37 protein-coding genes (1 of these 37 only partly in view) are annotated in these 57,671 nt (G+C 39.2%); 24 read left to right on the top strand and 13 right to left on the bottom strand.

All coding sequences use genetic code 11. The features are described 5' to 3' along the window. The 3 genes from ileS to murJ form a co-directional block, all read right to left on the bottom strand. A protein-coding gene (gene ileS, locus L1267_RS05255; protein ID WP_235382277.1) for an isoleucine--tRNA ligase crosses the window boundary here: on the bottom strand, positions 1-2,770 show its 5' portion. It extends 56 nt beyond the left edge of the window; the window shows 2,770 of its 2,826 coding nt (coding positions 1-2,770); it begins with the start codon at positions 2,768-2,770; its stop codon lies beyond the left edge, outside the window. A 25-nt stretch (positions 2,771-2,795) separates the two neighbouring features. Next, the gene (gene ribF / locus L1267_RS05260; RefSeq protein ID WP_235382278.1) at positions 2,796-3,722 is read right to left on the bottom strand and encodes a bifunctional riboflavin kinase/FAD synthetase; all 927 of its coding nucleotides are present in this window, start codon (positions 3,720-3,722) and stop codon (positions 2,796-2,798) included. Between the two features lie 73 nt (positions 3,723-3,795). Then, positions 3,796-5,376 (bottom strand): murein biosynthesis integral membrane protein MurJ, encoded by a 1,581-nt coding sequence (murJ, locus tag L1267_RS05265; protein WP_328247144.1) that lies wholly within the window; start codon positions 5,374-5,376, stop codon positions 3,796-3,798. A 243-nt stretch (positions 5,377-5,619) separates the two neighbouring features. Between murJ and rpsT the strand changes: the two genes are divergently transcribed. Continuing rightward, positions 5,620-5,880, top strand: a complete 261-nt coding sequence (gene rpsT, locus L1267_RS05270; protein WP_036967030.1) for a 30S ribosomal protein S20 — start codon at positions 5,620-5,622, stop codon at positions 5,878-5,880. A gap of 72 nt (positions 5,881-5,952) precedes the next feature. Here the strand turns inward: rpsT and L1267_RS05275 are convergent, their stop codons facing one another. Continuing rightward, complete coding sequence (locus L1267_RS05275; RefSeq protein WP_235382279.1) at positions 5,953-6,336, bottom strand: response regulator; 384 nt, start codon at positions 6,334-6,336, stop codon at positions 5,953-5,955. A 149-nt stretch (positions 6,337-6,485) separates the two neighbouring features. Between L1267_RS05275 and L1267_RS05280 the strand changes: the two genes are divergently transcribed. The 3 genes from L1267_RS05280 to smrA all read left to right on the top strand — a co-directional run bounded on the left by L1267_RS05280 (position 6,486) and on the right by smrA (position 8,005). Further along, a complete protein-coding gene (locus L1267_RS05280) occupies positions 6,486-6,929 on the top strand; it encodes a hypothetical protein (RefSeq protein WP_135925608.1) in 444 nt (147 codons plus the stop codon). 100 nt (positions 6,930-7,029) lie between these two features. Beyond that, positions 7,030-7,275, top strand: coding sequence for a hypothetical protein (locus L1267_RS05285; protein ID WP_135925610.1), 246 nt, complete (start codon positions 7,030-7,032; stop codon positions 7,273-7,275). A gap of 148 nt (positions 7,276-7,423) precedes the next feature. Then, positions 7,424-8,005, top strand: a complete 582-nt coding sequence (gene smrA, locus L1267_RS05290) for a DNA endonuclease SmrA (RefSeq protein WP_199526988.1) — start codon at positions 7,424-7,426, stop codon at positions 8,003-8,005. Between the two features lie 62 nt (positions 8,006-8,067). Here smrA and L1267_RS23620 read toward each other — a convergent pair whose 3' ends face one another. Then, positions 8,068-8,202, bottom strand: a complete 135-nt coding sequence (locus L1267_RS23620) for a hypothetical protein (RefSeq protein WP_268842578.1) — start codon at positions 8,200-8,202, stop codon at positions 8,068-8,070. A 97-nt stretch (positions 8,203-8,299) separates the two neighbouring features. Continuing rightward, positions 8,300-9,220: a 2-hydroxyacid dehydrogenase gene (locus L1267_RS05295; RefSeq protein WP_235382280.1), complete on the bottom strand. Its 921-nt coding sequence runs from the start codon at positions 9,218-9,220 to the stop codon at positions 8,300-8,302. A gap of 123 nt (positions 9,221-9,343) precedes the next feature. On the opposite strand from L1267_RS05295, the gene L1267_RS05300 reads away from it, so the two are divergent. Then, positions 9,344-11,059 carry a GNAT family N-acyltransferase gene (locus L1267_RS05300; protein ID WP_135925617.1) on the top strand — a complete coding sequence of 572 codons (1,716 nt, stop codon included), beginning with the start codon at positions 9,344-9,346 and terminating at the stop codon, positions 11,057-11,059. Between the two features lie 45 nt (positions 11,060-11,104). Here the strand turns inward: L1267_RS05300 and dapE are convergent, their stop codons facing one another. Both dapE and L1267_RS05310 read right to left on the bottom strand, forming a co-directional pair. After that, entirely contained in the window at positions 11,105-12,283 is a 1,179-nt protein-coding gene (gene dapE, locus L1267_RS05305; RefSeq protein ID WP_235382281.1) for a succinyl-diaminopimelate desuccinylase, read from the bottom strand. 70 nt (positions 12,284-12,353) lie between these two features. Further along, complete coding sequence (locus L1267_RS05310; RefSeq protein ID WP_235382282.1) at positions 12,354-13,772, bottom strand: MATE family efflux transporter; 1,419 nt, start codon at positions 13,770-13,772, stop codon at positions 12,354-12,356. Positions 13,773-14,006: 234 nt separating this feature from the next. Here L1267_RS05310 and L1267_RS05315 point away from each other — a divergent pair, with 234 nt between their 5' ends. From L1267_RS05315 to L1267_RS05365, 11 genes are all read left to right on the top strand, one after another. Beyond that, complete coding sequence (locus L1267_RS05315; protein WP_135925623.1) at positions 14,007-14,660, top strand: OmpW/AlkL family protein; 654 nt, start codon at positions 14,007-14,009, stop codon at positions 14,658-14,660. Positions 14,661-14,990: 330 nt separating this feature from the next. Next, positions 14,991-17,204 (top strand): CapA family protein, encoded by a 2,214-nt coding sequence (locus L1267_RS05320; protein WP_235382283.1) that lies wholly within the window; start codon positions 14,991-14,993, stop codon positions 17,202-17,204. 9 nt (positions 17,205-17,213) lie between these two features. Beyond that, a complete protein-coding gene (locus tag L1267_RS05325) occupies positions 17,214-19,109 on the top strand; it encodes a hypothetical protein (protein WP_235382284.1) in 1,896 nt (631 codons plus the stop codon). After that, positions 19,109-22,222, top strand: a complete 3,114-nt coding sequence (locus tag L1267_RS05330) for a poly-gamma-glutamate biosynthesis protein PgsC/CapC (protein WP_235382285.1) — start codon at positions 19,109-19,111, stop codon at positions 22,220-22,222. The genes L1267_RS05325 and L1267_RS05330 overlap by 1 nt, the downstream gene beginning before the upstream one ends. Continuing rightward, the gene (locus L1267_RS05335; protein ID WP_235382286.1) at positions 22,209-24,476 is read left to right on the top strand and encodes a hypothetical protein; all 2,268 of its coding nucleotides are present in this window, start codon (positions 22,209-22,211) and stop codon (positions 24,474-24,476) included. Before L1267_RS05330 ends, L1267_RS05335 begins: the two co-directional genes overlap by 14 nt. Continuing rightward, positions 24,466-25,209, top strand: coding sequence for a hypothetical protein (locus tag L1267_RS05340; protein ID WP_235382287.1), 744 nt, complete (start codon positions 24,466-24,468; stop codon positions 25,207-25,209). The genes L1267_RS05335 and L1267_RS05340 overlap by 11 nt, the downstream gene beginning before the upstream one ends. Continuing rightward, complete coding sequence (locus L1267_RS05345; RefSeq protein ID WP_235382288.1) at positions 25,194-29,468, top strand: hypothetical protein; 4,275 nt, start codon at positions 25,194-25,196, stop codon at positions 29,466-29,468. The genes L1267_RS05340 and L1267_RS05345 overlap by 16 nt, the downstream gene beginning before the upstream one ends. Next, positions 29,461-33,540 (top strand): poly-gamma-glutamate synthase PgsB, encoded by a 4,080-nt coding sequence (locus L1267_RS05350; protein WP_235382289.1) that lies wholly within the window; start codon positions 29,461-29,463, stop codon positions 33,538-33,540. Before L1267_RS05345 ends, L1267_RS05350 begins: the two co-directional genes overlap by 8 nt. Positions 33,541-33,789: 249 nt before the next feature. Then, positions 33,790-35,022, top strand: a complete 1,233-nt coding sequence (locus L1267_RS05355; protein WP_199527000.1) for a DUF642 domain-containing protein — start codon at positions 33,790-33,792, stop codon at positions 35,020-35,022. A gap of 395 nt (positions 35,023-35,417) precedes the next feature. After that, the gene (locus L1267_RS05360) at positions 35,418-36,662 is read left to right on the top strand and encodes a DUF642 domain-containing protein (RefSeq protein WP_235382290.1); all 1,245 of its coding nucleotides are present in this window, start codon (positions 35,418-35,420) and stop codon (positions 36,660-36,662) included. Between the two features lie 341 nt (positions 36,663-37,003). Then, positions 37,004-38,722 (top strand): DUF642 domain-containing protein, encoded by a 1,719-nt coding sequence (locus L1267_RS05365; RefSeq protein WP_135925647.1) that lies wholly within the window; start codon positions 37,004-37,006, stop codon positions 38,720-38,722. A gap of 64 nt (positions 38,723-38,786) precedes the next feature. On the opposite strand, the gene L1267_RS05370 is transcribed toward L1267_RS05365, so the two are convergent. Then, positions 38,787-39,317 (bottom strand): thioesterase family protein, encoded by a 531-nt coding sequence (locus tag L1267_RS05370; protein WP_135925649.1) that lies wholly within the window; start codon positions 39,315-39,317, stop codon positions 38,787-38,789. A gap of 109 nt (positions 39,318-39,426) precedes the next feature. Between L1267_RS05370 and L1267_RS05375 the strand changes: the two genes are divergently transcribed. Then, the gene (locus L1267_RS05375; RefSeq protein WP_135925652.1) at positions 39,427-39,915 is read left to right on the top strand and encodes a hypothetical protein; all 489 of its coding nucleotides are present in this window, start codon (positions 39,427-39,429) and stop codon (positions 39,913-39,915) included. A gap of 79 nt (positions 39,916-39,994) precedes the next feature. On the opposite strand, the gene tyrR is transcribed toward L1267_RS05375, so the two are convergent. The 4 genes from tyrR to bcsE form a co-directional block, all read right to left on the bottom strand. Continuing rightward, positions 39,995-41,551 carry a transcriptional regulator TyrR gene (tyrR, locus tag L1267_RS05380; protein ID WP_235382291.1) on the bottom strand — a complete coding sequence of 519 codons (1,557 nt, stop codon included), beginning with the start codon at positions 41,549-41,551 and terminating at the stop codon, positions 39,995-39,997. 104 nt (positions 41,552-41,655) lie between these two features. Continuing rightward, a complete protein-coding gene (gene bcsG / locus L1267_RS05385; protein ID WP_235382292.1) occupies positions 41,656-43,230 on the bottom strand; it encodes a cellulose biosynthesis protein BcsG in 1,575 nt (524 codons plus the stop codon). After that, positions 43,227-43,403, bottom strand: a complete 177-nt coding sequence (locus tag L1267_RS05390) for a hypothetical protein (RefSeq protein ID WP_235382293.1) — start codon at positions 43,401-43,403, stop codon at positions 43,227-43,229. Before L1267_RS05390 ends, bcsG begins: the two co-directional genes overlap by 4 nt. Next, on the bottom strand, positions 43,400-45,028 hold the full coding sequence (bcsE, locus tag L1267_RS05395; protein WP_235382294.1) for a cellulose biosynthesis protein BcsE: 1,629 nt from the start codon (positions 45,026-45,028) through the stop codon (positions 43,400-43,402). The genes L1267_RS05390 and bcsE overlap by 4 nt, the downstream gene beginning before the upstream one ends. A gap of 119 nt (positions 45,029-45,147) precedes the next feature. On the opposite strand from bcsE, the gene bcsR reads away from it, so the two are divergent. The 7 genes from bcsR (at position 45,148) to L1267_RS05430 (ending at position 57,576) form a co-directional block, all read left to right on the top strand. Next, positions 45,148-45,351 (top strand): BcsR/BcsP family cellulose biosynthesis protein, encoded by a 204-nt coding sequence (gene bcsR / locus L1267_RS05400; RefSeq protein ID WP_135925662.1) that lies wholly within the window; start codon positions 45,148-45,150, stop codon positions 45,349-45,351. A gap of 13 nt (positions 45,352-45,364) precedes the next feature. Next, positions 45,365-46,084, top strand: coding sequence for a cellulose biosynthesis protein BcsQ (gene bcsQ / locus L1267_RS05405; protein ID WP_135925664.1), 720 nt, complete (start codon positions 45,365-45,367; stop codon positions 46,082-46,084). Beyond that, entirely contained in the window at positions 46,074-48,737 is a 2,664-nt protein-coding gene (gene bcsA / locus L1267_RS05410) for a UDP-forming cellulose synthase catalytic subunit (protein WP_235382295.1), read from the top strand. The genes bcsQ and bcsA overlap by 11 nt, the downstream gene beginning before the upstream one ends. After that, complete coding sequence (bcsB, locus tag L1267_RS05415) at positions 48,734-50,983, top strand: cellulose biosynthesis cyclic di-GMP-binding regulatory protein BcsB (protein WP_235382296.1); 2,250 nt, start codon at positions 48,734-48,736, stop codon at positions 50,981-50,983. Before bcsA ends, bcsB begins: the two co-directional genes overlap by 4 nt. After that, the gene (bcsZ, locus tag L1267_RS05420) at positions 50,983-52,098 is read left to right on the top strand and encodes a cellulose synthase complex periplasmic endoglucanase BcsZ (RefSeq protein WP_235382297.1); all 1,116 of its coding nucleotides are present in this window, start codon (positions 50,983-50,985) and stop codon (positions 52,096-52,098) included. Before bcsB ends, bcsZ begins: the two co-directional genes overlap by 1 nt. Then, on the top strand, positions 52,089-55,901 hold the full coding sequence (locus L1267_RS05425) for a cellulose synthase subunit BcsC-related outer membrane protein (RefSeq protein ID WP_235382298.1): 3,813 nt from the start codon (positions 52,089-52,091) through the stop codon (positions 55,899-55,901). The genes bcsZ and L1267_RS05425 overlap by 10 nt, the downstream gene beginning before the upstream one ends. Before the next feature lie 244 nt (positions 55,902-56,145). After that, complete coding sequence (locus tag L1267_RS05430; protein WP_075594538.1) at positions 56,146-57,576, top strand: peptide MFS transporter; 1,431 nt, start codon at positions 56,146-56,148, stop codon at positions 57,574-57,576. The last annotated feature ends 95 nt before the right edge of the window (positions 57,577-57,671 follow it).

Genomic DNA, 57,671 nt, shown 5'->3' on the forward strand with positions numbered 1-57,671 from the left:
AGATTTCAGGGTGCGCTGGCTCTGCACCTACATCATCACAGTAATGCCAACAACGCTCACATTTTTCAGCGGTTGTTGCAGCAACTTTAATGAATAAACCATCAATTTCTGTAGCTTGAGTACCTTCAGGCTGTGCTTTCACAGTTTCAACAGTTACGCCCGAAGTTAATAGCACAAAGCGCAACTCATCACCTAACGCAGCTAATTTCGAACTTAGCTCTTCACCTGCGTAAATACTTACGTTTGCTTGTAATGTTGCACCAATGATTTCTTCTTTACGAGCCGCTTCTAGCACACGGTTTACTTCATCACGCACGTTTAGGATTGTTAACCAATCATCGTTGCTGAACTTGCCTTGTGAAGAAGCTTGTAAGCCATCGTACCACACTGAAGTGAATACAAACTTGTCACGCTCACCAGGTAATGCTTCCCAGATTTCTTGCGCAGTGAAGCTTAAAATCGGCGCCATCCAACGCGTCATTGCTTCAGCAATGTGGTAAAGCGCAGTTTGACATGAACGACGCGCATGGCTGTCGCTTTTCGCTGTGTACTGACGGTCTTTAATAACGTCTAGGTAGAACGAACCAAGTTCACCAGTACAGAAGTTCATTAGCTTTTGCGTTACAAGCAGCATTTGATACTTATCGTAAGCCGCTAAGATTTCATCTTGAAGCTCAGCTGCACGGCCCACAATCCAACGATCAAGCTCAACCATGTCTTCAATCGCAACTTTATCAGTTTTTGGATCAAAACCATTAAGGTTCGCAAGTAAGTAACGGCTTGTGTTACGAATACGACGGTAACGGTCAGCAGAACGTTTAAAGATTTCATCAGATACAGTCATTTCTGCTGTAAAGTCAGTTGATGCAACCCATAAACGTAAGATGTCAGCACCTAGTTTGTTCATCACGTTTTGTGGCGAAATTACATTGCCTAATGATTTAGACATCTTGCGGCCGTTTTCATCAACTGTGAAACCATGTGTTAACACTTGCTTATATGGCGCATGACCATTGATAGCAACCGAAGTCATCATTGACGACATGAACCAACCACGGTGTTGATCTGAGCCTTCTAAGTAAAGATCAGCAGGACCGGTTAAATCTTCACGTGCATCAACCACACATGCGTGAGTCACACCTGAGTCAAACCATACATCTAACGTATCTTGTACTTTCATGTATTGCTCAGCGTCATCGCCAAGTAAGGTTGCAGGGTCTAAGTCATACCACGCTTGAATACCTGATTTCTCAACCAGTTTTGCGGCTTCTTCGATTAGCTCTTGCGTATTTGGGTGAAGCGCACCTGTGTCTTTATCAACAAATAATGCAATTGGCACACCCCATGTACGTTGACGTGAAATACACCAATCAGGACGGCCTTCAACCATGTTTGCAATGCGGCTCTCGCCCCACTCAGGCAACCACTCAGTCTTTTTGATTTCGTTTAATGAATCTTGACGAAGGTTAGCTTGGTCCATGCTTACGAACCACTGTGGCGTAGCACGGAAGATAATAGGTGTTTTATGACGCCAACAATGTGGGTAGCTATGTGTAAGCGCATGATGGTGTAATAACGCATTGTTTTCAGTTAATACGTCAATCACGCTCGCATTTGCTTTAAATACGTGCTGACCTGCAAACATCGGTGTGTCAGGTAAGTAAACACCGTTAGCACCAACCGGATTAGCAACTTCTAAACCATAAGCAAGACCTGCCGCGAAATCCTCTTGACCGTGACCAGGCGCAGTATGAACAACACCAGTACCAGAATCAGTCGTTACGTGATCAGCAACAATTACAGGCACTGTGAAGTCATAGAACGGGTGAGCAACCTGTAGATTCTCAAGTGCCGCACCTTTTACATAACCTAGTACATGGTAATGCTTAAAGCCATAACGGTCCATTGCATCTTTTACTAGCTCTGAACCTAAAATTAAACGCTGCTGTGCGCCTTCGTCATCAACTTGAACTAGGGCATATTCAAGCTTTTCGTGAACTGCTACTGCACGGTTAGCTGGTAATGTCCAAGGTGTAGTTGTCCAGATAACAGTACTAACTGCACCGCTACCTTCATGGCCTTCGGCAAGTTCAAACGCATTGATTACAGCCTCTTGATCAGCAAATTCAAAACGCACATCGATTGCTGGTGACTGTTTATCTTGGTATTCAACCTCTGCTTCAGCAAGTGCTGAACCACAATCTGTACACCAGTGAACAGGCTTAGCACCTTTATGTAAGTGACCATTTTTAATGATGCGACCAAGTACGCGAATAGCATTCGCTTCAAAGTCAAAGTTCATTGTTAGGTAAGGCTTGTCCCAATCACCAAACACACCAAGACGTTTGAAGTCTGTTTTTTGACCTTCAACTTGTTTCTTAGCATATTCGCGACACTTTTCACGGAACTCAGCAGAAGACACTTTGACACCTGGCTTGCCTACCTTCTTCTCAACCATTAACTCAATTGGTAAACCGTGACAGTCCCAACCAGGCACATAAGGTGCATCAAAGTCAGACAAGGTTTTTGACTTAACAATAATATCTTTAAGAATTTTGTTTACCGAGTGGCCTAAATGGATATCACCGTTTGCATACGGAGGGCCGTCATGCAAAATGAAGGTTTTTTTACCTTTTTTAGCGCTGCGAATTTGACCATAAAGATCGTCTTCATACCATGTCTTAAGCATCTTTGGTTCACGTTGAGCCAAATTGCCGCGCATTGGAAACGCTGTTTCCGGTAAATTCAAAGTATGTTTGTAGTCGCTCATTAATCCTACTTTCCGTATCGGCTACCTAATTTAAACCAAAACACTGCTTAGCGGCGGTCACATCATCTGCAATCTGCGCCGTCAGTTGTGTTAATGTCTCGAATTTTTTCTCATCGCGAAGCTTTTTAATTAGCTCCACGTGCATAAATTGTCCATAAATGTCTTGCGCAAAGTCGAACAGATGAACCTCTAACAAAGCGCGTGTTCCATTAAATGTGGGTTTGTTGCCAATATTTGCAACCCCAAATAATTCTTTTTCGCCAACTTTTGCTCGTACCGCGAACACCCCATTTACAGGGCATACTTGGCGTTTTAATGCTATATTGGCCGTTCTGAACCCTAATTCACGACCTTTTGCCCAGCCATGAATAACACGTCCAGAAATTGCATAACCATGACCTAACATGGTTTTTGCGTCTTCTAATTGCCCTGCAGCAAGTGCCTGGCGAATAAGAGTACTGCTCACTCTATCATTGAGCCTGCGAAAACTCGCAGTACTTTTCACATCCATGTTTAACTCAGCACCCATGGTTTTAAGCAACGCAAAATCACCACGGCGCCGCTTTCCAAAGCAAAAGTCATCGCCAACAGTTAATGCTCTAACGCCTAGCTTTTCAACCAAAACTTGGCTGACAAACTGCTCTGCTTCCATATTGGCAAATTGCTGATTGAAGCTAATGCAAATCACCCGCTCCACTCCCAATTTAGCAAGTAAGCTAAGCTTATCACGTAGTCGAGTTAAACGCGCTGGAGCATTATCTTTAGCAAAAAACTCTTGTGGCTGAGGCTCAAATAACATCACGGTACTTGGCAATTGATGCTTTTCTGCGTCTTGCAGCAAGCCTTTAATCACTTCTGCATGACCTAAGTGCACACCATCAAAATTACCAATGGTCAACACACAGCCATAATGCTGCGCGCGAATATTGTGAATACCTCTAATTAACTCCATGCCACCTTTTTGCCTTTATCAGCGAGCCCAAAACATTGATATCGGGCTTGAAGCGCCGATTATAATCTTTTTTTTAGTTTGATTCAGTAGTTGCAACACTTTTTATCGTATTTAGTCGCACGCCTAAAATGAATAAGGCTGCAAAATATACAAAAACCGCCAACACTAATAACCCGCCCAACAACAACACTTGCTCAGTAAAGTGCCAAGCTTGCCACATAAATTGCTGGCCTACGTACCACACAGACGCAGCCATTAATAAACTTGAAAACAAACACTTAAAGGTAAAACCAAGGCTCATCGCAGAAAACTGATAGACCCCTTCTTTACGTAATTGATGATACAACAAATAAGCATTACAACTAGCCGACATTGATGTGGCCAAAGCCAGACCTAAATAACCAATAAATGGTGCCAACATAATGTTAAACACCATGTTTAAAACCAGAGTTTTAATACCAATTTTAACGGGGGTTTTTGTATCTTGACGCGAATAAAAGCCTGGTGCTAACACTTTGATTAGCATAAAACTAACTAATCCCACTGAATAAGCCATCACACCGTAGCTCACCGCTTGGACATGATCAATTTCACCGTCCTGAAACGCACCGTGGTCAAATAAAACCGTAATAATAAGCGGGCTAATTACCATTAAACCAAACATGGCAGGCAAGCCTAAGAAAATAACAAACCTTACCCCCCAATCAAGGGTCAGCTGAAAATCTTTTGTACTTTTTGTGCTATGTAATTTTGACAATGCAGGCAATATGACCGTTGCGATACCAATACCAAATAAGCCTAGAGGAAACTCAATCAATCGGTCTGAGTAATAAAGCCAAGCGATAGAGCCTGTCATTAACATAGAGGCAATCATGGTATCGAGTAACAAGTTTATTTGGCTTATAGAAACGCCAAACAAGGCAGGTAGCATGAGCTTTCTAACTTTTTTGACGTTTTCATCTTGCCACCCCCATTTAGGGCGGCTCAGCATGCGGGCACGATACAAAAACGGCAACTGGAACAGTAACTGAACTAGACCACCCACAAATACGCCGATGGCAAGCGCATACGCCCCCACCGAAAACTTATCATGTAGAAAAATAGCGCAAGTAATAATTGATACGTTTAAAAGTACGGGTGTAAAAGCGGCAACGGCAAAGCGATTATATACGTTCATAACCGCACCGCTGAGGGCTACCAGACTAACAAAAAATAAATACGGGAAAGTCAGTTTTAACAGCGCACTAGCAAGAACGAACTTTTCGGCATTTTCGCCGCCTTGCCACCAGTCAATAAACCAGCCAGTACCAAATAATGCGGCAATGACAGGCGAGGCAACCACACCAAATAGAGTAACCGCTAATAAAATGGTACCCAAAGTACCGGCAGCCTGAGCAACAAACAACCTGACCTTATCATCGCCTTGCTGCTCTTTTATCTCAGATAGAACAGGTACAAATGCTTGTGCAAAAGCGCCTTCTGCAAATAAGCGACGTAAAAAATTAGGAATTCGATTGGCAAACAAAAACACATCCGCTGCGGCACTTGCACCCAGTAAATTAGCCACTACAGCATCTCGCACCAATCCTAAAATACGCGAAATCATTGTCATAGCACTGACTATCATTCCGGAACGAAATAATCCTTTTGCCACCTTAAACCCGTTATCAAAAATCTTATAAGATGGGCGATTATGCCTAAAATATCTTTAAAGCACTAGGCTCGAACCCGACCCTTTGTTACAATAGCGATATTAACTGCTAAAGCGGCAAATTGATGTTCGTTATAAGGAGCAGTTTTTCTTGAGATGTCAAAATTTCGTTGACATTCATGATAAAAACAGGCATATTCCACGGCCTTTAAATTAAGCTTATTTTAAGATTGTTAGGAGCAAACCTTGGCTAACATCAAGTCTGCAAAAAAACGCGCTATTACGAGCGAAAAAAATCGTCAACATAACGCAAGCCGTCGTTCAATGATGCGCACTTACTTCAAAAAAGTAGTTGCTGCAATTGAAGCGGGCGACAAAGAAGCTGCACAAGCGGCATTCGCTGTTGCAACACCTATCCTAGACCGTTACGCAACTAAAGGTCTAATCCACAAGAACAAAGCAGCTCGTCATAAGAGCCGTTTAGCAGCTAAAATCAAAGCGCTATAATTTGTTTTTGATGAATATAAAAAAACCGGCTTTTGCCGGTTTTTTTTTATCTTAATGTTTTTCAGATAACTGCTATGCAATCTCTAAATCGGGGTAAAACTTTTTCAGCATTACCGCGATCTTCTTTGGGGTAAAAGGCTTTACAACGAAACCTTTGGCGCCCTTTTCAATCGCTTCTTTAACATTTTCCACTGTTGAATGTGCAGACACCATAACAACGTTTGCTTCAGGTGAAATATCATTTATCTGTGAGATGATTTCCTTACCGTCACCATCAGGTAGTTCAATATCTAAAAAGATAATATTAAACTCCTTCTCTTTGCACGCGCTCAAACACTGCGCTGCTGTGGATGCCTCTCGAACATTATCGATACCTAGGTGCATAAGCGTTTGGTTTAAAAAGCTACGCACGGTGCCAACATCGTCCACGATAAGAATTGAAAGCTGCGTGTCCATACTATTCCTCTAATCTTTAAAGATAACACTTATTGCTAATACAATATTAACTTAAATAAATAATTTACGCTTTGAATTTGACTATTATATCAAAAACTTCGTTATAATCTCATTATAGAGAGCTATATATAAAAGGCCAGATAAGCTTTATGTCTAATAAAATAAAAAAACAATCTTTGCTTGGTAAAACACCTGAACGAAAAAAACCAACACAAGCAAAGCGACAAAGACCAGTAAACCAACAACAAGCACGTGCACAAGCCGCGCAACAAAGCATTCCTGAAATCGAGCTTAAAAAAAGTAAAGCACGTTGGTATACACTCGCAGCGGTTGTATTAATTCTACTAATTACACCAAAACCTATTTTAATCACCTATGAAAAGCTTGGTATGGTATCTCAGAGTGTGTTCTGGCCAGGCATTTTTGGCTATGGAGCAAACTTATTTGATTCAACCCTCAGTCCCCGTGCAGACCTAAGTCGTAACGTTATTTATCTTTGCCAAGATAAGCGTAAACCAGACACTTGCCAGAAGTACCGTGTGACAGATAAAAGTGGTTTCTTCGCAGCAATGAAAAAACTAACAATAGATTAAAAAAACTAATCTGAAAATTAAAAATTACTTGGTTGAAAGCTGTGTAAAAGATCACCATAATGGCGCTCCTTTTTCAACACAGATATGAATTGATACGACCATGGTAAACGAGCTAGATTGGCTTTTAAACTTAACGCTACTTGCCCTAGGATTAGGTGCATTTTTTATTAACCAGCTGACATTACTACGTTTTGCAGCGATCAGCGCGTGTAGTTTATTGTTTCTATCATTTAGCTTAGATCTAATGTCGTCAAGTGTTATCTCGAATATGAGCTTAGTGTTGATCAATACATTTTATTTATTCAAGGTCTATACATTTGGCCAACTGAATATCAATCAAGGTTAATCTTCTCCTAAGATAAATTGATAGAATAGGCTATCCCATCTATCATCTTTTCTGCCCAAGCAGCATTCTGTTTGGGCTTTTTTTTGCTTACAAGATGACTGAACTGAGATACCATATTAGTCGTATATAAATAATTTGGAGGTGCACTGTGTCATTTAACGACTTCGACTTATTTCTTTCGTCAATGGAAGACGTAAAACCTCTTAAGCATGACACTGTTCAATTTGATTCCACGAAACAAGGCCCTTCACTAGCGCAACAAGAAAAACGCAAAGCAGCTGAGTGTGATTTAGCAATTGATGAAAACTATTTACGCAGTGAGTTTGTTGAGCTGTTAGATCCCCATGCCATATTGGCATTTAAAAAAGATGGTGTACAAGGCCAAGTATATAAAAATCTGCGTTTAGCTAAATATCAACTTGATGCCACGCTTGATTTGCATGGTCAGCCTCTTCAACGAGCTCGCAGCACGCTTTTAAATTTTATTGATGACTGCCACAAACGAAATATTCGTGTCGTGCTTATACGCCACGGCATTGGTATCAAAAATAAATCACAACCAGGTATTTTAAAAAGCTATACCAATAAGTGGCTGCAAGAAATTCCAGCAGTTTTAGCGTTTCATAGTGCCCTTAAGCATCATGGTGGTAGCGGTGCAACGTATGTGATGATTAAAAAGTCAGACGAGAAGAAACACGAGAACAGAGAAATCCATTCAAAAAGAAGTTAATAGAAAATGCGATTGAAGTGCAGCATTAAAACATGCTGCACATAATTACTGAGATTGGTTGGTTATGATTGGCTAACTTCAGTGGCCTGAGCTGGCTGCTCCGATGCATTAGCTTGATTAAACCATGCTGAAACACCAAGAACGATAACTGACACTACGACTAGACTAAATTTAGCTCCACCTTGATTAGATTTCATAACGCCTCTTTTTTATTGTTGTTTTTTTATTGAGCAACAACAGAATAACAAAGTTACAGATGTTAACAAGGTGTTTATTAAACTAATTTGTAATTTGTCAATAACCTTTTGTTCTATCAATCTGATTCATTAGGTTTTTACCTTCGATTAGTCTCTTTACATTATCTGAAATTTGCAAAGTAACTGACTCTATATCTGACAATGCAGCACAGTGTGGGGTTAAGGTCACTTTGTCATGAGACCAATAAGGGTGTGTTTTAGGCAAAGGCTCTTCGCTAAACACATCTAGCGTAGCGCCACGTAATTGCTCATTATCAAGTGCCTCGAGTAAATCTTCATCAACGACATGTTTGCCTCTGGCAACATTAATTAGTACCGTATGGCTTTGCAGTTTGCTAATGAGTGATTTATTTATAATGCCTTGAGTGTGCTGATTAAGTGGTAGTAAGCAAACGAGATAATCAATTTGACCAAGCATGTCATCTAATCCATGCTGTGTGTAATACGTGTCCACCTCAGAATCATGTTTTTCACTATTAGACCAAGCGCTCACTTTAAAGCCATTTGCAAGTAAGCGCTTAGCACAAGCTTTGCCTAGTTCACCATAACCTAAAATACCCACATGTTGCTGTGAATACGCTCGCTTTGGCTTCCAACTGCCGGCTGATTGTTTTAAATAATACTCTTTAAGCCTAAGCTTGTGTGCCAATACATGGGTCAACACATACTCTGCCATATCATTAGCCAGGTTATCATCAACAATTCTAACAACGGGAACATGTGCAGCTATCTTCGTTAAATCAATGCTATCAACACCCGCACCAAAAGAAGAAACGGCTTTTAAGTTTACTAATTTTGGCCATAAATCAGCGGGCGCATTCCAAGCAAGCACAAATTCAACCGCTTCGTAATCAGTACACTCTGACCAAAGCTGTACCTTGACCTCTGGTAATAAAGCTTGCAGCTTAGCAATTAATTGGCTGCAATCTCGGCCTGTTATAGCCACAAGTAAAATCATTGTCTTCTCCATTTTGCCTCGTACTCAAAGCGCTCATTAAAAAGTCACACAACTGCAACCTAACTGTCACAGCAAACTCTTAACCTAATTTCATCGCTAAATGCGCTTAAGATTGAGGTGTGTATGATCAGTGTTGATAAAGTAATAGAAGCAAATTTACCACAGTTAGAAAATTCACCAAAAGTAAAAGGCTTAGTAAAAAAAGGCTTGGGTTATTTATTACATGAGCAAGAGTTTGTTGCCTTTGGTGATGCATACCCACACTTACAAGGACTTGAATTTGTAGAGCAGGTGCTCGAAGAGCTAGACTTTGACACACGCTACAAGCCAAAGCAAATGGAGCATATTCCTAGTGAAGGCAATATTATTATTGTGGCAAACCATCCTATTGGTTCACTCGATGCATTAGCGCTAATAAAAGTCTTATCAACTGTGCGCCCTGACTTAAAGGTTGTTGCAAACCGCATGCTAATGTCTATCACCCCAATGCACTCGTTGCTACTTCCCGTTGATAACCTCTCTGGTACGAGTAAAAAGAAAGAACTTGCTAATATCCAACAGCACTTAAAATCAGACGGTGCGTTATTAATTTTCCCTGCAGGTGAGGTATCGCGCTTAAGTCCAACGGGAATTAAAGACTGTAAATGGAACAGTGGTTTTTTACGTATGGCAAAAAAAGCTAACGCGCCTATTTTACCTATTTACATCAAAGCGAAAAACAGCCCGCTATTTTACGGCACCTCAATGATTTATAAACCATTAGCCAGTTTGTTATTGGTCAAAGAGATGTTTAAACAACGACAAAAATCATTAGAGTTTGAAATTGGTGCATCTATCCCACCTGAGTCATATTTAATCGAGAATTTAAAAGATAAAGAAATAGCTCAGCTGATAAGAAAGCAACTGTATCGACTTATTACTAAAAAACCTCTGCCGTTAAAAACACAAACCCCCATAGCCAGCCCAGAAGCGACTAAAGACCTTAAAAAAGCCATTGAGGAGTGTGAATTATTAGGTGAAACCTCTGATGGAATGAAAATCTACTTATATCAATACTGTGGCAGCTCGCCGATTTTTCGTGAGCTAGGCCGACTGCGTGAAATTGCGTTTCGCGCAGTCGGTGAAGGCAGTGGTAAACGCCGAGATATAGATAAATACGACATGGATTATCAACACCTTGTACTATGGGATGCCAAACAACTTGAACTAGTTGGCGCATATCGACTTGCCTGCGCACAAGACATCATAGAAAAACATGGCCGCAAAGGTTTATATACCGATAGCCTATTTAGCTACAGCGATGATATGGCACCGTATTTAGAAAAAGGTATAGAGCTTGGTCGAAGCTTCGTGCAACCCAAATACTGGGGCAGAAAGAGCCTAGATTATTTGTGGTTTGGCATCGGCGCATTCGTTAACCGTTACCCGCAATACCGCTATTTGTTTGGCGCGGTTAGTGTGTCAAATGCACTACCCGAGCAAGCTAAATCGCTACTAGTTCATTATTACCAACATTATTATGGTGCTAAACAAGTGTTAGCAATCCCCAATAATGAATATCGTCATACAGAATCACAAAAAGCACAATGTGCTCAGTTATTTTCTGGTAATGATATTAAAGAAGATTTTGTTGAACTTAAACATGTGCTTGCCAATATCGGCGCACAGGTCCCAACCCTATTCAAACAATACACTGAACTTTGCGAGCCAGGCGGCGTACAGTTTTTAAGTTTTAGCATCGACCCTGAGTTTAATAATTGCATTGATGGATTAGTACTTGTCGACTTAGATAAAGTAAAAGCCAGTAAAGCCAAAAGGTATTTGGGACAGACACGCTAATAGTCATTAAAAAATAAGTCGGCATGTTCGCCGACTTTTTCTTTTTTAACTAAATATATTTCTAAGCGCAGCTAAATATATTTGCTCAATAGTTTTTAAGTCTACTATGGGTACGTGTTCATTAACTTGATGAATGGTATGGTTTCGCACGCCACATTCAATCACTTGCGTGTGCTCATTGGCAAAAAAACGACCATCGGATGTGCCACCACTTGTACTAAGCATTGGAAAGCTGCCAGTTACTTCGTGCACAGCTTGTTCAAGCTGCTGCAACAAGCAATTACTTGCTTGATGCAGGGTATAAAATGATTCACACGGACGCTCCCAAACAAGCGTTAGCTGCGATGCTAAATCAGCCAATGCAAATTGAATTTCTTCTTTAACATCTTTGCTCTTATAGCCATGACTATAACGCACGTTAAAGGTGAGCTCACACTGAGCAGGAACAAGGTTATCGACCACATTGGCAATATTAATTCCGGTTACTTGCAGTGTTGTTGCCGAGCTAGCTTCATCTTTGTGCCAGCTAATTGCCATTAAGCGCTTTACAACCTCGGCACTTAAATGTGCTGCGTTTATGGTGTTTTCTGGATAGGCAACATGCCCTGCTTTACCTTGAATAGATAATCGTGCAGACAGCGCACCCCGCCTGCCATTTTTTATGGTATCACCCACATGCTGATGGCTTGTTGGCTCACCAACTAGGCAACCATCAAGCACAATACCTTGTTTGGCAAGACGCTCAGCAATCAGTAAAGAGCCGTATTCAGCCTCGCCCTCTTCATCTGAGGTAATTAACCAGTAAAATGTGCCGCGTTTATTGCTATTTTGCGCTAAAAACCGTTTGGTTGCGCAAAGCATAGCGGCAACACCGCCTTTCATATCTGCTGCGCCACGGCCATAGACACTGCCATCCACTATCTCGCCACTAAATGGATCAACTCGCCAATCACCTTGCGCTGCAGGTACCACATCAATATGACCTGAAAAAGCAACGATAGGGCCTTCGCCAAAAGTGATTTTAGCAATTAAATTAGTAACATGATTAAAACTAAATACCTCACAATCAAAACCTAGCTGGCTTAAGTTACTTTCGAGCCAGTCAATTGCCCCAGCTTGTTCGGGCGTTACCGATTTAAATCGGATCAAGGTTTGTAATGTTTCTACCACCTCAGATTGCACTGATAGGTGCGTTGCTAACTCTGCATTTGATATCAAACTCATAATAACCCTAGTTATGTAGAAAGCTTGGGTTATTACAACGAGAGTTTATGACCGCAATGTGAAACTTAAATTAATGATTTCCTTCTTCAATGAGGGTTTCTTGGGTCACTTTAGCAATGTCTTTGTCTTCTTTGGTTAATTGTGTTCGTTGCCAGCGACCTGCTGCGAACCATAAATAAGTAATAATTGCCACAAGTACATTAGTAATAGCAAACGAATACCATATGCCCTGTGGTCCCAGTGAGGTATGTTTAGACAAAATATACGCTGCAGGAAATTGAATAACACATTGCGAGAGCAGTGACACAATCATCGCATTGAGCATGTTTCCTGAAGCCCTAAATGCAGCAACAACACAAAGCTGCACGCCTATTCCGCCCCAAGTTAAGCACATGACGCGAATGAACTCAGCGCCACCAGCAATAACAGACTCATCATCAGGAATGAAAAAAGCCACCAAGTATTCAGCAAATACATAAGCTAAAATGCCCACTAATGTCAGGCCTAACAGCCCCCAAAGCGCGGCTAAACGTGTTATTTGTGCTGCACGCTGTGGGTTTCCTGCTCCCATGTTTTGACCTACCAAGGTAGAAACGGCCATTGAAAGACCCATTGCCGGGATCATCACCATTTGCAAAATATTAGAGCCAACACCATAAGAGGCAATGGTGTGCGTACCAAAGCTGGCAACCAAAAACGACATAATAATTAACCCAAAGGCTCTTGCAGAGAGTTCAACCGAGCCAGGAGCCCCTAAAAAGAACGCTTGTTTCATATATTGCCAATCTGGTTTGAAGCTAGAGAGTTTAAGTTGAATGCCGTGACGGCCTCGCAAAAATACCCAAACGCCAATTAATGCCGCTAAACTTTGCGTAATGAGAGTGGCTAATGCCGCCCCCATTACGCCAAAACCAGAGAAATCACCAAATCCAAAAATCAGTAAAGGGTCGAGTACAAAATTGAGTAAAACAGTACCGCTAACAATATACAGTGGCACCTTAGTTTGCCCGATGCCACGCATTAAGGCCTGAAACATGGCATAAATAAACACAAACACAACACCAATGAAAGACACATGCATAAACTTAAGCGCATCACCAAACACTTGCTCTTCAACGCCTAATAAAGTCAAAAAGTAAGGCGATAACACATAACCTATTAAACCAAGTATGGTTGCGGTAATTGTCACCATTAACATGGTTTGAGCAGCAACATGGTTTACCTTATCTTGCTGGCCAGCTCCCATATATTGAGCAGATAAAATGGCTCCCGCCATTGCCAACCCTGAGCCAATAGCAATCACTAAAAAAGTAACCGGCATACTGACAGAAACGGCAGCTACTTGCTCTGCCCCCAAGCGCCCTACCCAAAAAGCATCGGTTAACTGATAAGCAGACTGCAAAATATTAATTAAGATGATCGGGATACCTAATTTAAGTAACGCTTTTGAAATCGAGCCATGAAGAAATAAATGCTGGGGAGCAGCCATGAAACACACCTAATAAACTAATAACATCGTTAGTTTAACAGCCGCAACTGAATATAAAGTCAATGAGAGTCAATCTTTTTTTCGCTGTACCCGTTTAAAAACTTAATCTAAATCAATAAATGGCTTCACTTAGTTCAAACATTTTTGAAACTTTGATCTAGAACAGGTTTTGTCCCCTCCAACTTAGTAATAATAGCCTCAACCAAATAAGACAAGTAGTTCGCGGAGAACAACATGAAAACCAAATTAAGCATTGCATTACTTACTTCACTATTAGCACTCTCTCCTGTTGCAAACGCAAACTTAAGCGTGAACGTGGGTGCTATTAACGTAAACCCTGACAACGATAGCTCAAAAATCAATGAGGCTCCGGCACTAGGCTTACGCGCAGATGATGACACGCAATTAGGTATTACTATAGATTATGCACTAGACGATAACTGGGTGCTTGAGTTAGTTGCTGCAACGCCATTTAGTCATGATGTTCAAGGTGCTGGTGGCTTAGCTGGTAATAAGATTGCTAAAATTAAACACTTACCACCAACTTTCTTAGCACAATATCACTTTTTTGATGCAACCTATAAATTCCGTCCATTTGTAGGTGTAGGCGTAAACTATACAGTTTTCTTTGATGAAGAGCCTTCAGCTGCACTAAAAGCAACATTAGGTACTGACGACGTAGAAGTCAAACTAGACGACTCATTTGGCTTTGCAGCTCAAGCTGGTTTCAACTACATGATGAGTGAAAACTGGGGTCTACATGGCATGGTTTCACTTATTGATATCGATACAGATGCAACTGTATATGCTGGCGGCTCAAAAGCATTAACATCAACAGTAGAAATTGACCCTGTCGTTGCTATGTTTGGTATTAAATACAAATTCTAACTTTCATTTTGTGAAAGCCCATACGCACAAAAAGGCCATTAAATGGCCTTTTTTATTTGTTCCCACTCTAGAAAAACCTGCAACACGAACTTGATTCCCGCTCAAGTTCAATCAACTAATCAATTTAGACTACACTATAAAAATAACCCATTTCTTTTTATTGGTTTTTATTTTTTGTTTATTTAACCGTTACTTATTTTACTGTTTTTCATTGCAATATCTGAATTTTCAGAGCCAAAGACGTGTTGTTCCTATTTGCTCGCGATTATAAAATGGTTGTAATAATTTTGACCTATCTAAAATAAATTAGGTGGCAGCTCGAGGTGTTAATTGAAAGTAATTGTCAATTCGTTAGTGTTGATTCTTTGCACAGCTCTAATCTCGTGCAAAGTAAAAGATCCTAGTGAAGATAAACCGCAACAACAAAAGCAAGATACAATTAGTGATCGTGAAGCGCTAATTGCGGGCACCGCTGACATCGTATTTACTATTACCAATGAAAATCAAACACCTCTTAACAATGTGAGCGTTGACGTTGCAGGTCAAGAGTACCTATCCGATGAAAATGGACGTGTTTCTATTAGCAACCTCTCTTTTGGTAATCACGCTGTTTTTATTGCACAATCAGGTTATTTCCCAAAGGCAGGTATTTTAGTAAACCAACCTAACTCTGTAACCTCACACATCCAATTAGAAACACAATCAGCAAATTCAAAAAGCTTGTTATTTGCTGGTGATACAATGTTTGGTCGACGCTTCCTAGACCCCAACTTAGAGACAATGGGCACATCTGTACCTAATGTTAACACTGCGCTCATTCGTCCTGACTCAGCACGCGAAGATAGTATCGCCATAACCACAGAAGTTGCAGCGCTCTTTAAAGCTGCTGACTTTTCATCGGTTAATCTTGAGTCACCTATTACGACGATGCCAACAACAGTTCATCCGACTAAAGAATTCAGCTTTTTCTCTTTGCCTGAATCACTGCAAAGCCTTACTGAAATTGGTATTGATTATGTTGGCCTTGGTAATAATCACATCTATGACTATTTACAGAATGGCCTTGAAGATACACTCCTTGAAGTGTCAAATGCAGGGTTCCTAAATAGCGGTGCGGGTTTAAGTGAAACTGACGCTTTTAAAACTGTCGAGCATAACCTTGATAATGTAAATTTAGTGCTCTTTGCTGCAACTTCAATTACCGGAAAAGAACATCAATATACCTACGTTGCTGACACCAATAAAGGTGGGGCTGCTGATTTAACAAATTCAGCGGCAGTCAAAGCTGCACTTGAACAGTTAGATCCTACTGACTTTGTCATTGCACAAATGCATGGTGGTGATGAATACTCGTATACTCCATCACCTTATATAGGTAGCCGATTTGAAGTTCTTTCTTCACAAAATACTGATCTACTAATTGGCCATCACCCACACATTGCCCAAGGCTTTGCTGTATTTAATGAAATACCAGCCATATTGGGCTTGGGTAACTTTGTATTTGACCAACCCAGACTTGATACCTTATTAGGCCTTGCAGTTATGCTGGACCTTGATACGCAAAGCCAAAAAATCACTCGTGGTTTTGCTTATCCTATTTATTTAGAAGACTATAAACCTCGATTCACCACTGGTTTTTTAAGTCACTATTTATTGAGAAGAATCGCCGAACTTTCTGATGACAATATTACGCTTGTTCCCCGAGAAAGCTACGCTGAAATATATTTTGCTGCAAATCAAGCAACAAAAAATACTCAGCAAGTGACTATCAACATTGATGCCACCACTGACATCATAGACTTGAGACAATATTCACCATCATCTGCTGCTTACGTTTCATCCATAGACGTTAATAGTGGTTCTTTAGATACGCTTTTAGTGGGCCGAGATATTATGGTCTTTGGCGATTTTGAAGATTGGGATAACGACGCAGACACCTTTGAAGTTAGTCGATGGGATCATAGCAGTGAAAGTGTGTTGCCTTGCACTGATAAGCCATTCAATGGTTTGCAAGCTCTGTGCTCAACCCGAGATAAGTTTGACAACACTCCCTCTATTATTCCATTTAGACACACTATGCGGGTTATGGAGTTAACCGACGAAACAGGTGCACTAGAGTTAAGTAAAGACTTTTCGTTACTGACCTATTTGCAATCTGAAAATGGTGGTCAGCTTGAGGCCTTGCTTACTTATACAACAGAAATTGATGACCTTACCTTCGCAGAAAACCAAATTCCCGTTAGCGAAGGAGGTAATCAACCATGGCAAGCTTTTAGCCATGACTTTAGTTTACCTTCTGATGAGTTAACACTTGGGCCTAAAAAATTACCACCTCGTGGCGTAAAACTACAATTTAGGCACTATCCACCCAATACAGGAGAAGCGATCACGCGTCTAGATGATGTCGCAATGATCAGCTGGCAACAAAGTATCAACCTAGAAAACGGACAATGGAAGACCGATAAAATGCACGGTTTTGACTTTTTAAAAGTCAATTCAAGTAGTGAAGTGAGCTTAACGCTGACATTCACTGTACTTGATTAAGGAGGAATTGTGGTTGTATTACAACAATTGTTGCGATTAACGCTGCAAAGAGCCTTTTGGTTTACTGTTTGCTTATTTGCAATTGTGATTATCAGTAACCTGCTGAATTTATTTCAAGCAAGTAATGCCTTTTTATATAAAAAAATAGAATCTCTCAGTAGCACTCAGCAAACAAATGTAGTGCTTATCACCAGTCAAAACCTTAGTGCTAACCATTCACAATTAGTCACCCAGCTTACAGAGTACCAGCCAAAAGCAATCATTGTTTTAGCAGATGAACCTTTAGCACCTGTAGACAATGAGCGTGTTTTCTACCCTTATTCGCAAAGTAAGTACTGTGTGCCAAACGTAGAGATTTGGGCAACATATCAAATGCGTATTCCAGCAGCGACTAACCTTGAGTGTGAAAGTGTGTGGCAAGCTGTTTTTGGTTATAAGCACGAAAAATCAAGACTGATTAACTTTAAATTGGCAGTTTCTGCGCTACCTAAATTTACAGCTAAGCGAGTTCTTGGCTTTGATGTGATGAGTGAGCAACTCGAAAATAAAGTGATTATTGTCGGTCAGCAATCAGCTGAATTTAATGTGCTGATACATGCCCCTAAATTAGAAGGGCTTAATGACCCCTTACTTCTTTTTGCTTATATCGCTGATAGTCTAGAAAAAAACAGCACAATAAATGAGCTTAATTTTGTTATCTCGATAGTACTTGCGCTGATACTGGTATTTGTCCTACTGTTTTTCTTTCAAAAAATGTCGATTAGTTATTCATTTCTAGTCGCACTAAGCATAACTATCATTTGGTGTTGCGCTGGCTATTTTTTAGTGAACTTTGCAAAGTTATTTATCCCTATCGGCCAATACATCATTCTGACCTTTGTCACATTATTTTGGGTTGTGGTGGCGAGGAAGATTTCTGAAGATAAAGAGCTTACAACTGATGTAAATAACATTCAGCAAATGATGATGGGCCGTTATATTCCGCAAAGCTTTATAGAGCACCCTTCTCCATGGGATCCCATAATACAATTAATTAGCCAACAGTTAGATCTAGAAAAATCAATTTTTTTAGCTCGAAAAGAAGACGACCATCGCGTCGTTGAAATTCGGGCTATCAACTGCCAACTTGATGATATTCAAGAAATGAGACGTGACTATCAGCGAACGCCTTATAGTAATGCGTTAAAGTCATTGGGTATTGTAAAGATCAACCGTCCATTTTTTAAGCAAATCATTGAGGGTGAAATCGAGTTTATCGCACCACTGGTATATGCCGGAGATGTCCGTGGGTTTTGGGCTTTATCAATTATTCCTAATCATAACTTTAACCAACAAGCCTTTGAGCAAAACGTTAATAAATTTGCAGCTCAGGTTGCTGAACTACTATTCCATTACCATATTTTCAAAACAACACAGGCTAAAAACCGTACCTTATTAAACAGGCTACTCACCTATAAGCTGCACGAGCCTATTAGCCAAAAGGTAAAAAGCTCCCTGAACGAAATGGAGCAAAAGCTTACTACCTTAGAGATGGTTTTTAACCACACAAGCCCAGCAACTGTGCTTTTTAATCTGTTTGGTCAAGTTATTCAAACCAATGCATCTTTAGAGCGTTTTGCTAAGCAGCATCAAATAGCTATTTTTGAAACCACTGCGCTTGATTTACTGTGTAAAAGTTGTGAGCTTGATATTGAGATTGCAAAGGGTAAATTACGTTACATTACTCTTAATAAAGCGACCGTTGAGCTTCCTGCTAAACTTGGTGCACATCATTACACTCTAATTATTAGAGCGCTTCATTCAGATAACTCGCAAACTGCATCAGGTGCACCTTTTCAAGTATCTGGAATTTTATTTGAGTTTATAGCAAATACTCCTGAAATATCTTCGGAGGCTAAACTTTAATGGATTTCGTTTTAGCGCTTTTTCCTGCAGGTAGTGGACTGGGCCAATCAGTAATAACAACTGTTTGGGTCGGCACGGCTGTAGTATGCCTACTGAATTTGCGCTTTGGTTTTCCACTCACAGGCCTTGTTGTACCTGGTTACATTGTGCCACTTTTGATAATAAGCCCCACCTCTGCCGCGGTGATTATTATAGAAGCAATTGTTGTGTTTGGGGTTATGCGCTTTAGTGCAAATTACTTGATGGAGCGTTTTGGCTACAGTGAAATGTTTGGCAGGGACCGTTTTTTTGCCATCATCCTAATTAGTATTTTAGTTCGTGTTTGTATGGATACCCTGTTTTGGCCAATTATTGCAGATCAGTTGAGCCAATGGGATATCACTTTCGATTATGCATCACAACTTTATTCTTTGGGTCTTATCATCATCGCACTAACTGCCAATGTAATGTGGAATGGTGGCTTTAAGTACGGCCTGAAAGTAACTTTTATTCAGTTGTTCATTACCTATATTTTAGTACGATTTGTACTCATGCCATTTACCAATTTTAGTATCGCTAACTTAGGTATTATGTATGAAGCTGTTGCCGCATCAATCATTGCAGCGCCAAAAGCCTATATTATTTTAGTTATTACCGCTTTTTTAGCTTCCAGAGCAAATTTAAAATATGGTTGGGAGTTCAATGGTATCATGCTACCAGCCCTATTAGCTTTGCAGCTTACCCAACCAAGTAAGATTTTAACCTCATTCATTGAAACAGCTGTTATCTTAGCCGTTGGCGGCTCTCTCATTCATTTCACTCGCCTAAAACATGCACATATCGAAGGTGCTAGATTATTGATGTTATTTTTTACTATAGGCTTTATCTTTAAGCTTATTTTAAACTATATCGTCGTTTGGTTTTTTCCAACGGTAAAAGTAACCGACACTTTTGCATTTGGTTACATGCTAGCCACCTTACTTGCCCTAAAGATCTATCAAAAAAATGCGTTAGGCCTTGTGCTAAGAGCCACTTTTCAAACATCTGTTGTAGGTGGAAGCCTTGCTATTATTGTTGGCTTTTTAGTAATGCTTATCCCTTCTTTACTAACAAAACAAAATATTGACCCTGAAGCAGAACAGTTGCAAGTCATCACGCTCAATCAGCAAGTGAGTCAATACAAAAGCTACTTATATACTACTCGTTCTAATAAGGTAACCGTAAGTAGCTACAAAGCCAGTCAGGCAGTCTCTGATTTCAAATATGCGGTTTATCAGTTAAATGAAGCGATTAAAAGTAAGCAAAAAATAGGTCACCTAAGCGCTTTATTTAACTCTATCGGGTTTAAACTCGTTAGTGATGAAAACTATGTATACCTAATAGATATTGTTGAGAATCAGCAACGCGGTTTATTTGTGATTAACAAAACGCCACAAACGCCACTCATAATCACAGTTCCGTATCCTATCACTGAAAATCTTGCTAGCGACTCAGCAGCCCTTATTTTTCAGCATCTAAAAAGTAAAGCTTTAGTGTTTGGGGCAACAAAAACGCCTCAAATAACATTAGCGAAGGAAAACCAGCAAAGCCCTTTTTACCAAGCATTCATTAACGCATTAGAGGCGCAAGAATTATTGCAAGTTCGTGAATCTAACCGCTACACCGCAGCTTTACTAAAAAGCACGCCTGCTGAAGTTAAAAGCCAGTATTGGATCTTTAATCGACTTCCGGCCTCTATAAGCCAACGCGAAATGCATGAGTTTATCGGCAGTGAAGCAACTTATTTTGGTAAGGCAACAGCGAGTAGCTTGCCTTCGAGTAGTTTTAAAGGGTCTATGCTAGAAGTCTTTCTTAATGGAGATAACTACACCAACATATTGGCGTATATATACCGTGAAAATTACCGTTATAGCAATTTAAAACTCAACATAATCAATGAAGAAATGGTCAAAATTGTCGAAGATTTCTCATCGTATATAAGTAGTAAAGGCAGTCTCAATTATCAACCACTGACACACAGCCAAGTTGCGCTTTGGGAATTTGAAGTACTAACACCACTATATAGATTGATACAGCAAATCGGCAATGCCTCACTGAACGAGGATATTTTAAATCACCTGAAGCAGATAAATGGCACTGCAGAGTTACTTAACTATCAGTTACAACTAGTACAGAATAATAGTGGCCGATATTTACTATTAAGTCCCTTACAAAATAATGAAGCAATGGATCTTGGCCAAGGTCTGTATGCGTTTGCGCTTAGCAAACATGAAGCAATAAGTTTAAGCGTGCCAAGACCTGTTTTTGAAGGAAATACACTTAGTTTTGCCAGCCAACTTTTTACGACTTCAAATGCCGCTAACTTATTAATTGCAGGAGCACACCCATATGCTCACCCGAAGGCTAATGTACTTGCTGCAGACAACGTCGATTCATTATTCAATATCGTCCATCAAAGCTATTCGCGTTTTAAAGCACAACAACCGAGCTTAAATATCCAAATTCGCAGCCATAGTGCTCCGTCATGGATCCGCCCTAATGCAATTGCATTTTCAAATACTCAGGTAAGTGACGTTGCTGCCCCTTTAATGGAAAAACTAACCAAAGACTTAAGCATTTTAGGTGTTAATTACCAAGTAGTAACAGGCCAAAAAGCCACTCGGGGACTTGAGATTGGGAGCTCACCGCAATATGGCTATCAACAGTTTAATGCAAACAGCGAGCTCGCTACTTTATGGATAGCCTCAGACTTTAAAGAACAGTTTTCAATGGATCAAGATAGTTTGCTTATGCGCCTTCTTGCGATTTCTACTTATCCAACAGTCACCACTATTAACCTAGCCACTTTATCTCCTTCTAACTGGTTAACGTTACCTGACAGCGATAAACAAATTATCTTTAGAAAAATTAATCAATATACCGCCGATAAGCAAATTGCTGTACTGAAAACAATATGTTCAGAGCTTAATGAGTGCGTATTACAAACCATAAAATTAGAGAATTTAGATAAATTCGCACTGATGATCAAGCAGCACAATAGTCTAGTCGCTATATATAATCCGGCGAGCAATCAATTGATTGATGTGGATGTTTTCAACAAAATGATGGGGGGAGGCTTTGATGTATCTAATTAAACGCTTCTTCGCAATCTTAGTTCTTATCATTGTATTGTTAACAGCCTTATTTGCTTGGAATAGCTTTTTAATTTGGCTAGATTCTGCTGAGCCAGTTAACCCCCAAACAAGTAAAGAAACTCGCTCAAAAGTACAGTGGCTTAGTAGCACAAAACCACTGACTTATACATTTTCAAATCAGCGAACACACTCACTTAGGATCTTATCAAACGCCGTATTTGATCAATCTGTCACTCTTGAACAGCCGGTAAATTACGCCATCAAATACACTCTTTATAATGACAAGAAAGAGGTGATTGTAGATAAAGTTTATCACCATGCTTCAAAGTTAGTTAATAACAGTCAAGATCAACAAATTAAGCAAATCATTGAAAATAAGCAGTCTTTGAATGTGGCTTCTGGGCAATCATTTTACCTACCCATTAAACATTACCCACAAGCGAAAAGCTTAGCACTTACACTTATTCCTGAAGAAAAGACAATTCAAGGAGTGGTAGTTCGAGTGCATGCTAAAACACCTGACCAAAACGTTGATCCACTCAATAGTTGGCTAAAACGCCCCGTCGATAGACGTAAACGTGCAACTGATTACCTCACGATGGGTGAAAATACCTTAACAAATACTGAAATAACGAATGCAATGGCGTTTTGGTGGCAAAAAATAGCGCCACAAGGCATTCCTGGAATCGACTTTAAATCAGATATTCTTTATGAAAGCTTACCGTATAATGTACTAACCTATGATTTTAGTCAGCAACAGCATAGTCTTGCTGCTTACTATACCAAACATGGTTTATGCGCCAGTATCACATTAGACAAGAGTGATCGTTTAAATTTCACTGTTAGTAATGACCAAGAGACTCCGTCATTAATCTGGTATGACAAACTTCAGTTTGAAGCACCAAAAGTTATAAACTACAGGCTAACAGATAAAGAAAACACATATCAAACTCAGCCTCTTGAGCCGGGATTAATTACAATTTGCAGTGAGCAAGAGCTGCTAACCCAATGGCGAACTGAATCTGGCACCGCTATTTTAACAAGTTATGCTGGTAGTTACCTGATTAATGCGCAAGAGCACGTAGAGTTCGATGTTGTGCCATTAAGCCATTTGAACCTTGAGCTCAGGGCTCTCGAAACGAGTCAATTAGATATTTCTCTATACGATGAAAACCAAATCCAAATAGATCGTTACTCTATTACGATCAAAGGTGAAATTTCTGGCTTTGATCGATTAATAGCAGACAACACTCAAAGACAAGCAGTAGGTATGCTGACCCCCTACTACCTTCGTACTGGGAAAGAGACAAAATATGTAAAAATTACGGCTAATAACGATGTGTATGTGCGATTGAAATCAAGACTCGCGAGTTTTCATTATCAACGCCGAATTGCACACCAGCCAATTCTTACTGAGTCTACTAATGGCTTTTATGATATTGCAGCATGGTATGAACAAAAAGCACGTAATCATTATGACTTATCGCAACGCGATCTGTTTGTAAATATTCGTACATTTGCTCCGCCTCCAGACGTTGAGCAAACCACAACTTATTACCAATCTAAAGAGCTTTTCAATCTGTTACCACTATCAAATGTGGCTCTTGGGTTAAGCCCGAACCGTTACTATGAGGAACATCAACCTGCAGAGGAGTTTAATTTTGGACTCTATGATAAAAATCAGGCTATTCCCTCTGCAAGCTCAAATGATAACCGCTTAATCTCTCGATTAAATAGTAACAGTGCAAAAGAGCTTAAAACTGATGACATCTCATTTGCTGATCAACAGCAGTTAGTTAACGAAGCCAGTGTAATTTATCAAAATTGGTATGGTCATCGCCCATGGGTAAAACAGCGCCTTTATCAATTGGTTAAAAATAAGCCAGTGAAGCTATCATATGATAAAAAGAAACGTCCAATTAGCATTGTTTTTAAAGTATTTCGTGCCCAAAGCAATGAACCTGTAACTTTAAACATTTCGCATTCTGCAAAATACAAGCTTGGGCTTACAAGTGAATACAGTATTGCGAAGCAAAGTTTCCAACTTCACAACTCTAAATTATTAAAGTCTTTTTTGATCCACCCTAAAAAAAGTCAAATAACGAGTTATCCGAGCGTTACACTCAATCTAGCTAATGATATAGAGACACTGCAGTATGTGACTTTAAGTTCTTCAGAAACAATTTGGTTGTCTATACTTGAAGAGTACCCAATGCAGGAGCAAAAAGTAAGGTGGTGGAATAATGAACTTTAACTTTATTATTGTTTTTGCATTATTATTTACTCCGTTAACAAGTGTTGAGAGTGATTTTGAGCAACTCACATTTACCTTGCATGCTTGGCTCAATAACCAAGATGAAGTCCCTAAGCACTTTACTTTTAGCAAGGGTGCGTTGTATGCCAAGAAATCTTTAATTTCAGGTGGCGAAATACATTTTAAGCCAAAAGGTAAACCCTGTATTTCTTATGCACCGCATAGATATTTTGACAAGCATACTTTACTAATTGCTAAAGCTCTGTTTAGTGAGTGCCAAGTTTTGTTGACGAATACTAAACATAGAAGCAGCCGCGACCTCCAAGGTAAAATTATAGACTTTAGTCAATACCAAAATAGCAGTAGTAATGCCTTCATTCTGGCATACGGTAAAATCGTTGAAACATTTTCAATTTATCAAATCCATGGATTTGCAAAGGAAAAGCGCACTACAGAGCAAGGACGAAAAGCAGATATCATCATCAGCGAAGGCCATTTACATGCATCGCAACGCAGCTTACACATCTCTAAATGCCTGAATTCTAAACTTGATGTAAATGCCCTAGTTTATGGGCAGGATGTATATGAACTAGGAGGTACACAAAACATTCTTAATTCGCTAGGTCCTGTGAATAGTCACTTTTTCCATATCGAGTTAAGTCGCGAACTACGAGAGCGCTTAATTACCAATAACTTACTTTTAAAGCAGTTTAGCCAATGCCTTATTTCATAATCGCTTTTATAACACTTACGCTGCTAGCCTTCAAACCTGCTTATGCTGAACAGCAAGAGCATGCAGTACTTCAGCCGCCGATTTGGTTAAAAACTTCACCTAAATTAGATGTGCTGGCAACGACACAAAAGATACAAGTTGATTCTTTTGAACACCAATATTTATGGCTACCTGAAGGGCATTGGTTGGAGATCAACTCAGAACTGTTAGATAAGTTCATTATGAGTGTAGGCAACACACAATATATTCAGCAACGGATACAACTGGAACGAGACTTACTGTGTTCTAATGGCCGCTGCCAACTTCCGGCCTTAGGCCACAACCGTATTGTGGCAATTCAAAACCGTCAGGATGAACAGGCTGAGTTTTCAGCTTTAGTTGGCCACTATCAAACAAAAATTGATAGCTTTAAACGCGCATTAAAACTTGCCAAACCTTCAATATTACTCTCTTCAAGGCAAGGCAGTGAACGTTTTTATAAATTCGATAAAGGCGAAGAAGTTACTCTTTACTTCCCTGATGCTAAAAAAATTAAGCTTTCTGTTAGAAAAAATATGCAATCACTGGAGCGCCACGGCGCTGTGTATGCCTATGTTGATGAAGTACTCACAGCAAAAGTAAACATCATTAATAACCAAGCTCTTGAATATCAAGATCAACAAGTAGGTCTGGTAAATAGTGACTATTTAGCCATTAATGCAGGGCAATATTTAACGATAAGAAGCCACACAGATGCTTACGTAAAAATAACACAAAGCCATCGAGCTATATTCGATGACACAACAGCTAACAAAACCAAGGAAAAGTTGCTGCTACCTTACTGGTTAAAAACCGCTAATGACGCGATGGAATCAGTTTACAATAAATATTCCCTCAACGTTTTTAGTGATGACGTATTTACGCACAATGAGCCTTTGGCTGTAAAACGCCATTATGACTTGCTTTCTTTAATGTCTACTCAGACTCTACTAAAAGGCAGCAGCGTAGTGCATGCCTCTACATCATCAAAAAGTGTTCTAATCACTGAGCTTGAAGAACAACGATTAGTTGATGATCAGTTTTATCCTCGCATTAATAAGCAAGTTAGGGATATTACATCACTTTCTCAAGTCCCCCTTCGTTATGACTTATCGAGTCAAAAACGTGCAACCCCTTGGCTTACATTTGTAGCTCGAAGCGATGAAGATAGTCAGTTAAAACTGACAGCTGGTGGCATGAGCTGGTTAATAAATATCAAGGCAACACAACATTACCAAACGATTAGTGTGTCAGTTCCTGTAAACCACAAAACCATGACAATTCAAAAAACTACTGACGACGTTCCCGTTATTGAGTTTGCAGTTTATGCTCGAACACTCACTGATTTTCCTAGTAACGAAGTACTCTACTTACAACCTGGAGCTCTTGATCAGAACAGCCCTATCACAGCTCAACTGGTAACTAACCACTTAAGAAAGTTATATAGTGACTATCTTGCGATGATACAACCCTATGCGCCAGCAAGGAGAAAAGTTAAGTTACTAAATTGGCAGCAATCTATGCTAACCGCTAAGGATTTAGCTAAATCGGCACCATTAGATGCACTTGCCTTTTTAAAACCATTAACGCAAAACCCCGATCCATCAGTCGCAGAGCAAGCATGGCAAGTTAAAATAGATATTTTACGTGAACAACACCAGTTTCATCTTGCTACGAGTTATTTAGAAGGACTATATAAAAGTACGCAACAAAAGGAATTGCAACAGTTTGCATTAAGATCGCTATTAGAAACTTATCAAGCCGAACAGCAAGAGCTTAAACTGTTTGCGCTATGTGCTGGTAACCTAAATATATTAAGCGAGTGCAGAAATATACTGATCGAACTTGCAACTAAGCAACAGAAAAACCGACTTGCGCTTTGGCTTGCACATCAAGCAGAAGAATCTCAGATTGCCGAACAAAGTTATACGGCTCTAAACTACCATAGTTTGAGCTCTACGATAAAAGCCGAAAATAAACAGTATGAATTACTATCTGGTGCGCAAGAAACATTAATAAATTCACAAGGGAAGTTGCAAAACACCGTACTCTCTCAACATATGCCTTGGCAATATACAGCATTAGAACCAGTCCACCTGAGCATAAGTGCACGGACTGAAGCCAAGCAAAATGGCGAGTATCAAACCGCATGGTTAATGGCTGATAGTGAATACCAGCATAAATTAATACCAATCTTTAGTGATATACCTTCAAACACATTGGTCGTTGAAAGCCAACAGGCAGCCTCTGTTTCTTCAACGATGATCGTTAGTCTGCAAGCTGGAGAAACACTTAATTTATCAGCAGATCAGAAGACCTTTCTAGATGTCAAAGATATCACTGATTCGTTATTTACACGATTTGAGTATTATTCTGATGCTACGAACAAAGTAATCACAGGCGATATTATGTCGCTAATTTATGCCTATGATGCAACACAACGTGAGCTGTTAATTAATGGCCTATATTTATTATCTAAAAAGCGTTTAAACAATAATGAATACACGCAACTATTACAGCGGATCGCTACAATACCCGCCTCCGCTTCATTGACCTTTTTACAAAATAGAATAGAAAGTTTTGGTCACTGGCAACCTCTAGATAGCCTTGTAGATTATGCTGGTACACGCCTTTTCGATATTCAAAGTTCTTCACAAACTAGCTTTGCTGATAGGTTTAACCAATTCAAAACGCATTTAAAAAATAATGAAGGATTATTGATTCGACCATTCCACACACTTTACATAGATTTAGCCCAAACAGAGGGAGAACAAATTCGTTTCGTATTTAGTTTTTCTACTGCAGAGCTGGCTCAAGCTAATGTGGCAAACTTATCTATAAAACTCGCTAACAATTTAAAAATATGGTCAGTTACCGAGCAGCAGAGCATTCCTTTTACATTTAACAAACAAGAGCTAGATAATAACATTATTGCCCTTCACTGGCTTAATCCCTATTTATCTCAGCAACTAAAAGTTGAAGCACAACAATATATTGCAGGTCGTTGGAGAAAGTTAGATTTACCCACAACCATGCTATTTTATTCTGTAGTCCCTAACACACCACTAGTGGCAACGTTGAATGCAGATCGCTTGATTAAATTAGAGAAAATGAATAACTACAGTCGTAACGAACGTCAATTTTTCCACCCAGCAGGAAAAATTGAAGTCAAAGCCGCTGAGCTTGAGCATGTACGCCTTTATACATGGGAACTGAGTGATCTTAACAATAAGATTTCAGAGTTTACTCAAGCGCAAATTCCTTTGCCAGACTTAGTCACTTATCAAGCACCTGAGCAGCAAAAAATAGTAAGTGAGCAAACATCATTTCAAAGTGATGATTTAAATTGGCAAGCTTTCATTCTTTACGATCAACAAGAAATATTTCAGAGCGCTGAAAATATCCCAACGCGACGAGACATTGATGTTGGTGCTCGCTTACGTATTAACGACGAAAACAATTGGTATCAATTAGAAGGCTATTATTCATTTAGTGAAAACCAGACAGACATAATGGCGCTTAATGGCTATTATTCATGGCAAGATGATACAACCCCCTGGTATGCGGGTGCGCAACTTCAAAGCCGCTGGCAACCAGGTCATGATGGCTTTGACAGTCAATATGCTCTTGATGGCAGCCTTTATGTTGGGCAAAAATGGCAACGTGACTCAACACATCGCCATCAATGGCAACTGTCACCATTTATTCGCTATAGCAGCGCTGATTTAAACGATTATCTCCGTGACGACTTACTTAATTCAAGTGTGTTCAATTTTTATCGTGAAAACCATGCATCTGGTTGGCAGGGATTTTATCAATACCGCTATCAACCTTGGGTCGACAATTATTTAAATTTTAGTGTTTCATCCAGTTCAAATGATGATTGGACAAGCCTAGATTATTTACGCTTCAACACAAGCTGGAACCAATATTATCATGACCATATTTTCCAACTCGGCATTGATAGTTATTACCGCTTTAAGGATGAAAACCGTGCTACAGCCACTTGGCAATACATCACACAATTTGCTTGGCAAACGCAAATTAATTTAGGTGATTTCTCGCATGGTTGGCTAAAGGTTCGGTTACAACAGGATTGGGTATGGGATAACCACAATATAAGTATCGAATTTTCATCAGGTAATAATCAGCATACAGGTTTTGCCCCTTTTGCACATGATGAAATTATATTCCCAACACTTCAGTTAAATCATTTGCTAGAGCACAGTGACTATGAGTAGTAACGGACTTACAAAACGCCTTGAAAATTTGCTTTTCGCAGATATTGCCAGTTTCTGGTTAGATTTATATCGTCAAAAATACCGCGAACTCGTAGATGAATTAAGTCAATGGGAGCTAATCAAGGATCAGCCTGAAGATTATGACGAAGATGACTGGCTATTACTGCAAGCCATTGCATTTTTAACTCATAAAATAGATACCTTACAAAATCAATTGACCAAGCTTGATAGCGATCACAGACGCTTTATTGAACGTTTAAATCATGCTGAGTTAAAAGCGGAAAGACAATTTCATATTTTAGACTATGCAGCAGCGCTTGGCGCAAGCAAATTGCAACTGCAAAAGGATCAAGAGGCATTTCAACGTTGGTTTGATGAAGGAGCCATCGTAAACCGATACCAAGATAAAGTATCTGAGCTTGAGCAATCATTGAAATTCTTAATAGGTAAACTAGGTGATCTAACTAATCGTTATTTACGCATTCACTCGGGAGAAATAACTAAATCATGGTTAACACTTAACTTAGAAAGTTTCTTTTTAGGTTTATTAGAAAAAACTGAGAATGAAGCAATTCGTAACTCTATTTTTCGCGCTCTTGCCAACCAAGTTAATTTAATTAGTGAATATGTCGGCGAAACTAAGTTCGATTCCAATCTTGTTGAGCTACTACTGTTTTCTCTTGAGAAGCAATCAACACCTCATGCCGCTAAAGTAGATATTTTAGAGATCCTGATCAATTTAAGACCCACTTTTACCCGCTATTTTATGCGTTCACAAATTGATTTAGATGTCTTGCCAAATGCTAAAGTAGAACGACAACATTTGTTTCTACTGACATCTTTTTCAAAAATTATATGTAAACAACCAAAATTAAATGAGGCTAATTATAAATTACTAATCTTGCTTGCAAAACACGCCTATCCCCGTGTAAGACAGAGTGTTATTGAACAATGCCCACTATTACCGTGGCCTTTTGCTATCAAGCTTTTAATGGTTCGCTTACAAAAAGAAACTCAACAAGCTGTAAGGCTGACACTCATCAAGCAATTAACGGATCCTCGTTTTACCGAAGAGCTACAATCGTTTCATATATGGCGCCAACAGTTAAAAAAAGTACAAAGCTTTGCAGAAAAACGATTGCTGTTGGAGCTTACGCCACGGATCATGTTTAATTTACAAGTTGAATGTGAAGAGCAAAATCAAGCAGATATATTATTTAAGTCATTTATTAATGTATTAAATAAACAACTTGAGAATGAACAAAGTATTGCCGTCAGACGCGTTATTACCCGTGTTCGAGAGCAGTTAGTCAGCTTTATGTATCAGCAAGAAGTTGCTGAGATCGAATTTAATTTAAACTCTCATTTAGATATAAATTTAAGCTCGAAGGAAATAAAGCAAGATTTACTTGGCCGACTTTTAAGCAAACAAGCACAAAATAATGAAGCCTTCAACGTAAAAGAAAAAAGTAAAAGCTATCTAATAACAAGGGGATATAAGCGTGGTTTCCGCTTTTGGCGGCTCTGGCACGAGTTTAGAAACCCAAGCACAGGAAAACGCCAAAGTTTTAATCATACACAAGCTAGAAAGCCAAGTGCATTTATGCACGTCCCGAGCTGCACTGTTGCAGAGATCAGCAAAACAGAAGTGCCTGGCGAGCCTCGCTTCGATGATAAGCAGTTCAGCGCTCGACCACACTTACCCATGCTTGATTTTTTATTAAGTATTTTGTCGCAGGATAACTTAAAAACACCTGCAAAATCATTTACACCTGATGGTATTTTAGTTATCACGCCACCCTCTAACATACTTAAACGTATGTATGCGTATAGTTGGATTTCATTCAACTTTGAAAAATTAGATGATCTACGAAATGGTTCAGAGGTTGAACAGCGAGATTTCTTAGATCTCATTAGAAGTAAAGGTTTTGTACTTGAATTTCAGCAATATGGGTCTGTTCTTGATGCAGAGTTTCCAGTGGAATCAAGTATTGCCAACTTATATAAGAAACTATCTATAACGCCTTTTTTATTCAATATGTGGGCAAGTTTTAAAGAGTATGCCTATTCACTTTATCAAAATAGTATTGGCCAATTAATCTTTTTTGTTTTGGCTTTTTCTACATACTTTTGGGCGCGCCATATTAGGATAAGTAAACAAATAAAATCGGATAGAGCAAAGATCCCCGTTTCAATCGGTGGCTGGGGCACCCGGGGTAAATCAGGAACTGAACGCTTAAAAGCTGCATTATTTAGTAGTTTAACCTTAAAAGTAATAAGTAAAACAACAGGTTGTGAAGCTACACTTATTTATGCAAGAGCAAGTGGAGAGCAGTTCGAAATTCCATTGTTCAGACCTTTTGATAAAGCGAGTATTTGGGAACAAAGTGATGTACTTCATTTTGCAACAAACGTGAAAGCTGATGTATTTCTTTGGGAATGTATGGGGTTAACCCCACGTTACGTGAAAATTTTAAGAAACTGGATGAATGATAATTTCTCTACGATTACCAATGCTTATCCAGACCATGAGGATATTTTAGGGCCTACAGGAATAGATGTCGCAAATGAAACAAGTCATTTTATTGGTGAAAATAGCCTAGTATTCACCAGCGAACAAAATATGGCTCCAATTCTTGACTTAAATGCGAAACAAAAGAACTCAAATTTAATTCAAGTACATTGGGCTGATAGCTTACAAATAACAGAGGACATACGCTCTCTTTATCCATACCAAGAGCACCCTGCCAACATCGCACTGGTTTGTAAAATGGCCGAGCATATAGGCTTAAATAAAGACTATGTATTTAAAGAAACATCAGCACGAATTGTTCCAGATATAGGTGTATTACAACATTTTGCCAAAGCACCAATTGCGACAATAAGCCAATCATTCGTAAATAGCATGTCCGCAAACGAGCGATTAGCAACAATAGAAAATTGGCAACGTCTCAATATATATCAATTAAACGACGATCCTAAAACTCAGGTCATCGCACTAATTAACAACCGTAATGACCGTGTTGCACGTTCAAAGGTATTTGCCTCAATATTAAGCAATGATCTCCGCTTTGACCGAATCGTAGTGATTGGTAGCAATGTAGATGGATTTTATAGCTATTTTTTGGCTGCGCTCACAGAGAGAGTCGATAAGTTAATTGAAATTAATGATATTGAAAACTTAGAGACACTACTAGAGCAATTTAACCTACTCACAGACTCACAAGTAAAAGCGCGGCTAAGTAGTGCTTATGGCAACATGATAGCAGAAAACCTTCTCACCCTAAGCGAAGGAAGTGTCAATAAGTCTTGTATAAAAGAAATCACCGGAGACATTTCATCTCAAGAAATCGCGACTATTCTCTATACCCTGCGCCACTACTATCAGCGTATAGCTTTAGACTCTTTAAAGGGTGATATGCAAAAGTACAGGGATGAAATAAAAGAGCGATTAATTTTAATCACAAAGTCAAAAGTTACTCTACTTGACGACAGCAACATATCCGCAGATGAGATAACCAAAGCTATTGCAAACCTAGCTTTACCGAATACCCATCAAGTGATTGTGGGCATGCAAAATATTAAGGGAGCGGGATTAAATTACGTATACGCTTGGCAACAGTGGCAAAAGGTATCTCAAACTATAACAAAAATGCTGAGCAAACATTGCTCTGCAAAAGAATTTAGAACGGCGTTAACAAATTTAAATATGATTGTATCATTTAATTTATTAGAAATAGATTATTTAAAGCAAAACTTAGTTACTCTTAAGAAAAGCCAGCTTGCACAAAATGAGTTTTGCCAAGCTGAAATAACAGCTCTTCAAGAAAAAATTTCTAGCGATAATACGTCAGTAAACGAAGAGAGTTCGCAACCTCGTGCACTTCGTTATTTAAATCAAATGATCGAATCATTTTTAGATGCAGGTGCTGCTGTTAAGCGTAAAAAGCGAGCTATTCAAATTTATGATGATATTGCTGAAAAACGCATAACATTAGAAAAAGCGATAAAATTACTTAGTGAGATGAATCGAAACCAAAGCTCAGGGTGGTTTACTAAGAAATCGAAATAAGACTAACTTTATGTCGATTATATTAAAACAATATAAAACTTAATTATTTAAAATTTAAACAGGAGCAAAACGCACATTAAAAATCAGAATTTTCCTATTAAATTAAGAAATATAAAACTATCATAAACTTAGATTATAAAAGCCTGTAAAACCCACAAACAAACCTTGTACCTAAATTGAAAATATTCATATAAAGGATGAAAATAAAGAAGATAAAAACACTTTATCTAATCAAAGAAAGGATATTTTATGAAGAATTTAGTTTGTAAGTTAGCTGTATTGCCACTAGCGGTTGCCTCAGCGTTTGCTGTAGCAAACACAAATCTTGTTGAAAATGGATCATTTGAAGCAGAAGTTGTTAGTGGTCAATGGCAATTATTCAATGAAATTACAGGTTGGACACGCAGCGCTAATGCCCCCTTTGAAGTACAAACAAATAGTTTGGGTATTCTTAAAGCAAAAGATGGCCAACAATACCTAGAACTTGGCTCTACGCAACAATATAGCGTGTCTCAAGTTGTATCAACAGAAGCTGGTAAAATGTATGAATTTAGCTTCTATTACTCAGCACGTGTTTCTGGTGATGACACAGCTAGTAAAGTTGAAGTATTTTGGAATGGTGAATCTTTAGGCGTTGTTAATGCTAAATTTAAAGGTTGGACAAAATACAGCTTTACTGTAGAAGCGAGTGAAGCCAGTTCAGAAATCACCCTCAAAGGTATTGGAACAGGTGGTAGTACCGGTGGCTTTATAGACAATGTATCTGTCGCTGAAGTTGCAGAATATTGCTCAGTTAAATCTGGTTTATACGCGATTAATAAATTTGGTTCTGATACTGAAGGCTACATTTATCACTTAGATCCAGAAACATCTGCAGTTTCACCAATTGCTGGTGTTACTAACACTGCTGCAAATATCGCTGGTAAAGACGGAAAGCTCTACTTTATGGAGCAGTTAGATAGCGAAACTAGAGATTCAAAAATCTATAGTCTTGATTTAGAAACAAATACACAAAGCGAACTAGCAGATACTAACTCGTACACTATTACCCGTTCGACAGTTTCTCCTGATGGACTTAACTTGCGTGCAACAAGCAAAACTTACATGTACGACTTCAACCTTGAAACTGGGGCGAAAGAAGTATTAGGTAAATTTAGCTTCGAAGGTGAAGAGTTCACCGGCGGTGATATCGCTTATTCATATGATAATAACGTACTTTACCTATTAACTGATAAAGCACTTTACACTGTAGATGAAAGCACGTTAGAACTAACTTTAGTTGGCGAGCATGGTGTAAATTGGGCATCAGGCCTAGCAGTTGCCGATGATGGTACTATTTACGTTACTGGCAGAAAGAGTGGTCAAAGCGCGAAACTTTATACGCTAGATCAAAATACTGCTGAAGCAACTTTTGTATTACGCGGTCCTGCACATCTGAATGACCTAACTTACATTAGTGAATCAGTTTGCTCAGTTGAATAAATACATTTGATATTTTAATGCCAGTTTAATACTGGCATTATTTCAACATCCCATCATTTTTATATAAAAACCTCTCCTCAACATTGATTTGAAATTACGCGTAAAAATCTAAAAAATAAAACACACAACAAATAAGACCTTCAGAAAAAACAACTCGAAAAAAGCAATAACTTTTTAGCTAGAAAAAATAAAAACACAAATACAAAAAACCTACCCAAAAACAAATCAAAAAAATGAAATTTAAAATAAGAAATTTCCTAGATAAAAACAACACAATAAAAGTCAACAGGTTAACAGGTTAATTCGACAACACTTAATATAAACAGACTAATACACATTTGAAAAAGAGCCGAATAATATTAGAATTTTAATATTAATACATAACGGAGAATGTCATGAAAAAATTTGTAACCAAACTAGCAGTTTTACCTTTAGCTATCGTATCTGGTATTGCAATGGCAGACACAAATTTAGTCGAAAACGGATCATTTGAAAATACAGATACAGTGACCGATCACAATGGTAAGTGGCAGTTATTTTACGAAATTCCTGGTTGGACTCGTAGCAGTAACGCTAGATTTGAAATTCAAACTAATAAACTTGGGATTATCCCAGCACAAGATGGTGAACAGCATATTGAACTTGATTCAAGATCAAACTACAGCATCACACAAACACTTGCGACAACTGCGGGTAAAAAATACGAATTAAGCTTTTATTATTCAGCGCGTATAGTAGGTAATGAAGAAACAAACAAAGCAGAAGTTTTTTGGAATGGCGAGTCATTAGCCGTTGTCAAAAGTAGCACAATAGGCTGGACTAAATACAGTTTTACAGTTGAAGCTGACAGCGCAAGCTCAGTGTTAAGCTTTGCAGGCGCGGGAACATCTGATTCAGTAGGTGCATTCATTGATAACGTCGTAGTGACTGAAGTTCCTGAGCCTTGCCCTGTCACTACAGGCTTATATGGTATTAATAATTTTGGTTCAGAAACCGAAGGCTACATCTACCACTTCAACCCAGAGTCAAATGCTGTAACCATTGTTTCAGGCGTGTCTAATACTGCATCAAATATTGCAAATTATGGCGGTATGCTTTACTTCGTAGAACAGTTAGATAGCACAACGAAAGCTTCAAAGATTCATAGCTATGATCTATTAAGTGGTGTGCAAGGAGAAGTTGCTGATACCACTTCATACCCTATTTACCGTTCTGTAGTGAAAGCAGGTGGCGAGACTTTACGGGCTACAAGTAAAACCTACATGTATGATTTTAACCTAGTGACCGGTGAGAAGGACATCGTTGGAAAGTTAACATACTCGGGTGATACATTCACTGATGGTGACATTGCCTACTCAAGTGACAATAATGTGCTTTACGTACTAACTGGTAAAGCTTTATACACCCTTGATGAAGGCAGCTTTGAGTTAACATTAGTCGGTGAGCATGGTATTCACTGGGCATCTGGTATTGCGATTGCGGATGACGGTACCATCTATGTATCTGGCCGTGAAAGCAAAGAAAACGCAAAAATTTATACTCTAGATCAAAATACTGCTGCAGCGACATTCGTAATGGATGGTCCTGCACATGTTAATGATTTAACTTATGTTAGTGAAGCAATTTGCTCATTCGAGTAAATTGATATAAAGCCATAAAATGCCAGCTTGTGCTGGCATTTTTTTATCTCGCGAAACTAAAAAGAAAAAACAAGCTTTTAAATAGCATTAAAGAAAACCCTAATAACGACCACCAAAATAATAAAAACAAACTAAAATTTAAAATAAACACAATAGTAAAGTATAAAACAAAGCCAAAAAATAATATGAAAATTCCTAGAAGAACCTTAACCTATAATTTTCAATAACATACAAAATCACAAACCTAACAAAAGCAAGAAAACACAAACAACAATTGAAAACCACTTTAATTAAAATAAAATTAACTCATATAAATAAAACCAAATATAAATGGGTTAATCATGATTAAAAAAATATCAAAACTAGCAATATTACCTTTAGCTATCGCATCAACTTTTGCTGTTTCAAATACTAATTTAGTTGAGAATGGTTCATTTGAAGCTGATGAAATAAGTGAAAGATCTGGTACTTGGCAGCTTTATAATGAACTTTCAAATTGGAGCAGCAGTGAAAGTGTATATTTTGAAGTTCAAACCAACCTTTTAAAGGAAATGACAGCACAAGATGGTGATCAGTATTTAGAACTTAACTCAACAAAAAATTATCGTATCTCGCAAAAAATAACAACAACTCCTGGTAAAACATATGAATTTAGCCTCTATTATTCTGCACGTGTTAACGGTGCACAAGGTACAAATAATATAGAGGTATATTGGAATGGTAGATTATTAGAAGCTTTAAATAGTAGTCAAAAAGGTTGGACAAAATACACCTATACTATCGAAGCTACAGGAACAAAATCTGAAATCGCAATTGCCGGTGCCGGTGCAGCAAACGGCTATGGTGGATTAGTAGATAATATATCTGTTATAGAAGTTACAAACCCAACAACAAACTTAGTTCAAAATGGCTCTTTCGAAGTAGACAGAGTAGCCTCTGCTGATGGCCGTTATCAATTTTTTGAAAACTTAACTGACTGGAGCGCCAATGAAAATCTTTGGCTTGAATTACAATCGTCTTCTTTAAATAAGATTGATGCTCAAGATGGTGAGCAGTACTTAGAGTTAAATTCAAATGGTGCTTATAGCGCTTTTCAAGAGATACCTACAGAAGCTGGTAAACAATATGAATTTAGCTTTTACTACTCTGGTCGAGTAGATAATGCTGAAGATGTTAATAATGTTGAGGTGTTTTGGAATGGTGAATTACTAGAAGCATTAAACACGACTCAGCGTGGTTGGACTAAGTATAGTTACACTGTTGAAGGCACGGATGTAAGTTCTCTTATCGAATTAGCAGGTACAGGTAGTCATGCAGGTATTGGTGGTTTTATTGATAACGTTGTTGTTACAGAAGTTGCTGAACCTTGTGCTGTTACTACCGGTTTATACGGCATCAACAACTTTGGCTCAGAAACAGAGGGCTACGTTTATCACTTTAATCCAGAGTCAAGCGCTGTGTCGATTATTGCTGGCCTTAACAATACGGCATCAAATATCGCTAGCAAAGATGGTATGCTTTACTTCATGGAGCAGCTTGATAGCAGCAGTAAAGCATCAAAAATCTACAGCCTAGATTTAGCCACTGACACACAAGCTGAAGTTGCAGATGTAACATCATTCCCGATTTATCGCTCGACGGTAACCCCGGATGGCCTATCTTTACGTGCTACAAGCAAAACATACATGTACGATTTTGACCTAGCAACAGGTGCGAAAACAGTATTAGGGAAGCTTTCGTATGAGGGGGATACTTTCTCTGATGGCGACATTGCATACTCAAGTGACTTCAACGTGCTATACGTTTTAACAGGTAAAGCACTTTATACTTTAGATATGGGTAGTTTTGAATTAACCCAAGTCGGTGAGCACGGTGTTAATTGGGCATCAGGCCTTGCAATTGCTGATGATGGTACAATTTATATTTCAGGTAGAGAAAACGGTGAGAATGCGAAAATCTATACCTTAGATCAAAACACAGCAGAAGCGACATTCGTGATGGAAGGCCCGTCACATGTAAGCGATTTAACATTTGTTAGTGAAGCAGTTTGCATGAAGTAAACTGAGTTTAAAGCCATAAAATGCCAGCTAAGCTGGCATTTTTTTATTAATCACTAAATTGGTATCATTTATTTGTTAGTTTCTTTTGCTCTAACATTTCTTTCCAATGCATCACTTCTGTTGGCAAAATAGGTGTTACACCTTTAAAGCCAGCGACTTCAAGCATTTCCTCAACGCTCACAACGCCATTCTTACGTTTAAATACACCACGCACATAAGCAATCGCATGTAGACCACGCTCAGAGTGAAACTTTTGCTCAATATAAAAGTATTTATGATCCCAGCCAACTAAACGCGTACTCACTGTGTATTTTTGAAGAGGTTTGATATCACGAATATAGGTAATTGCAGTCGCATTAACGATTGGGAACCAACGGCGTTTCATAATATGTTTTAGTAAGCCTACTCGCTCAGTCATCCAGGTACGAGCAAGATCCATCATCGCTAAATAACGAGAATTAGTCAGATGGAAATTAATATCGCAATCGGTTGGTAACGCTTTGAATTCAATATCAATCGTGTCTAATAATTGTTGATAATCACGATTACGTTTAATTTTAAAAAACAGCAGTATTAGTCGAAAATAGAGGTTCACAGTAAAGGTCTAACCAGTTGATAATGCACAAAGTGTATCACAGCATATTGCTAAGGCGAATAATCTGCTCTAATCTGTGCATATATTAGTATAAAAAAAGAATAACCTAATGAAATTATTTAGTTTGGTAACTCTATTTAGTGCAAGCTTTTTCACCAGCTCAGCATTTGCTGACTTTAACTTTCCTGGTGAGGGCTCTTTACGCTATCCAACGGGTGTCGAAAAGGCATTTAAGTTTGGTTTTGCGTGGCAACAAGAAGCTGAGAAGTTCACCATTGGCGATAAAAGTTATGACATGTCACTACCAGAATCTTACTCTGTAGCCATCACGCTTAGTAAAGATGAAGAGCAAGTGTGGGTTCAAGAATTCAATAATGGCTTCATTGAAGGCTTTAGTTGGAATATTGCCGATCACACCTTAAAACTTGAAAAGAGAAAGTTCAGTGATTCTGTTAAAGGTGATTACGTAATTAGCCTTGATAACCGAGATTACTTTTTTGCCCGCAATAATATTAGTATCGTGATCAAATTCGATCACGATGGTATAAAAAATATCGCCATTGATGGTGTCACCAAAGATATGGGTACCAAACAATAGTATTCAATAGAAAAGTAAAAGGCTTAGTTTTCACCTAAGCCTTTTTTGCTTAATTAAATATTATTGCAAGCTGTTACCATTAAACCTTCACAGTCTTTCGGTTAATCCCATAATCTCTAAGTTTGTTTGCCACTGCGGTATGACTCAACCCCAAACGTTTAGCGAGCTGACGAGAACTTGGGTATGCAGGGTATAACTTACGCAATAGCGTTGCTTCAAAACGTTTTACCGCTTGGTCTAAGGTTCCTTCAAAGTCAGACTCAAGATAACCTAAATCATGGGTAAAAGTTGGTAACTGCAGGTGCTCAATACGTAATTCGTTATCATCTAACAAGGACACAGCACGGTAAATCGCATTTTCTAATTGGCGGACGTTTCCAGGCCAAGGATAATCCTGTAAAAAACGTAAGCAATCTTCCGATAATACAGGTACTGAATGACCATTCTGCTGGGCATACTTTTGAATAAAATGCTCTGCTAACGGGCCAATATCAGCTTTTCTATCGCGTAGTGGTGCAATTTCTAGAGTTAGTACATTGATACGATAATATAGATCTTCTCTAAAAGTGCCCTCTTGAACCATAGCAGGTAAATCTTTTTGTGTTGCAGCAACGATACGCACATTTACTTTTACTTCGTTTTCATCGCCAACTTTACGGAAAGTACCGTCTTGTAAAAAACGTAGTAGCTTAGTTTGCAGCTGAGTCGACATTTCGCCAACTTCATCTAAAAATACCGTACCACCATCAGCTTGCTCTAAAACGCCGCGTTTTGGTGCTGCGTTTTCTTCGTAGCCCGCATAACCAAATAATTCAGACTCTGCGACATCATCCGGCAGTGAAGCACACGATAATGCAATAAATGGTTTTACAGAACGATTTGACGCGTAATGACAGGCACGAGCTAAGAGCTCTTTACCAGTACCAGTTTCACCTGTTATGAGGATCGGAGCCTCTAACTGCGCCATTTTACGCGCCTCGCGAACAACACGGCGCATTGCTGTACTAAAATTATGTATGGTAGCAAAGCTTTCTTGGCCGTAACGACGAAACGCACTCACTTGCTGACCTAGTCGACTTTGCGACTTAATATTAATCACCGCGCCAGCTAATACATCCCCTTCAGCGCCTTGTGGTACAGAAATAGGCAAAATATCTGCAATAAAGTCTTCACCTGCCACTTCTACCCGTGTGGTTTGACCAAGAACCTCTTTCCCTTCAAGCCAACGAGTAAAATTAAATCCTTTCAGCAAGTTATTGATGTTGGCGCCTATAACCTCACTTTCAGATAATTGCAGGTCGCGACAAGCAGCATCATTACACAAGCGCACCCACCCTTTTACATCAATAGAAATAACACCATCAGGTAATGCACGCAGTAATGTATTTAATTCATTATGCTCTCGCTCAGAAGGTAAAAATGCAGTGGTACGGACATCTTTTACACCATCAATCAGGCGGATTGATGGCATAATTTTTTGGAATTGTTCAAACTCAATAGGTGGGAAACTGACGTACATACGACAATTTACCGAATCTACTTCGATGCCTTTTAAATCGACCTGGTAACTCACCAAGATATTGAGAATCTCTTGTGCGATACCTATTCGGTCAGCACAGTGGATATCTAAACGCATTACATCCTCAAAAAACGGGAACCTATAGTATGAGAATAATACGCTAAGTCCCATCAACTGGGTAGTCTATTGTAAAGAATTTTGGACAAATTTAAGTAAACTGTCTATTTACCGGGATATTTCGTCCACTCTCCTCCATCAAGTTGAATATAGGGTTCATTTTTAAAATACATCATTACTGTGTCTTGATTTTCTGCTACTTTCGCAGAGGTAGGCAGATTATCTAATACACGCTTAACAGGCACTTTAGCGGCGAATATATCAAGTTCAAAGGCATTATTAATAAGCTCAGATAACGAAAAATAGCTCATCGTTTCATTTACTTCGGTTAACTGAGAATGCTGTATTTTAGGGCCAATAAACTTCACAGCTGCTGGTACAGAAACAATAGAAGGACTCGGAATTTCTCGTAACCCTGCAAACTGAAGCTTGTCACCTTCTAAAGCAGCGCCATGCTCTGGCACTACCACTAGCAATACATTTCGCCCTGAACTTTCTAATTGGCTAATAAAAGTATCAATGTCATCGAATAAACGTTGCTGTCTGAGCGGATAACTTGCCAAACTATTCATCCTCTCACGGCCAGCAACTTGATTGCCATCATGGAGACTAATGGTATTGTAGTAAAGTGCTTGAGGCTGCTGACTACCCTGATGTTTTTTCGACCAATTAGATAAAATATCAGCATCAGAGTATATAGGCTCACCATCAAAACCATATTGAGCAGGCTTTAGATTACTAAAATCAAGTTTAGGTACCGAAACACCACCATACTGTCTAATCAAGCCAATAAAATCATCAAAATGTCCATCATGATTCATAGCCACATTTGTGTTAAATCCTAACTCTGCCAAATTATTAAATAGTAAGCACTCTTGTCTGGCAGGTTTAAATAAGTCAGCTTGGCTTGCTTGTCCACAACTTGCTCGCAGCAAGCGAATAGCTGCCGGACCACTATACGAGGTCGCAGAATTAAATTGACTAAATAAAATGTCAAAATTAGCAAAAAGTGAACTAGGCTTTACACCAATTGCATTGAGATCTGCCGTTGCCAATGAACATATGTTAAGCACAACAACATCAAATGGTTCACCATTAAAGGCTTTCGGAAACTGACTAATAAGCTGCGATTGCTGTTGATAAAAGTCACCTAGCTGTTGATCTGGTGTTCTCTGCTGAGCACTGTGCGTCACAGTGACAGGCGTTTGAGCTTTTTCATTAGTAGCCATTAAAACCGGTGAAGAGCTATCATTTAAAGGTGTTGAGCCAAGCCAGTATACATAGATAAAACCAACAACTGATAAACTGGTATATCGTAACCATTTAACAGTTAGAAAATAAAAAACAATTGCAATAAATAAAGCGAAGACAAAATCTAAATTGATCAAGCGAAAGGCTATTTCAAAAAAATAGCTAATACTGAAATCTTGTAAATTATCTGCTTGCTTTGTTAAACGCGAAATAGGCGGCAGCCAAGAATCCTGATATATCAAGACAATGCCAATGACCACACTGATAGCCTGTTTAAGCCGTGTTAACCAAACCTTATCAAATGAAATAACCAGAAAACAAAAGAACGCTAAATTTGCAAATAGATCAAAGGAAATAGCTCCTTGGCTAAACAATACAAACTTAATTAAAAAATATAAATTCCAAATACCTAGACCTGACAACCTCACTTGTTATCCTTCTTTTGCTTTTTAGGGGTATAGGGGGTCAATATCACATGCCTAAATGTCAATGTGCGATATAAAAGTAAGGCTTTTTTAAACAGTAACTTACCTGCTTTACTAACAAAGAGCCCTAACACCAATGCAACAGCAAAGGTGATGAAAAATTGATTTAAGCTCATAATACTTCGCTTTTTAAGGTCACTTTAACCTGTTCTGAAATTGGCCGGCTAAGCTCTCTAAATTCAGGCTTCTCTTTATCCAAGTTTGCGATACCTGCCGGCTTTGCATCTAATATATTTCGCACATTATTTTGCAATTCTTTAGTGTAATCAGGTACATCGCTGTCAGCATAGCGTTGGTGAATACGTCGACACGCCTGTTGAATATAAAAATGATCTGCAATGATATTTTTTGATGAAAAGAAATCACTTATTTGCAACTTAAACAAATGTTTAATCGCATTCTCTACATCATGTTCACGACAAGCATGAAGGTACAAATAGATATACCCATCTGCATAACTAAGAATGTCCCCCTCTCGTTTTACGTGAAATAAATGCAGCGGGTGAATAGCATCTATTCTTGGTAACAATTGAAGTTTTACAAACACCCCACTGACACCTAAATTAGCTGCTGAATCACTGTGCTTTAATACTTGCTCAGAAAATTTCGTGATTGGCAAATAACCTTTTGATAATACATTTTCGCTTTCTTTAAGCACATCATCCAATGAGTGAGGAAGCGCTCTAGAAAATTGAAACCCTTGAATTGATTGAATTTGAGATAACAAACGTGATGGCTCTGAAAAACTATATAAAATAAGATTTACACCGAGCGTTAAAAATAAGCACTCATCTTGGTGACGAATGACACCATCTACATTTTGTATTACCAACTTTAATTTTCGACCACACTTTTTACGAAGTGAAAAACAATCTTTAGCTAACGCTAATAAGTCTGTATGGCGTGAAACAGCAAAAACTATGGTTGCCGCCTTCTTAGTTAGACTGATTGAAAACAAAGTATCATTATCATCTATCGTTTTAAATGAAGCCGGAAGCTTGGTACCTTGAGGAACTGCATTCCTAGTCAGCCATACCTCATCTTCGTCTAAATCTTGTTGTAATAATACATCGCTCTCTACAGTACGATTAACGTCTGAATCTATTAGTGCTAATTGGCCATTAAATAATTGCAGATTAATTGTACGCCCAGCAATTACACCCTCTCTATGCGCCCAAAAATCATACTCAAGCGAGCGAATTGACGCTTCTTTTGTCATATGAACTAAACCATCAAAAAAGCGATTCATAGCGTGTAATCGCTGTCTCGCTTCACCAAGCTGCGCACCTGAAATTAAAAAGACTAAAGTCACATCCTTAGTTTTAGTGAGTGCTTGGTAGAGGGTAAGCTTCTCAATTAATTGCTCATCGCTTAGTGATGCGATAACAGCAGAGTCTAAATGCACAAAGACACTGCTATTTTGTAACTGTTTGTAGTGCTTTAATTCTCGGATGATGCCTCGTGAAAAAGAGGCGCTTTTTGATACGTTATTACTATGCTGTAAATGAAACGGATAGAGTAACCCTTGCTCAAATAAATTAAACAAAACATCCGAGCCTTGGTTATCAAAAAACAAATCAATTTGTTCAGACAAGACAAATACAGGTTCTTTATTGTTAGACAACATATGCCCAACTAACTCCAAAAGCTGGCTATTTAAAGGTGAAAGAAACGCATAGCTTGCCCCTCGCCTTAACTCAGAATACGCAGCCTTTAACCCTGTTATGTCTAAATATGACACAAATATTTCCTTTAAAAAAATACTTTAGTACTAGTTTTAAGCGATATTCTATATATAATGCAGGCTATGTCCATCGCTTGTTGATATTTTTTAAACAAATATTTTTCTATGAGTTTTAAATGAATAACTTTGCAGTAACTAAATCGAATACATTAACTCAATACGACATAGACAACTTATTGCAAAAGTTTGGTGGCAGGCAGCAAGAGTATGTCGAAATTACAGATGTCGAAAAAAATCGTAAAACAATAGAGAAGTATCCTCTTATTAGCGATATTTCAAACGCAATAGCAGATGCCCAATACACAAGAATAATAAAGTAGTTAAAGAGTCATCATGAAAAGAGTTTTCTTAAAAGGAATTAAAGGAGGCACAGGCACAACCTCAGTGGTTGCAAACCTTGCCTGCGCGTTAAGAAAATCAAATGAGTCTGTATTTGTCATAGACTTAGACCAAAAAGGAGATCTAGGGCTTCATTTCGGACTAGCTTGGGAACACCGCTTAGGATGGACTGATTACGCTGATTTTGCTTCTGCTTGCGAGCAGTTTCACCAAGATAATGATGGCGTCATTTTTTTACCCTATGGTAATCAAACCAATATGGGGCTTGATTTTTCAAGTATTATCAAACACTCATTGCAACTTGATTGTGATGAAAATACATGGATGTTATTCGATTGTCCTGCGCATATCGATGTGCTTCGCTATCCACTAAATAGCAATGATATAGTACTTGAAATCGTTAACTGTGATGCCATTTGTCATAGTTTGGCATATAAGCGATTACAGTCTCTAAAAACGGCTACTTCAACTTGGCAGCACTATTTTTTAATCAACAAATACCATTCAGCCTCAGAAATTGAGTCCGACCTATTACAATTATGGCAATCGGAATTGCCGCTGCTAGCACCGCTATTTATTAATAAAGACGAAGTGATTAAAGAAGCCACCGCTTTTCGCAATGTTGCTATCAATTGTGCTCCGTACAGTGTTGCCAATGACGATTTTGAAACACTCGCAGGCTGGCTTGTAAGCCGTGCAAGTTATGACAAATAACCACAATAAAACACTCAGTTGGCCTGAGCGAGTCACCAGAATAATATTAAGCTTCTTTTTGACTAAGAAGCTCGTTCGCTTTGTTTTTTATAAATTTCATGGTTACTATAACCAACACAAAATGAGCCTGATTGGCGCATTCACATTGCCGTTTCTTTTATTACTAACTTCTGTATTTATAAAGTTAGACAAGCAACGTAAATACCAAATAAAACAAAAGCTAACATATTATTTTCCGCATATAAATCAGCCTGTATTCACTGCCAGCAATTGTGTCCGTATTTTATTACAGGCGTTTTACCTTGCCTTATTTAGAGTAACAAACAAAACATCAAACGATAAAAGCAACATACTATCTTGGCAAAAGGTTAGTGCTTTTTTTCGCTATTTAAATTTAATCGATCGGCTGTTAGTAAGAATTTGCAAACGCACATGGTCATTTAGTGTAAAGCGTGCAAAAGCAGCACCTTATCGACAACCTTTTGATTCAAAATTGTGGCATCACCGCTATCTAAAAGTGTTATTTGCAGTGCTGCTCTTTTTCGCTGTTGCAGTGTTTGTCACTGTGCCTTTTAGTATTGAAGCACAAGCAATATTTATTAGTTTAATTTTAGTCGTCGCATATTCTTTGAGACGAGTAAAAGGTCAAATGGCAACGATTGTCTTAGTCACTTTAGCAATCACAACATCAACACGTTACCTATGGTGGCGCTATTCAGATACACTAAACTTTGGCGATCCACTTGCCCTTGTATTAGGGATCGGCTTATTGCTGGCAGAAACCTACGCTTGGTTAGTGCTAATTTTAGGCTTTTTTCAAACCATCAATCCATTACAGCGTAAACCGATCGCATTGAGTAAAGATACGTCTAGTTGGCCGACTGTCGATATTTATATACCAACGTATAACGAGCCACTTGATGTCGTTAAACCAACAACAATTGCCGCTCAAAGTATTGATTGGCCTGCAGATAAGCTTAACATTTATATTTTAGATGATGGTAAGCGCCCTGAGTTTGCCGAATTCGCAAAGCAAATTGGTGTTGGCTATTTAACTCGTCCTGATAACAAACATGCCAAAGCTGGCAATATGAATCATGCGATGAAAGTAACCAATGGCGACTACATTGCTATTTTTGACTGCGACCACATCCCTGCTCGCTCATTTTTACAGATGACAATGGGCCAGTTCATCAATGATAGTAAAGTGTGCTTGGTGCAAACACCTCATCACTTTTTCTCAGCCGATCCGTTTGAACGAAATCTAAAAAATCATCGAAAAATCCCTAATGAAAACATGCTGTTCTATGGGTTAATTCAAGATGGCAATGATATGTGGGATGCGACCTTCTTTTGTGGTTCGTGTGCTGTTTTAAGGCGCAGTGCCCTAGAAGAAATTGGGGGTTTTGCCGTAGAAACCGTCACAGAAGACGCCCATACAGCTCTTAGAATGCAGCGCGCTGGCTACAAAACCACGTACATTAATATTCCGCAAGCTGCTGGCCTTGCCACCGATAGTTTATCTGCACACGTAGGTCAGCGTATTCGCTGGGCACGCGGCATGGCGCAAATATTCCGTTTAGATAACCCATTATTAGGCAAAGGCTTGAGTATTGCGCAACGCGTATGTTACCTCAATGCCATGCTGCACTTTTTGTCGGGGATTCCGCGTATTGTTTTTCTTACTGCACCACTGGCATTAATTTACTTTAATGCGCAAATTATCTATGCCCCCTTTATCGCCATATTTCTATATATTGTTCCCACATTATTGCAAGTCAAAATGACCAATTCTCGTATCCAAGGAAAGTACCGATACTCTTTCTGGGGTGAGGTTTATGAATCAGTACTTGCTTGGTACATTTTAAAACCCACAACGGTTGCCCTGATTAATCCAAATAAAGGTAAGTTCAATGTCACCGAAAAAGGCGGCTTGAACAAGTCAGAGCATTACGATTGGATAATATCAAAACCGTATATATTACTGTTACTTATCAACGTAATTGGTATGGCTTATGGCATATCGCGATTACTCTTTGGTGATAGTTCTCATATCGGAGTTTTACTTATTAGCATGTTATGGGCAAGTTACAATATTATCATTTTAGGTGCCGCAGTCGCTGTTGCTGCTGAAGCAAAGCAAGTGCGTAGCTCACACAGAGTCAAAGCCAACTTCCCCGCTGCCATCCGCTTAGCAAATGGACGCACTATCAAAGTTCGCGTAACCGACTACTCAAATAATGGGGTTGGTATTGACACAGGCCACAATCATTTGTGCCAAGTAAACGATAAAATCGAGCTATTAATGAGTCGTGGTTTAAAACAATTTTCGTTTGACACCTATGTCTGCAATACCCGTGATTCATTGATGGGGTTAACCCTTAAAGAGCTCGATTTAGAGAAGCAAAAAGCATTTATCCAATGTACTTTTTCACGTGCAGATGCGTGGCTTGATTGGCAAGACAACTTCAAACATGACAAACCGTCATACAGTTTTTCACATGTTTTCTATACCAGCCTAAGAGGCTTTAAAAACTTAATATTTCATGCTCCAAATCAATTAAGACCGTTGATTCTATTTGTATCAAACATATTAAATTTTGTAGCGTCGTTATTACCTAAAAAACCAATAAAAGCATTAAAATCATCATGATAAAAACAATATCAACATTATTGCTGACTGTTTACGCACTAAGTTTTTCGCAGTGGGTCGTCAGTGCAGAGCCTCTTGCAAATAAAGCTATTTTTGAAGATGGCTATCCAGAGCAGGCACCTGTAGAAACGCTGACTATGAGCTTTGAAAGCCTAGGGTTAAGTACATTCAAGTTAGATGGTATCAATAATAGTGCCCGTGTTGATTTTACAAACCGATTAGACAAGTTAGGTAAGCAGTTAACGCTAGACTTTTCGTATACACATTCACCGTCTTTGATTGGCAAGGTGTCTCACTTAAAAGTGTTCTTAAATGAAAACCTAATGACGGTATTACCCATCGGTGATAAAAATAACCTTATTGGTAACAAATATGAGCATAAAGTTCCTCTTAATCCCAAGTTAATCAAGGACTTTAACCAAATTCGCTTTGAACTTGTCGGTTTCTATGACCTCGTTTGCCAAGATGATCACAGTGCCACCATTTGGGCTGAGCTAAGTAAAAGTAGCCGGATCACAGTTGATAATCAGTCACTAGCACTTGACAGTTTATTTGAATATTTCCCAGCACCATTTTTTGATAACCGTGATTCAACGAAGGTCAATTTACCTTTTATATTTGCATCACAACCTGATGAACAAACACTTGAGGCTGCTGCCACATTATCAAGCTTCTTTGGTGCGCAAGCCAAATGGCGCAAAGCGCAGTTCCCAGTAAAAATCAATCACGCGCCTACTCAGCACAGCGTTGTTTTTGCCACCAATAACAATAAGCCTGATTTTTTGTTGAATTACCCTGATGTTGAAAAACCTACTGTAGAAATTATCAGCAGCCCGACTCAACGCCACGCCAAAGTACTTCTAGTATTAGGTAAAGACACTGCACAATTAAAAGAAGCCGTTGTTGGTCTAGTCTTTGGCTACAAAGTAATGACGGGTCGAAGCGCAACAATAGATGGCATAAACATGCTTCCTCTTAGAAAAGCCTACGATGCGCCTTTTTGGGTGCGCTCAGATCGCGCAGTCACATTTGCTGAGCTTATTGATTACCCAACCCAATTACAGTCAGAGGGCTTACGTGGTCAGCCAGTGCGTCTTGATTTACGCTTTGCACCAGACTTATTTACTTGGCGTGAAAATGGTATCCCGATTACCTTAAATTACCGTAACACTCCCGTTGAGCCAAACATGCTGTCACGTTTAAATATGCTGATAAACGGTCAGTTTATTGATGGCTTTATTTTAAGTAATAAAAGCAGTGACACCCTATCAAGCCAGACCATATTACCTCTACTGGCAAACGAAAAGTTGAACCAATCTCGACAAGATTTTGAGCTTAATGGTCTCGACTTATCAACAAATAATCAGCTTACTTATGATTTTAACTTTGCTGTTTCTAAGTCTGGTGAATGTAGTGCAATACCAGCTGGCGGTGAGTTTGGTGCAATTGACGGTAGTTCAAGTATTGATGTAAGCCGCTTTCACCACTATATTGCAATGCCAAACTTGCGCGCTTTTGCCAATGCAGGCTTCCCGTTTACTAAATTTGCTGACTTACATCAAAGTACGTTATTGATGGAGGCAAATAGCTCTGTTAAAGCGATCAGTTTACTGCTCAATTTTACCGGCCACTTAGGAGCAATCACAGGCTATCCTACGCATCAGTTAGATATTCAGTTCCCAAGCGAACAGTTAAACCTCACTGATAAAGATATTATCATTATTGGTAAGCCCGACTCATTCACACAATCGCTAACAAAAGACAGTGATCTCAGTGTGTTAATCAATAATAGCCAACGTATTGTTGATCAAGCGATCTACAATGGTGCATACGACACACAAGATAGCGATAAAGTTAAAGTAAGCATAAAGAGTGTTGGTCGATTAGCGGTAATATCAGGCTTTCAATCGCCGTTCGATTCTGAGCGCTCAGTGGTGTCGTTAATCGCCACTAACGACGATGCTTACACGCTGTTATCTGACACGCTCTTAAGTGACGAAAAAACAGCCCAAATTATGGGTAGCTCAGCGATCATAAATAGTCAGGGTATAAAAACGATTAAAACGGATGAACAGTATTATGTCGGCCAAGTGCCAATCCATACTTTAATATGGTTCCATCTCTCAGATCGCCCCTTTGTTTTAGCAATTTTATCGCTTATTACATTATTACTTATTTCATTTATTTTTTGGCGATTGTTGGCACTACTAACGAAAAAACGTTTATCTGAAGGAGATAACGCATAATGAAAATATTTGCTTCTTTACTATTCGTTTTGACATTGTCTATCAATGTGTCAGCCGAGCAAAACTGCGCGGCTTGGCCTCAATGGAATACATTTAAACACCACTTTATCTCGCCTGAAGGTCGCGTGATCGATTTAGGCTCTCAATACGATATAACGACTTCAGAAGGACAGTCTTACGCACTTTTTTTCGCTTTACTTGCTAATGACAAAGCAAGCTTTGATAAGTTACTCGAGTGGACCGAAGTGCAGCTTTCTGAGGGTGACTTAAGTACACGCTTACCCGCATGGCAATGGGGGATTAAAAACAATCAACCACAAATTTTAGACTCTAACCCCGCTTCTGATTCAGACTTATGGATTGCTTACACCCTGTCACAAGCTGCTATTTTATGGAATGAAAGACGATACGCAGTACTTAGCTCAGTGATGGCTGAACGCATTATTCGCGAAGAAACAGCCTATATTCCCAACCTTGGCCTCACATTATTGCCAGGGCCAAACGGCTTTGAGAAAGAAACACATTGGAAACTAAACCCTAGTTATGCGCCATTATTTATTTTGGCCCAATTTAGCCAGTTATACCCTCATTCACCGTGGCTGCAATTACATGATAACTCCGCAGACATGCTAATTAGCACTGCTCCCAAAGGTTTCAGTCCTGATTGGGTTAATTACAATACCGATAAGGGTTTTTATCATGATGAACATGCGCCGCCAACAGGGAGCTATAATGCTATTCGTGTTTACCTTTGGGCTAGTATGATGGCCGAAGATGCAAAATACAAAACAGCACTTATGCAGCAGTTCAAACCCATGGCCAATAGCGTAACTGCATCTGGTAAAGTGCCATTACAAACTAATGCTATTAACGGTAAAACTCGTGGCACAGGCCCAACAGGATTTAGCGCTGCAATGCTGCCTCTTCTAGAAACTGAGAATCAATCACAAGCTGTCGGTGCTATTCAACAAACACTGATGATGGATACACGCTTTACAACTAATCGATACTACGACAGTGTACTTTACCTATTTAGCAATAGTTTTATGACAAAACGTTTTAGTCTTGATAAAAACGGTGCCTTAACAACCAACTGGAGCAATAAATGCCAATAAAGTGGCTACTTGCTGTGTTTTTAGCAAGCTCCAGTGCATTCGCAGCAACAAATAAAGACCTTAATACTCAGTCTATTGATTGGCTAATTAGCCAAATACATTTAGGTGAAGTCGAGCGCGATACGCAATTAATGTCTGACAGCTTAGAAAAACTGTTAAGTATTGCGCCGCAAAACACCCAAGTAAAATGTGCTGAAATACGTGTTTTGTATGCCCTTAAAGAAACGAAAAAAGCACGTTCACGACTGAGTGAACTGTCTGAAAAATCACACCCATGTGTAGCCAGCATTGCATTGCTTATTCGGGTCGATAACGAAGACAAGGCGGTTATCCAACAAGCCCGTTTACGTGCTCGTGCAGGTCAGTATATTGAGGCTGTGAAAATTTATAACCGCTTATTTAAATCAACCTACCCAAGTATTGAATTTGAGCTTGAGCATATTAACTGGCTTGCGCAAGACGATGAACAATATGAGTATGCTTTAAATGGCTATCGCTCCTTAATGTCTCGATATCCGCACAGCGGTCGTATCGAACTTGCCTATGCGCGCCATCTATTAAGTAAAAACCCAACAAATAAACAAGGCTTGGATCTATTAAGTCATTATGCCCATAGTAATTTTTACAGCGTTGAAGCAGAAAGTGCATGGCTATCAACACTAAAGGCGATGCCTCTTGATAAAAACACGCTTCACGCTTACGAGCAGTATTTAGATGCTTTCCCACTCAGCAGTAAGGGAAAACTTCAATTTAATGATTTTAAAAAGGATTACCAAGCGGAGCTAAAAAAACAAGCCGATCCAGCTTTCAAAACATGGCAAAAAGGCAGTGTCGAACTAGAAAAGCAAAATTTTACAAAGGCAGAAGCGCTATTTAAACGCGCCTTGCAGGGTCACCCAGATGACCCCGAAATATACAACAGCCTAGGTTTACTGAACCTAAGGCAAGGCAGAAATGCCAATGCCTACCAGTACTTTAAAAAAGCTCAAAAATACAGCATAGATGCAAATCGCATAACGGTATTAAAAGGTCTCGCCAATACCGCACGTTTTTGGCAATACATAGATGAAGCTAAATCGGCCATCAGTAGCAATGAATTAAAACAGGCTGATCTTAAGCTTGATTTAGCAGATACGTTAAATGAAGACCCTAATACCGTGTTGTTTTACCGCGCAGAACTTGCCAAACAAGCTGGGCAATACCAAAACGCGATGAACCTTTATAAGCAAGTGCTAAAAGATGATCCCCTACAACAGCCTACTTTGCGTGCCATGCTTGAATTAACTGCCTCTGATGGTAATTATGCACGTAGCCATCAATTTTATAATGGTTTAACTCGTCAGCAACAGGCATTGGTTGCTGAGGATTATACCCTCTTACAAACCCAACAATTACGAGCCCGTGCAGACGAACTTACAGCGCAAGGCAAGCTTGATGAAGCGGTTGATGTATTACTGGTAGCAATCAAACAAAGCCCTCGCCAAAGCTGGCTTTACTACGACCTTGCAAACTTATATCAACAACAGGGTTTGGTTGATCATGCCAAAGCACTTTATAAAAAAACCTTGTGGCAATTTCCGTTAGATGCCGAGCTACGCTACAGCCATGCTTTATTTTTACGTTCGCTGAATGATTACCAAGGCGCACTGGCAACCTTAGATTACATTCCAAATAACGCACGTACTGAACAAATTAATGTACTAACAGAGCAGCTAAGCATTAATACTAAGCTTGAAAGACTCTCTGCCAACAATACAGCGACTAATAAAGCCACGGTGATTTATAAGCTCACCGAGTTAGAAGCTCAACCATTAACGCCTTTAATGCAAGCTGAGCTTGCCAGCCAGTGGCAGCAAATCAATGAGCAACAGTATGCGATTAGGCAACTGAAGAAAGCCCTTACTCGTGACCCAAGCTTGAGCCCTTATTGGCATATGACTTATGCAAATTGGCTAATTGAAAGTAACGATAAAATTGCCGCTGAGAGCTGGTTTGCAGACTATCAACTGCCGAGGAACGCAACCGATGCTGATCAATCACAATGGTTAGCACTGCAAGTTAGTTATATTAATCGTTTTATTGATAATAATCATAGAGTTGCTAAGCTGTCTGAACTTGCAACGCAATACCCAGATAACTCAGAACTGGCAGAGGCGCTGATCAATGCTCATATCGAGCAAGGCAATAACAAAGAGGCTATTACTCGCTTTGAGCAGCACACCGCAAAAGGACAAACTGTGTCAACGGATACTGCTTTAGCTATTGCGACACTTGCTCGTCAGCAGCAAAGAGATGATTTAGCTGATCGCATCATTGCTGGGCAAATTAATCAAGTTTCAACTGAGCAAAGTTATCGTCAACAGCAATTAATGACCGCACTTGAACAATTTACAGATACACAAAGTGCCATTAATCTCGCTGAGCAGTTGCTGGCTAAATCAAACAATAACCAAGAGCTCTATTATCAAGCGGCAGCAGTTGCACAAGCTAAACAACAAACTACGCTTGCACAAAGCTGGTACCGTGCAGCCGTTGATAAAAAAACTGCAACAAGCAATTTAACTGATGAGCAGAACTATGAGCTGTATGCCCTTGATGAAAATGAAGCTTGGTATGTCAATAATGCCAAACGTCAATTGCAAAGCATCGAGCGCGATGAGCAGGCGTATATCACTGCAGCAATCAACCTAAGCAGCCAAACCAGTACGCAAAATGAGTCAACTCTTGGCGCTGGTGCAACACCTATTGAAGCTGGTTTTCCACTTTGGGGTGGCACAGGGATTGTTAAACTAGACCCGATGACAATATCGAGCCAAGAAACCCGCTTTGATGAAACCTTTGCAGGCAGTCGCTATGGACAAGGGGCTCTGTGTATTTTTGACTGTCCATTTTTAACAATTAAACCAGAGCAACAAGGCACGGATATTGGCCTTGCCTGGCAAAATGAACAATGGCGCTTTGATATTGGCACTACCCCACTTGGCTTTTTAGTCGAAGACATTGTGTGGGGCGTTAATTACAAAGGTGATTTAGGCGATTTTGGTTATGGCGTCACGTTTAATAAACGCCCAGTCACCAGCTCTGTATTATCGTATGCGGGGTTAGAAGATGTCTTTACCAACCAAGTATGGGGTGGCGTTAGAGCAACACAATTACAACTTAGCCTATCCCATGACCTAGGCCTAGACTGGGGTTTTTGGGCAAGTACCAACTATCAAATCTTGCAAGGTAAAAACGTTAAAGATAACCAAAGCTACAGCCTAATGGGTGGTAGTTATTATCGCTATATTCGTGAAAGAAACACTGAATTAAGCCTAGGACTTAACTTATTGCACTGGTCATATAAGTATAATTTAAGTGAAGAAACCTGGGGGCACGGAGGCTATTACAGCCCACAAAACTACTTGGGTGCATCTTTACCTGTTATTTTTGATAAACGGGTTGGTCATAATTTTATTTATAGGCTTCGTGCTGGGGTATCTTGGTCAACCACCACCACAGACGACATCGCGTTTTTCCCGAACGACCCTATTTTACAAGGCCAAGCTGAGGCACAAACTGCTGTAACGGGTGTTGTGCCTTACTTTGAGGGCGATACCAGCAGTGGTTTATCGTATAACTTAGGGGCAAGCTTTGAATACAGGTTCACGCCCCACTGGTTCTTTGGCGGTTATTTTAACCTAGATAGAGCCGATTTTTATGAGCCGAACTACGGTCAGTTGTATTTCCGTTATTACTTTAATCCAGTCTACAGTGAGCTGGCTTTCCCGGGTAAACCTGTAGTGCCTTATGCAAACTACTAACTATCGCACTACATAGGGGAAGTGTCGCAAGATCTTCCCCTCACCATAAGGTCTATGTATACTGTAGCGCACTTGTAGCTAGGATAAGGGTGTGTCCCTTTCCTTCAAGTACAAAACTTGAGCAACAAACCATTATCTTAGCTGCATCAAAAAACATGGCCACCCGTTCACTCATTCTAAATATAGAACGACTAAAGCAAAAACAATAAGGCCTCAATAAAAATCTTAGAGTTAGGAAGTAAATATGAGTTCATTACCTAAAGCAGGTGACTTTTTAGGGCATCCTAAGGGGTTATTCCTGTTGTTCGGCACAGAGATGTGGGAACGTTTCGGTTATTACGGCATGCGCGCTATTTTAGTATTATATTTAGTTGCTCTTGTGCAAGAAGGTGGTTTTGGCTGGTCAAATGCCGATGCACTAAGCCTTTACGGTACCTTCACTATGGCTGTTTACATAACACCGTTACTGGGTGGATGGTTAGCTGATAATGTTTTAGGGCAACGTAAAGCGATTATCCTTGGTGGTTTATTAATGGCTGCGGGTCATTTCACTATGGGTATTCCTCACAGCTATTTAGCTGGCCAAGAAGAAAATGTTTTCTACATTGGTTTAACACTGCTTTGTTTAGGTAACGGTTTATTTAAACCAAATATCTCAACCATGGTAGGTGACCTATATAAAGAAGGCGACCAACGTCGTGATGGCGCGTTCACTATCTTCTACATGGGTATTAACTTAGGTGGTGCATTAGGTCCACTTGTTGCAGGTTATGCTGCAGCAGCAATGGGTTGGCAATGGGGCTTCATCGTAGCGGGTATCGGTATGGTGATCTCTGTACTTATGCAACTTGCATTAAGTAACAAATACTTAGGCGATATTGGTGTTGTACCTTCGGCTAAGCTTTCACAAGCTCAATCTGAATCAAACACTAAAGAGCCACTGACTAAAGTTGAAACTGACCGCATCAAAGTTATTTTCACTATGAGTGTATTCAGCATTATCTTCTGGATGGGCTTTGAGCAAGCAGGTGGTCTTATGAACTTGTTTGCTAACGACTACACTGACCGTATGTTACTTGGTTTTGAAGTGCCAGCTTCTTGGTTCCAATCTTTAAACTCAATTTTCATTATTGTATTTGCACCTTTAGTTGCCATTATTTGGTTAAAGCTTGATAAACGTGAACCTAATTCACCAGTTAAGTTTGCTATTGCACTTATTTTCTTAGCACTTGGTTTCATCACTATGATCCTAGCGCTTATGACACAAGGTCAAGGTGAGCACTTACAAATCAGCATGATGTGGTTAGTATTATTCTACTTATTCCACACATTAGGTGAGTTATGTTTATCGCCAATTGGTTTATCTATGGTGAGTAAACTTGCACCTCTACGTTTAGCTTCAATGCTTATGGGTATTTGGTTCCTATGTACAGCGGTTGCAAACAAGATTGCTGGTTTCGTAGGTTCATTCCTAGGTGAAGGTGAAGAAGCGCTAGATAACGCTATGGGTATCTTCATTGGTTTAGGCGCAACAGCGGTTCTTTCTGCTGTTATCATGTACTTACTAAGCGACAAACTAGTAGCTTGGATGCATGGAGCTGAAGGCCAACATGAGCCACAAACTACTGAGCACATCTTAGCTGAAGAGCTAGAAGTGACAGCTGAAAAGCAATAATATTTATTCCCCGTAGCGCCCGCTGCGGGGTATTTCTCTCTTCCCTATTCCCTCTGCGTCCTTAAAACTGATACTATATTCCGATATTAATTTGG

The organism is Pseudoalteromonas sp. OFAV1 (assembly GCF_021532595.1).
GTDB classification, from domain to species: domain Bacteria; phylum Pseudomonadota; class Gammaproteobacteria; order Enterobacterales; family Alteromonadaceae; genus Pseudoalteromonas; species Pseudoalteromonas lipolytica_C.

Bases quoted from the DNA above. Each gene is read 5' to 3' on its own strand.
- L1267_RS05375 (WP_135925652.1), top strand. From the start codon at position 39,427: ATGAAATTATTTAGTTTGGTAACTCTATTTAGTGCAAGCTTTTTCACC.
- bcsZ (WP_235382297.1), top strand. From the start codon at position 50,983: ATGAAAATATTTGCTTCTTTACTATTCGTTTTGACATTGTCTATCAAT.
- L1267_RS05365 (WP_135925647.1), top strand. From the start codon at position 37,004: ATGATTAAAAAAATATCAAAACTAGCAATATTACCTTTAGCTATCGCA.
- L1267_RS23620 (WP_268842578.1), bottom strand. From the start codon at position 8,202: ATGAAATCTAATCAAGGTGGAGCTAAATTTAGTCTAGTCGTAGTGTCA.
- L1267_RS05295 (WP_235382280.1), bottom strand. From the start codon at position 9,220: ATGATTTTACTTGTGGCTATAACAGGCCGAGATTGCAGCCAATTAATT.
- L1267_RS05390 (WP_235382293.1), bottom strand. From the start codon at position 43,403: ATGAGCTTAAATCAATTTTTCATCACCTTTGCTGTTGCATTGGTGTTA.
- bcsB (WP_235382296.1), top strand. From the start codon at position 48,734: ATGATAAAAACAATATCAACATTATTGCTGACTGTTTACGCACTAAGT.
- L1267_RS05315 (WP_135925623.1), top strand. From the start codon at position 14,007: ATGAAAACCAAATTAAGCATTGCATTACTTACTTCACTATTAGCACTC.
- L1267_RS05275 (WP_235382279.1), bottom strand. From the start codon at position 6,336: ATGGACACGCAGCTTTCAATTCTTATCGTGGACGATGTTGGCACCGTG.
- L1267_RS05350 (WP_235382289.1), top strand. From the start codon at position 29,461: ATGAGTAGTAACGGACTTACAAAACGCCTTGAAAATTTGCTTTTCGCA.
- L1267_RS05280 (WP_135925608.1), top strand. From the start codon at position 6,486: ATGTCTAATAAAATAAAAAAACAATCTTTGCTTGGTAAAACACCTGAA.
- L1267_RS05340 (WP_235382287.1), top strand. From the start codon at position 24,466: ATGAACTTTAACTTTATTATTGTTTTTGCATTATTATTTACTCCGTTA.
- bcsR (WP_135925662.1), top strand. From the start codon at position 45,148: ATGAATAACTTTGCAGTAACTAAATCGAATACATTAACTCAATACGAC.
- L1267_RS05425 (WP_235382298.1), top strand. From the start codon at position 52,089: ATGCCAATAAAGTGGCTACTTGCTGTGTTTTTAGCAAGCTCCAGTGCA.
- bcsA (WP_235382295.1), top strand. From the start codon at position 46,074: ATGACAAATAACCACAATAAAACACTCAGTTGGCCTGAGCGAGTCACC.
- L1267_RS05335 (WP_235382286.1), top strand. From the start codon at position 22,209: ATGTATCTAATTAAACGCTTCTTCGCAATCTTAGTTCTTATCATTGTA.
- L1267_RS05300 (WP_135925617.1), top strand. From the start codon at position 9,344: ATGATCAGTGTTGATAAAGTAATAGAAGCAAATTTACCACAGTTAGAA.
- L1267_RS05285 (WP_135925610.1), top strand. From the start codon at position 7,030: ATGGTAAACGAGCTAGATTGGCTTTTAAACTTAACGCTACTTGCCCTA.
- dapE (WP_235382281.1), bottom strand. From the start codon at position 12,283: ATGAGTTTGATATCAAATGCAGAGTTAGCAACGCACCTATCAGTGCAA.
- L1267_RS05355 (WP_199527000.1), top strand. From the start codon at position 33,790: ATGAAGAATTTAGTTTGTAAGTTAGCTGTATTGCCACTAGCGGTTGCC.
- L1267_RS05345 (WP_235382288.1), top strand. From the start codon at position 25,194: ATGCCTTATTTCATAATCGCTTTTATAACACTTACGCTGCTAGCCTTC.
- L1267_RS05430 (WP_075594538.1), top strand. From the start codon at position 56,146: ATGAGTTCATTACCTAAAGCAGGTGACTTTTTAGGGCATCCTAAGGGG.
- L1267_RS05310 (WP_235382282.1), bottom strand. From the start codon at position 13,772: ATGGCTGCTCCCCAGCATTTATTTCTTCATGGCTCGATTTCAAAAGCG.
- L1267_RS05360 (WP_235382290.1), top strand. From the start codon at position 35,418: ATGAAAAAATTTGTAACCAAACTAGCAGTTTTACCTTTAGCTATCGTA.
- L1267_RS05330 (WP_235382285.1), top strand. From the start codon at position 19,109: ATGGATTTCGTTTTAGCGCTTTTTCCTGCAGGTAGTGGACTGGGCCAA.
- tyrR (WP_235382291.1), bottom strand. From the start codon at position 41,551: ATGCGTTTAGATATCCACTGTGCTGACCGAATAGGTATCGCACAAGAG.
- ribF (WP_235382278.1), bottom strand. From the start codon at position 3,722: ATGGAGTTAATTAGAGGTATTCACAATATTCGCGCGCAGCATTATGGC.
- bcsQ (WP_135925664.1), top strand. From the start codon at position 45,365: ATGAAAAGAGTTTTCTTAAAAGGAATTAAAGGAGGCACAGGCACAACC.